Here is a 57,671-nt window from a genome sequence, read left to right as displayed (position 1 = left end):
AATCGCGAGGGATAACGCAGACTCACCACAAGGTCGACGTGCAACAGACATGGCTTAAGGATCCTTTCCAATGAGAGAAAATGGTAATCACTCCTATTGCCAGCCGACCTGCGGAAAAGTATCACCTCCCGGGGAGTTTTTTTCAGGCTGTGCCGGATCCCTCAGGCATACAGGCGTTCCAGCGGTATCGCGACGACAGGCAGGGCCGGGTCGAACGCGTGCCGCGTGGTCTTGTAGGGGAACAACTCACCCCGGGCGATGGTGCTGAAAATCCGCGCCACTTCGAAGGCTTTGCCGGTCTGCCAATGGCGCACACACACCCGCGGATCCGCGTAGTCGAGCTGGATGCACGGGACCCGCTTCAAGCCCAATTGCAACGCCGCGTTGAAACGATGATTGCCGTCCATCACGATGCCTCGCGAACGCTCGACGATGATCGGTTCCAGCCAATGCCCGGCGCGGATGATCGACTCTCGCAGCCATTGCACATTGGCCGGATCGACGTGCTCCGATTGCAGCACTTGGCACAGCGGTCGGAGCGCAATCTGATAACTCTGGTGTTCCATGGTGAATCTCCTGGTCGGCAACGGGTTCAGCATGCGTCCGCCTTGGCGGGCACCGCGTAGAGGCTGGCGACGTCCAGCAAGCGCTGGGCGTGTTCGATGAGCGGCAGATCCACCATCTCACCGTCCACCTGCACCGCATGGGAGCCGCTGGCCACGGCACGCATCACGCGGTCGGCCCAGGCCAGTTGACCCGCATTGGGCAGGAAGGCCCGCTGGACCGTATTCAATTGCGCGGGATGGATACACAGCTTGGCGCCAAAGCCCAGGGACCTTGCGTAATGCGCATCATGATTGACCATCGCCAGGTCGTTGATGGCCGGTGTCACACCATCGATCGGCGCAGGCAAACCGGCCGTGCGCGACGCCAGCACGATCCGATTGCGGGCGAACAGAAATGCCTCTGGCACCTGGCTGCAGTTGATGTCGAGGGAAAAATCCAGCGAACCGAACGCCAGGCGCGACAGCCCGGCAATGCCGGCAATCGCCTCGACCTGCTGCAAGCCCTTGGCCGTCTCGATGATGGCAACGATCTGCAACGTGGGCTGCCACGCCAACAGCCGCTCGACCACTTGGCACAAGGCCTCGTCGTACTGCGCCTTGGGCAAGAAAATCCCCGCGCAACGCTCGGGATAACGCATGTCTCCCAGCCACGTCAGATCCTGGCGCAGGAAGGTGCTGTCGACGCTGTTCAGGCGGATGTAACGCTGACAAGCGACCCTCGGCACGCTTTCCTGCCAGGCCCAAATGGCCGCGCGGGCTGCAGCTTTGCAGTCGGGATGAACGGCATCCTCGAGGTCGAGAATGATCGCGTCCGGCGCTGCGTCGGCCGCCTTGGCAAACCGCTCGGGTCGATTGCCGGGAACGAACAGGTAGCTGATGGGAAGCGTGGCGATGGTAGGGGGACGTTCAGTTGTCATGGAGCTCTCCTGGGTGCATCAGTGGTGATTGGCGAAAAAATTCATGTACCTCAGGCAGGGAAATCCCGGTCTCGGCTGCGATCTGGGTCAGCGCCCCTTAATTCCTTTTTCATCAAGGCATTAAGGGTTTTTTTTCTGCGCGAGAACGCTCGCAAGCATCGGCGAACAAGCGCTAATGCGCGCTCGTTCAGCGAGTAGTCATTTAATTTTTTGAAAACCTTACTTGATAATCATTCGCGTTAGCAATATGGTTCTAGCCATCGAGCTGAAGCAAGCCAATCAACAAGGGAAGTTTTCGTCATCACAGGAAGTGCATAGCAGTGATGTCATTTGAATGCCGGTCATTGACTGTTCAATACGGACGCTCCATCCGTCGATGGCTGTTGCTCCGCTCTCCGGACAAACCTTAGGGAATGGGTTTCTCATGCCTTGTTTCGTGAAGTACTTATTACGTCCGGCCTGATGAATATCTCTTCAGGCTTCGCTTGGCTTACACCGCCAAACACTGAAATTCGTTACGCCTGAAGACGGAAAATTCACCTCGACAACCGCGATTGTCGAACTATGAAAAATGGCATGTTCGACGCCAGGGGTAACTATGCTTAACGTTTCTGTGCCGACATTTAACAACCGAACCGAAGTGCACCAGCCTACTTTGCTGGCGCCCCTACTCGACCCGGTGATCAGACAATTCATTCAGGGTCATTCACAAAGGCTTATAGAACTCGTTTCACAATATGGATCGCCCCTCAACCTGATATGGCCCCACGCATTCAAAGCCAATACGGCGGCGCTACAGAGCGTGTTGAAAAAATACGAAGTGAATCACGTCATCTTCTATGGCGCCAAAGCCAACAAGTCCCAATGCCTGCTCCACGCGGCAGAGGATTTGGGCATCGGCGTCGATGTGTCGAGCATCCACGAGCTGAATGCCGCCCGGCGCGCCGGCACGCCGGGAGCGCTTTTGTGTGCAACGGGGCCTGCCAAAACGGTCGTTTTCCACCGGGCACTGGTAGAGGCCGGCTCACTGATTTGTGTGGATTCGCTGGAAGAATTCGCTCATCTCCAAGCGCTGGTCAAATCCGCGCCCTCCCCCGTGCAGGCCAGGGTCTTACTGCGATATCGGCCGCAGAGTTGCCTGGCGAGCCGTTTCGGAATGGGCACCGATGACTTGTTGGAGTGCCTGCGACGGTTGACCGAAAAAGACGAACATTTTCACTTCGAAGGCTTTCATTTCCATCTGGGCGGCTACGGGTACGAAACCCGGGTACAGGCCTTCCGCGAAGTCACCGCCTTTGTCGATGCGGCGTGCGAGATGGGCTTGAATCCAAGCATCATCGACATGGGTGGCGGGCTGCCGATTCGTTATGTCGACACCGATACCTATAATAATTTTCTGCAGAACGACAATAAGCCCGGTCATTACTACAGCCATTCGGTGCCCGAGGCGTTTTATCCCTATGGCGGCAGTCTAACAGCCAGTCAGTGGCTGGAGCTTTTCCTGCAAGCCGATCATTCATCCGGCCGCTCCATAGCGAATTACTTAAAGTCACGGAATATCACCTTATCGTTGCAACCCGGCCGAAGCCTGGTGGATCAAGCCGCCATCTCGGTCTTTAGAGTGACCCGCACCAAAAAGCTGGCAAACAACAAAACCGTGATCTTTGTCGAGGGCAGTAGTTTCAGCGCTTGTGAAACCTGGTTCGCCTCTGAATATCTGGTAGACCCCATCTTGATAAGCGCAACGCAATCCCCCGGCAACCCGACTCAAGCCTACATCGCCGGCCATAGTTGCCTGGATGATGACGTCATCAGTTACCGCCTTATCAACTTCGAACATTTACCCCAGCCCGGCGACTTATTGATCTACGCCAATACCGCCGGCTATCAGATGGATTTGCTGGAAAACGAATTCCATCGTCACCCCCTACCCCGTCGATTAATGGCGACTTGTTGTACACAAGGCCACTACGCGTTTTCACCTGACTGCTGAAGGGAGTACTTCACATGATACTTAATAAAGTTTCAGATCTGATCGGCAATACCCCCATGCTGGGCATTGAGATACCCGACACTGATGCCAGGCTGTTGCTCAAGATTGAAAAGAACAACCCCGGCGGCAGCATCAAGGACCGCATGGCGCGGAACATGGTATTGGCTGCGCTCAAGTCCGGACGCTTGAAGCCCGGCGGCGTGGTCGTGGAGTCCTCCTCCGGCAACACTGGCATCGGCCTGGCCATGGCCGCTGTCGAATTCGGCCTGCATTTTATCGCCGTGGTCGACCATCACGCCGCCCAAGACAAGATCGCAGTCATGAAGGCGCTAGGCGCCGACGTCCGATTTGTCGCCGGCCATTATCGCGAGGATGAAGTCGCCGTGGTCGAGCGTCAACGGATGGCTGCCGAACTCGCCGAACAGATCCCGGGAGCGGTGTTCATGAACCAGTCGGACAACGCCGCCAATGCCGGCGGCTACAGCGACTTCGTGCGCGAAACCATTGCCCAGGTGGAAGGCCAGGTCGACGCCTATGTCGGGTGTGTCGGCACCGGCGGCTCGATGACCGGCATCGCACGGGGGCTGAAACTGCATAACCCCGACACCGTGACCGTCGCCGTGGAACCCGCCGGTTCCATTGTCTTTGGTCATCCCGGCTACCCGTACTATCAGTCCGGCACCGGGACGCCTGCCGGCGACACCGTGGGCCTGGTGCTCGACTACAGCTGCATCGACCTGGGCGTCCAGGTCACCGATTCCCAAGCCTTCGAGACCGCCCGCTATATCGCCCGCAACCTGGGGTTGCTGGTAGGCGGCTCTACCGGTGGAGCGATTTTCAAGGCCCTGGAATTCATTCACAAAGGCGTGCTGACCGGCAATGTCGTGGTCCCGATCGCCGATGGCGGCGAGAAGTACCTGCACACCGTGTTCGACGATCAATGGCTGCAAGAGCGCGACTTGCTCGACCCCGGCATCGCCGTGCAATTGGACGGCTGGCTGGGCAAGACCCAATGGCAGGAATCCAGTTCTGCGCCGCTGCAATTGAGCGTCGCATGACCCTCCACCCACACAGGAACGCCCCTTCATGAACGTGCTGAAAGTCGCCATTTGCGGCGGTGGCAGAACCGGCCATCTCAACGCCGTCCTGTTCAAGCAATTGCCTGATGTCCAGGTGTCGCTGCTCACCAGCAACCGGGACATCGTCGACCACCATACCCGCCAAATTCCCATGCAGGCGTTGATGCCAGACGGCTCGATGCTGAGCGCACGGCCGGACCGGGTGACCACCGAGGCAAAAGTCGCCATCGAGGACGCCGACATCGTCATCATCACGGTGCCGGCCCATGCCCGACCGCAGTTCTTGCAAGACATCGCACCGCACCTGAGCACGACCAAGCCGGTGTACGTCGGCGCCATTCCAGGGTTCTGCGGTTTCGACTGGCTGGCCCAAGCCACATTGGCGGATAAACCGAACCTGGTGATCTGGGGCATGAAGGACGTCCCGCACACGGCGTTCGACCTCAAACCCGGACGCTCGGTAAAGATGGGCGGCGGCAAAAGCCAGCTGTATGTGGCCACCCACGCCCGGGAAACCCTGGCGTCGCGCCAACTGCTCCAGCAAATGCTCAGGAGGCTGTACGGCCCATGCGTGACCCTGCTCGACCATTACCTGGAGATCACCCTGACCCCGGGCAATCCGATCATGCACAGCTCGGTGATCTATGGGTTGATCGGCCCTTACGGCCAGTGGCACCGCAAGATCTTCCCGCAACGCCTGTGCTGGTGGACCGAGTGTCCGGAACTAGGCGCCTATTTCCTGGAGCGCATGGATGAAGAAAGCCAGAACCTGTGCGCGGTCATCAGCCAGCGCATGGGCGTCGACCTGTCCTCGGTCAAGTCGTTGAAACAGGAGATCGTCGAGGCCTACGGCGAGCAGATCCGCGACCGCAGCAGCATGCTTTCGATCCTGCGTACCAACCGGGCTTACCACGACATTGTCGCGCCCATGGTGCCGGCCGATGGCAACCGCCCCGGCTATGTAATCGAGCGCCAGAGCCGTGCCTTCAACGAAGACGTCGCCTATGGCCTGGTCCTGCTGGTGGAAATGGCCAAGCGTTTCGAACTGAAAGTCCCCTACATCGAGGAAGTCCTGCAGTGGAGCATTGCCTACATGGAAGGCTTGCGCGACTCGGCGCTGGACTACTTCCCGACCCACTGGCCGCGCTCGGCCTGAACCGGGCTTCACCCTCTTCTTTAATTCATCGACGAGCAGATACCGATATGGATGACTTCAAGACACTGGTCACTTATTCACGCAAAAATGCCATGCGACGCTTGGTTCGCTGCCTGTTTGCCGAGAACATCCTGGACCGTTCGGCCCTGCGCTTTTGCGCGGACGGCAGCGAGGCGACCTACCCGTTGAAAAATACCCGGGCCCAGCTGTTTTTCTCGCGGATCACCCTGGCCCCCGCCGACACCTTGATCAGTGACGGCGACGTGGTCCTGCTGACCGACGAAGGCGTACGCCAAGTCATTCACAGCCATCAGGACTTGCTGGACGTGCTGCGCGACAGTTTTGACTTCGAACCCAGCGACGAAGGTGTCGCCGGACTCAAGTCGGACATGGAAAACAGCCTGATGAACGATGCCCATGCCCGCCAGCATCGCCAGCAATGGAACGCGCGCCTGGCCCAGGCCGCCGAAAGCCACGGGCTCGTCAGCCTGACCGACTACCTGCGCCAACACACCAGCACCAAGGACGCCGCGATTCTTTTGGACCAATGGGGCTCGCTGGAAGGCCATCCGTATTATCCAACCTGGAAATCCCGCCCCGGCCTCAGCGATGCGGAAGTCGAACAACTGTCCCCCGAGTTCAACGCCAAGGTCCCCTTGCGCATAGCCGCATTGCGCGCCGACATGGCCAAAAGTGAAAGCATGCCCCATGTCACCAGCTACCACAGTTGGTTCGCCAGCAACTTTCCGGCGCAATGGGCGCAGTGGACCGCCGCGCTCAATGCCAAGGGCCTGGACGAAAACCACTGGCTGCCACTGCCGATCCATGCCTGGCATCTCCAGGCCTACGTACTCAAGACCTTTGCCGCGGAAATCGAAGCAGGCATCCTGATCACCGAAGGCCCCGACCTCCAGACCCTGCCGACCATGTCCTACCGGACCATGATGCCGGTGCTGGACGAGACCGCGCCGCTGATCAAATTGCCCATCGCCGTGTGGATGACCAGCGAGCTGCGCAGCCTGCAAGCCAAGTCGATCCATATGGGCCCGCGGATCAGTACGGTGATCACGAAAATCCTTGCCGCCGAAAACGGCTTCGACCAGCGCCTGGAAATCTTCCCGGAAGAAATCGGCGTGCGCTACCGCAACGCGATCACCCAGGACGATGCCCCCGGACGACACCTGTCAGTGGTCTATCGCGCCAGCCGAGCGGCTTTCGAACGCAGCGACGATTGCCTGCCGATTACCGTGGCCTCGTTGTTTACCCGCCTGCCCGGCGGCCGCCCGCTGTTTACCGACCTGATCGAGCGCGATGGGGCTCGGGCCGATGCCCAGGGCGTTGAAGATTGGTTCCGACAGTACGCCAGCGTGGTCACCCGCCCAGTGGTCGCGATCTACCTGATGTACGGCATCGGGCTCGAAGCCCATCAGCAAAACACCATGGTGCTGTTTGCCCCCGATGGCAAAGCACGTAGCCTGCTGATCCGCGATTTCGGTGACGGCAGGACCTACGCACCCCTGCTGGAGGAACGCGGGTACACCTTGCAACCTCATGTGCAGCCGGGCATCTTGCCGACCGTGTTCGTGGAAGATATTGAACCAGTGCGCATGTTCGTGCTCGACGCGGCGTTCCTCACCCACCTGCACGAGGTCGCCTTGTGGCTGACGCGGGAGTATGGGCTTGAGGACACGCGATTGTGGCGCGTGCTGCGCGAGGAAACCGAGGTGGCGTTCGAAGCCGTGCGCGAGCGCGTCGCCGCGCCATTGTGGGAGGCCGAACGCCAGGCGTTCATCCAGGACCCGTGGCCGACCCGATCGTTATTGCGCATGCACCTGTTGCAGTACTCCAACTATCGTTTACAGCACACGCTGACCAACCCGCTTGCGAGCGTTTAACCACCGAGGCTGAGTCATGTCCCACGCAGGTGCCTTCCAGGGTTCGAACGTCAGAATCCTGATTTACCTTCTATTCGCAATCCAGCTCATCTCCATGGGCGCGATGGAAATGAGCGGACCGTTCTGGCCGGTCCACCTGCGCGGGCTGACGTCCTCGGAGTCGGTCTTCAGCTTCGCCAGCATCGCCGTGTATGTCGGGCCGATGCTGGGTATCATTCTGACCAGCGCCTTCTGGGGCCGTATCGGTGATCGTTACGGTCATAAGTTGATGATGATCCGCGCCCTGGCGGGCCTGTCATTGACTCAACTCGGGCTGGCGCTGTGCAGCGATATCTGGATCATCCTGGTGCTGCGGTTTTTGCAGGGCGCCTTTGCCGGGTACATCGCCCCGGCCCAGGCCTACGGCGTCAGTATCGAAGCCCCGTCGCGACGGGCGCGGCTGTTCGCGATCCTGCAAATTTCCACCAACGTCGGCTCATTGCTCGGCGCGGTGGTCGGGGGCCTGATCCTCGACTACGCCACCTTCTTCTGGATCAACATCATCGCATCGGCCTTGTGCGCGGTGTGCACGGTGGTGGCCGCCGTAACCCTGCCGGACGTACCGCCGGTGAAGAAACCCACGACCAGCCAGGCCCCGGCGACAACACGCCGTACCGACAGCGTCTGGCAAGGATCGCCATTGCTGTCATTGCTGTGCGTCATGGGCATCCTGCTGTTGGCGCGGATGCTGCCACAGACCTCATTCTCCTTGTATGTGAGCTCGGTATTCGACGTCAGCAATTCGGTGGTCGGCCTGTGCTACGGCTTGCTGGCACTGGGCTTTATCCTCTCGGCCACGGCCTGGTCGCGCTATTTCGAGCACCGTACCCAGAAGGACACCTTGCATCGCATCATCTACATCGTGCTCGGTTGCATCGCCCTGACCGCGCTGGCGGGGGTCACGCGCAATGCCATCGTATTTGTCGTCGTCTACTTCATCTGGGGGGTGCTGCTGGGGGCTACCACGCCGGTGCTGATGGCACTGGTCTCGAAATCCGCCGACAGTGCGCGACAAGGCCAGGTGCTGGGCATTGCCCAGGGCACCGCGCAATTTGCTTCGATCGCGGGCATCTCGGCCGGAGGGTTGCTGAGCCAAGTCTATGGGTTGCAGTACACCTACCTGTTCGTTTGCCTGGCCTATGTGTTGGCACTGATTCCCGTCGTCGCCTTGCGGTACTGGCCCGCGACCCTGCAAGCCAGCCCCGCCCCGCCCGGGGACTGATCAAGGAGTTTCCCTTTGGACATTGAACAACTGCGCGCCGATACGCCCGGTGTCGCGCACCTGATCCATTTCAACAACGCCGGGGCGGCGCTGATGCCTGAACCGGTGATCAAGGCCGTGACCGACCACCTGCAACGGGAGGCGCGCCTCGGTGGTTACGAGGCCGCCGGGCAACAGACCGCGGTGCTGGACAATGTCTACAACAGCATTGGCCGCCTGATCAACGCCAAGCCCGACGAAATCGCGGTGATCGAAAACGCCACCCGCGCCTGGGACATGGCTTTCTATTCGCTGCCGCTGCGGCCCGGCGATGTGGTCCTGACCTCCACCACCGAATACGCCGGCAACTACATTCCCTACCTGCAACTGAAAAAACGCCGGGGTATCGAGTTGCGGATCATCCCCAACGATGAGCACGGCCAGGTGTCGTTGCCGGCCCTCAGGACGCTGCTGGAGGATGATCGCGTCGCCTTGGTGTCCTTGCCAGTGATTGCCACCAACGGCGGACCGGTCCAACCCGTCGAACAGATCGGTACCCTGGCACGGGCCGCCGGGGTGCTGTTTCTGCTCGATGCCTGCCAAGGGGTCGGACAAATGCCGATCGATGTGAAACGCATCGGCTGCCACATGCTCGCCGCGACCAGCCGCAAGTACCTGCGTGGCCCCAGGGGCATGGGCTTTCTCTATGTCGAAAAGGCCCTGTGCCAGAACCTGGAGCCGGTTTTTCTCGACCTGCATGCCGCCACGCTGCAAACGCCTGACACGTTCTGTCTGCGTGACGATGCCAAGCGCTTCGAAAACTGGGAATGCAACGTGGCGGCCAAGCTGGGGCTCGGCGCGGCGGTAGACTACGCACTGGCCCAGGGCATCGAGCCGATATGGCAGCGCATCCAACACCTGGCCGGCCATTTGCGCGAACGCCTGGCGGCGATTCCAGCGATCACACTTCAAGACAAGGGCCCGCTCCAGTCCGGCATCGTGACCTTCACGCACCGACACCACAGCGCGACACAGGTCCAGCAATGGCTGGCAGGCCAGGCCAAACGGATCAACGTCAGCACATCGACATCACGTTCGACGCTGCTCGACATGCAGCAGCGCGACTTGCTGGAAGTCAGCCGCGCCTCCGTACACGTCTACAATACCGAAGCTGAAATCGACACCCTGGTGACCGCGCTGATGCACCTGCCGCGCACCTGAGGAGATGGTTCAGGGCTTTGCTCAAAAAACGGTGCGAGCTTGCTCGCGATGGCGGCAGTGCAGTCAACATCCTTGCAAGCCGACAAACCGTTATCGCGAGCAAGCCCGCTCCCACAGAGGTTTTGGGGTGTATGCGGTGTCTGTGAACAACTCAGAAAAACTGTGGGAGCGAGCCTGCTCGCGATGGCGCGGGCACAGTCAACATCCCTGCAAGCTGACCCACCGCTATCGCGAGCAGGCTCGCTCCCACAAGGGGCGCGCGCTGTGCCTGAAAAATCCAAGTCAACCGCAGATCAGAAATGTGGGAGCGAGCTTGCTCGCGAAGGCGTCGGCACCGTCAACATCCCTGCAAGCTGACCCACCGCTTTCGCGAGCAAGCCCCCCACAGTCGAACGCCGCTTGCGTCGCGGGCAAGTTGTCCTTTAGCATTGGTAATACTTCTCAATTGCAAAAAAACTGCAGCCATGAGCGAAACCCTGCGCGCGAACAACGACCATCATCTGCGTGTGATCGAAGCGCTGTACGCCGGCCATCACGGTTGGCTGTACAACACGCTGAAGAAAAAGCTGGGCAACGCCATGGATGCAGCGGACCTGGCCCAAGACACCTTCACGCGCATTCTCGCCTCCCAAGTCACGGCCATTGACCAGCCCCGGGCCTACCTGAGCTGCGTGGCCAAGGGCATTCTCATCAACTGGTATCAGCGCAAGGCCTTGGAACGGGCCTACCTGGAGGCGCTCGCGCATTTGCCGGCCCAGGAAGTGCCATCCCCTGAATTGCGCTTCCTGGTGCTGGAAACCCTGCACGAAATCGACGCCATGCTCGACACCCTCCCGGCGCCGGTCAAGCGAGCATTCCTGCTGTCGCAGATCGGCGGCCTGAAATACGACCACATCGCCCAACAGCTCAACGTCTCGCTGATCACGGTCAAGCGCTACATGAAGCAGGCGTTCGTGCAATGCTTGATGCTGGTGGAATGAATGCTCACTCGTCGCCGTGAGCCGCCGCTCGATCCCAAGGTTCTCGAAGAAGCCGCCGATTGGTTGATGCGCTTGAGCGAACGCGACCTCAGCGACACCGAGCGTGCCGAATGGGAATGCTGGAAAGTCAGCAGCCCCGAGCGCGGCCGTGCCTGGTCCCGCGCGCAGTTGTTGCAAAACAAGCTCGGCGGCTTGCCACGATCATTGGCGATGTCGGCACTGGATCGCCCGAGCAGCCCCGAACGGCGCGCGACCCTCGGCAAACTGGCGTTGCTGCTGGCAGTCGTTCCCGCCGGTTGGGGCAGCTGGAAACTGGCGCAATCGCAGCAATGGTCCGCCAACTACCGCACCGCCGTTGGCGAGCGTCGCGAGTTGAGCTTGGCCGACGGGTCTCACATCACCCTCAACACCGGCACGGCCATCGACGCCCTGTTCGACACCCAGCAGCGACTCATCCATGTGCGCGAAGGGGAAATCCTTGTCCAGACCGCGCCGGATGTTTCACCGGTGGCCCGCCCCTTCCTCGTCAGTACCCGCGAGGGTCGGATGCAGGCCCTGGGCACGCGGTTCACCGTGCGCCAACTGCCATCGCGCACGCACCTGGCGGTACTCGAAGGCGCGGTGCGGATTGAATTGGCCGGGGCTCACCAGGCCGCGCCGCTGATCGTCAACGCTGGACAGCGCACCGACTTTTCGCCCCAAGCCTTCAGCCAATTGACCCCAACAGATCGCAACGTCGGCGCATGGGCCCAAGGCATGCTGATGGCCGACAGAATGCGCCTGGCGGATTTCGTCGCCGAACTGGCGCGCTACCGCCGGGGCTTCGTACGTTGCGACCCGGCCATCGCCGAGCTGCGGGTTTCCGGGGCGTTTCCTATCAGCGACACCCAGCGCACGCTCAACATGCTGGTTCAAACCTACCCGGTTCTCGTCACCGGCCACTTGAACGGTTACTGGGTGACGCTCACCCCCGCCTGATCACACAAAATATTTGCTGCTCATCTGATACTTTTTTTGATCTCGACTGGCAAAAAAAGGAATAACCATTTCATGTCGTCCATTAGGGTCATCCATCCATGCTCGTTGCACGGCCCCTGCGTCCGGATCGTCCGTCCAAGCCTGTCATGCGCAGTGTGCTGTTGAGCCTTGCCTTGAGCATGGTCACTGGGTCGTTCGCCTTCGCCGCCGTGCCCGCGCAACTGGAAGCCGTCGCCCCCCGCGCCTATGACATCGCCCCGGGGCCGCTCGGCCCTGCCCTGTCGAGTTTTGCGGTGACCGCCGGCATTGCCTTGTCGTTCCAGCCGTCAATCACTGAGGGCCTGGTCAGCCCGGGACTCTCGGGCACTTATCCAGCAACGCAAGCACTCACACACCTGCTGGCCGACAGCGGTGTGGAGATGGTTGCCCGCGACGATGGCAGCTACACACTGGTGCTGCGCCAGGTGTCGCTGCCGGAGATCAACGTCGATGCCGCCGGCAGACGCAGCACCGGCCTGCCGCCCACCGGCTCCAGCGGTCAGGTCGCCCGCGGTGCGCGCCTCGGCCTGCTGGGCAACGCCGATGTGATGGATGCGCCGTTCAGCATCAGCAGCTACACCTCGACGATGATCAAGGATCAGCAGGCGGTCACCGTGGGCGACTTGCTGGAGCGCGACGCTTCGGTGCGCTCCACTGGCCAGGCGGGCGGCATCGTCGACTCGTTCTTCGTCCGTGGTTTTCCGCTGGGAGAAGGCAATCTCGGTGAATTGGCGTTCGACGGTGTGTATGGCGTGGCGTCCAATTACCGGGTGTTCACCGATTACGCCGAGCGCATCGAACTGGTCAAGGGCCCCGCCGCCCTGCTGTATGGCATGTCGCCCAACAGCGCCGTGGGCGGTGTGATCAACGTGGTCCCCAAGCGCGCCCTCGACGAGGACCTGACCCGGTTCACCAGCCGCTACGCCAGCGACTCGCAACTGGGGGGCCACCTCGACCTCAGTCGGCGCTTTGGTGAAGAGCGCCGGTTCGGGATCAGGCTCAACGGTAGCCTGCAGCAGGGTGACACGGCCATCGACAAGCAGTCCCGAGACGTCGGTACCGGCGCCATGTCCCTGGATTACCAAGGGGATCGCCTGCGCATGACCCTGGACCTGATCAGCCAGGATGAACAGTTCGACGCCGCCTCACGCCCTTTCAGGATCGACCCTGGCGTGCAAATTCCCTCGGCCGCCAACGGACGGACCAGTGTCAGCCAGGACTGGGGCCGCTCCCGAGCCCGGGACAAATCGGCGTTGCTGAGTGGCGAGTACGACCTCAGCGATCAGTTGACCCTGTTTGCCCACGCCGGCGGCGGGAAATCGGAGGTCGAGCGCATGTCCGACCAGACCCCGACCATCATCAACGCGACCGGCGACACGTCATCGGTTCCCGGTTATTACAAGTTCAAAGTCCAGCGCTATACCGTCGATGCCGGCGCGCGCCTGGGCTTCGACACCGGGCCGGTAAGCCACCGCGCGGTGCTGCAAGTCAGCCGTTATCGCGACGAATTGTCCCGGGGCATCGTTTCCGGCCCCGCCATCCTCTCGAACATCTATCATCCGGTTGACCGGCCCCGGCCCGACCTCGCCGAGCCCCAAACATCGAAAGTCTCCGAAAGCGAACTGTCGGGCATCGCCCTGGCCGATACCTTGTCGATGCTCGATGAGCGCCTGCAAGTCACCCTCGGGCTGCGTCGGCAAAACGTCCAGTCGGACAACTACGACACCACCGTTGCCACCCCGTCCTACGACAAGAGCAAAACCACGCCCCTGTTCGGTATCGTCGCCAAGCCCTGGGATCACGTCGCGCTGTACTACAACTACATCGAAGGCCTGAGCAAAGGCGACATCGCGCCGTCCGCCGCCACCAACGCCGAAGCGGTTTTCTCCCCCTACATCTCTCGCCAGCAAGAGATCGGGGTCAAGGTCGACTACGACCGTTTCATGGCCACGCTGGCGCTGTTCCAGATCAAGAAGCCCAGCGGTGAATTGTCGTCCGGGGTGTTTACGGTCCAGGCCCAACAACGCAACCGTGGCGTGGAACTGAACCTGTCCGGCGAGGTTACCCGGGGCACGCGCCTGCTCGGTGGCGTGACGCTGCTCGATGGGGAGCTGACCCGCACCAGCGTGGCCGCCAACCGCGGCAACACACCGGTGGGCGTCCCCAAGGTCCAGGCCAACCTCTGGGCCGAGTGGGACACCCCGGGTATCGAAGGGCTGACGCTGACCAGCGGCGCGATCTACACCGCCCGCCAGTACGTCGACCAGGCCAACACCCAGGCACTGGATGCCTGGACCCGCTTCGATGCCGGCGCCCGCTATGCCACGCGCATTGCCGAGCGACCCACGACCTTTCGCGCCACGGTGCAAAACGTGTTCGACCGCGCCTATTGGTCGGGGGTCGCGTCCTATGGTGCGTTTTCCCAAGGCGCGCCGCGCACGCTGCTGTTATCCGCCACCGTTGATTTCTGAAACCTGCGGGCCAGGGTGGCGGTTTGCGCCGTTGCCCGGTCCGGCTTTTGTAAAGGCATGAACCATGGTTACCGTTTTTCGTCACCCTCATACCCTCGTCGCGCTGCTGTTCGCCGGGCTGCTCGGCGCATCGTTTCTTTCGCTGACGCCCCGCAACGCCCTGGCTGCCGAGGCGGACCCGGCCCTGGGCAGGGTGACGGACCTGCTCGGGCGCCAGGTCAAGGTCCACCTTCCCGTTCGACGGGTGATTCTCGGCGAAGGTCGCCAGTTGTATCTGGTCGCGGCGCTGGACACACAAAACCCCATCGAACGCATCGTCGGTTGGCGCAAGGACCTGATCCAGTCCGATCCGGACACCTACGACGCCTACCTGCGCAAATTTCCCGACATCGCCAAGATCCCGACCTTCGGCGGGTTCGAGGACGGCACCTTTGACATCGAGCAGGCGATTTCCCAGCGTCCGGACGTGATCATCCTCAATATCGAAGCCCAACACGCCACCGAGGATGCGCGCTACATCGAGAAGCTCGACGCCTTGGGCATCCCGGTGGTCTACGTCGACTTTCGCAACAACCCGATGCAGAACACCGAGCCGACCATGCGTTTGTTCGGCCAGTTGTTCGGCAAGCAAGCCCGTGCCGAGGCGTTCATCGATTTTCGCAACCAACAGATTCAGCGGGTCACCGACGTCATTGAAGCGCGCCACCCTGCCCGGCCAAAGGTCTTCATCGAGCGCATCGGCGGCTACACCGATGATTGCTGCCTGAGCTTCGGCAACGAGAATTTCGGCCTGTTCGTCGAAATGGCCGGTGGCGACAACATCGCCAAGGGCATCATCCCCACCACGTTCGGCCAGTTGAATGCCGAGCAAGTGGTGGTCGCCAACCCGGCGCAGGTGGTGGTCACCAGTGCCAACTGGGAAGCCTTTGCCCCCGGCGGCCATTGGGTCGGCGTCGGTCCGGGGGCGGACATGGCCCAAGCCAGGCGAAAACTGGCGTGGTACACCCAGCGACCGGCCTATGCCGGTATCAAGGCCCAGGACGACCAGGCTTTCCACGCCATTTGGCACCAGTTCTACAACAGCCCCTATCAGTTCGTGGCCATCCAGCAATTGGCAAAATGGTTTCACCCGACGTTGTTTGCCGACCTGGACCCGGATGCCTCGTTCCGCCAATTGCACGAGCAGTTCCTGCCGGTGCCTTATGAGCCGGGTTACGCCGTCAGCCTGCGCCAGGCCGAGGACAAGCCATGACTTCGCTGAACGAAACCCTGGTGGTTCAACGTGACACGTACCGGCGCCTGGTACTGCGCAAGCGGCTTATCCTCGGCGGGCTCGCGCTGTTGCTGATCTGCAGCGTCCTGCTGGACCTGGCCCTCGGGCCGGCACGCTACAGCCTCGACGAAGTGCTCGGCGCGCTGTTTTCACCGGACAGCGCATCGCCCCAGGTCCGCGTGGTGATGTGGGACATCCGCCTGCCCGTGGCGCTGATGGCAGTTGCGGTCGGCGCCGCGTTGTCGCTGGCCGGCGCGCAGATGCAGACGATCCTCAACAACCCGTTGGCCAGCCCGTTCACCCTGGGCATTTCCGCCGCCGCCAGTTTCGGTGCGGCCATGGGGCTGGCGTTTGGCGTGGCCTTGTTCCCGTTGGCGGCACAGTACATGGTGCCGGTGAACGCGTTCATCATGGCCATGTTGTCGGCATTGCTGATCCACTTCCTGAGCCTGCGCCGCGGTGTCAGCGCCGAGACCATCGTGCTGCTCGGCATCGCGCTGGTGTTCACCTTCAACGCGTTATTGGCGCTGGTGCAATTCTTCGCCACCGAACAAGCCGTGGCCGCCGTGGTGTTCTGGACGATGGGCAGCCTGACCAAAGCCACCTGGCCCAAGCTCGGGGTGATCTGCCTGGTGATCCTGGTCACCCTGCCGATTTTCGCCCGGCGCGCCTGGGCCTTGACCGCACTGCGGCTGGGGGACGACAAGGCCGCGAGTTTCGGCATCAACGTGCGCAGCCTGCGCTTCCAGACGCTGATCATGGTCAGCCTGCTCGCCTCGTTCCCGGTGGCGTTTGTCGGCACCATCGGTTTCATCGGGTTGGTCGGCCCGCACATCGCGCGAATGCTGATCGGTGAAGACCAACGGTTCTTCCTGCCAGCGTCTCTGCTGACCGGTGCATTGATTCTGTCCGCCAGTTCGGTGATCAGCAAAACCCTGATCCCCGGCGCCATTTTCCCCATCGGCGTGGTGACGTCGCTGATCGGCGTGCCCTTCTTCATATCCTTGATTCTCGGCGGGAAGAAAAACTCATGGTAACGATCCAGCTGGAGAATCTCGGTGCCCGCTACGGCCAGCGCACGGTCATTCACGGCGTGACCACGGCAGCCTTTGTCGGCGGCCAGGTGGTGGCCGTGGTCGGCCCCAACGCGGCGGGCAAATCCACCTTGTTCAAGCGCATGGCCGGGTTGATCGACGGCCCCGGGCAGGTGTTCTTGGAGGGCTCGAAAAAGGGGCCGCAGGGCATCAGCTACATGCCCCAGGGCTTGAACACCAGCGCCCGGTTGACGGTGTACGAATCGGTCCTGCTGGCACGCAAACAACTCACGCCGGGCTGGGTCGTCCATGACGATGAACTGAAGCTGGTGGACGACATTCTCGCCGCGCTGGGCATTACCGAATTGTCATTCCGTAACCTCGGTGAGCTCAGCGGCGGGCAGCAGCAACTGGTGTCGATCGCCCAGACCCTGGTGCGCGAACCGGAAATCCTGCTCATGGATGAACCGACCAGCGCCCTGGACATGCATCGGCAAGTCCAGGTGCTGAATTTCATGCGGGCCCTTGCGCGCGAACGCCAGGTCATTGTGTTCATCGCCATCCATGACTTGAACCAGGCGCTGCGCTTTGCCGACCAGGTGCTGGTCATCGCCGACGGCACCGCCCAGGGTAGCGGCCCGAGCTCCGAGGTGATTACCGAGTCGATGCTTCGCCAAGTCTACAAGGTCAAGGCGCGGATCGAGCAGTGCAGCCGGGGCGAGCGCCACATCCTGATCGACGATATCGTTTGAGCGCTCAGTAGGCATCGATGTTGGATGTGCTGCCGTCATCGCGAGCAAGCTCGCTCCCACAATGGATCTGAGGCGGCCCTTGATCCTGCGACCACCGCCAATCCCTTGTGGGAGCTGAGCTTGCTCGCGATAGCGGTGGGTCAGGCTGCGTTGAAGTTGAATGGGCCGCTGTCATCGCGAGCAAGCTTGGCTCCCACAATGGATCTGAGGCGGCCCTTGATCCTGCGACCACCGCCAATCCCTTGTGGGAGCTGAGCTTGCTCGCGATAGCGGTGGGTCAGACTGCGTTGAAGTTGAATGGCCGCTGTCATCGCGAGCAAGCTCGCTCCCACCCACATTGGCTTTTGGGTTGGGTGCGAGCGCTAGGCCAAAGCGTCAGCCGTCGCGCACAGCGCCCTACCAAAGCGCAATGTCGTAGGTGAAGTAGATCCGGTTGCTGTCACGGCCACGGGAAAAGTCCGAGCGATAGACGTAGTTGCGCAGCTTCACCCCCAGCCCCTTGAACGTACCCTGCTGCACCACGTAGGCGATCTCTGCGTCACGCTCCCACTCTTTGACGGTGGTATTGGACTTGCCGTCGTTGCCGCTCAGGTAGCGGGTGGAAAATGTCAGGCCGGGCACACCGAGGCGAGCGAAGTCGTAGCCGTAACCGAGCATCCAGGTCTTCTCGTCTTCCTCGATGAACTTGCCGATCCCGACGTTGCTGAAGGAGTACACCGTGGCGCCGCTGACATAAGGCAGGCCCGCCTCGCCGCTGAGGGTTTGATAGCCGGCGCTTAGCGTGTGGCCGACAACGGCGTAGGACAGCAGCCCACTGAGCATGTCGTTGTCGATCTTGCCGCCATAGGCCGAGCCCGAATCGACACTGTTGAAGTAGCGCAGGTCGCTGGTCAGTACCCCGGCGCCCAAGGGCAGATCATGCTGGATACCGGCAAAATCCTGTCGATAGAAATTCTCCAGCTCGCCATGGAAGTAGCTCAGGCGGATGTTTTTGCCCAACTTGTAGTCAGCACCGGCATAGCTGAAGTCACCGGACTTATCGCCGCCGTAGCCATCGGGCACGATGGGCATGCTGTCGCTCGAATCGCGCAGCTTGAAACGCTCCAGATGCCCGCCGGTGATGGTCAGGTTGTCGATGTCAGTGCTGCTGATCTGGGTGCCCTGGTAAGTCTGGGGCAACAGCCGCGCATCGTTGTAGACCAGCACCGGAGTCTTGGGCAGCAAGGTGCCGTATTTGAGCGTGGTCTTGGCCACCCTGGCCTTGGCGGTCATGCCCGCGCTGGCAAACTCGTCGGCGGCGCGACCGTCGTCATGCACCGGTAGCAGGCCGGTGCCGCTGCGGCCGCGCCCGGAGTCGAGCTTGACCCCGAGCAGGCCCAGGGCATCGACCCCGAAGCCGATGGTGCCCGGCGTAAAGCCCGATTGGTAATCCAGCAAGAAGCCCTGGGCCCATTCGGTGCGCTCACTCTTGGCGGTCCTCGCCGCCCGTGCGCTCATCCCGTGCTCGTCGCGGAAATTTTCGTTGAAGTAGACGTTGCGCAATTGCAGCTTGAGTTTGCTGTCGTCGATAAAGCCTTCGGCGCTGGCCGTGGCCAGGGGCAACAGCCCAAGGATCGGAAACAAAGCCCCGCGGGTAAGCAAAGTGGTCATGTCGAGCTACTCGTTGTTGTTATTGGGCGTGCAGGCCGGCACACCCCCACTTGCGGGGGCGTGTCAGGCAAGAAGCTAAGGTTGGTGAATCAGGAAAACAGCGTCAGCGCCCCGGTCAGCAGGGCCAGTGCGGTAATCACCAGGGACGTGAGCACCGCCCATTTGACGGTGGCTTTCTGGAAGTCGCCCAGGTCACGGTCGACCATGCCCACCAGCAACAAGGTCGAGGCCACCAGCGGGCTCATCAGGTGCACCGGCTGGCCGAGGATGGACGCCCGGGCAATTTCGACCGGATCAATGCCATAGGCGGCAGCGGCATTGGCCAGGATCGGCACGACACCGAAGTAGTAGGCATCGTTGGACAGTACGAAGGTCAGCGGCATGCTGGTAATCGCCACCACCAGCGGGAACAGATGCCCCCAGGAAGGTGGAATCCAGTCGACCAGGGTCTGTGCCAACGCATCGACCATTTTCGTCCCGGAAAAAATCCCGGCGAAGATGCCCGCGGCAAACACCAGCAGGACCACGGTCATGGCGTTGCCCGAGTGGGCGAGAATGCGTTCCTTCTGAATGTCCAGCTGCGGATAGTTGATCATCAGCGCCAGGACGAAACCAATCAGGAACAGGATCGCCGAATGCATGAGCCCCATCACCAGCGCGACCATCACCGCGACCACCAGCAACAGGTTGACGTAGGCCAGTTTCGGACGCTTGTGCGGCGTGTTCTCGATGATCGCGTTGATGTAGCAGTCTCCGCCACCGCTTTGCAGCTGGACGTTGCCGATGCGCTTGCGCTCGGCACGACCCAGCAGGAACGCGGTGAACACCACCCACATCGCACCGCCGATCATGGTCGGCAGCAAGGGCACGAAATACTCACCGGCATCCAGGCCCAATGCCGCGATGGCCCTGGTCGCCGGACCGCCCCAAGGGGTCATGCCGCTCATGATGCTCAAGGAGAGCATGGAAACCGTCGCCAGGATCATCGGGTTCATGCCGATGCGCTTGTACAGCGGCAACATCGCGGCACAGGTGATCATGTAAGTCGTCGTGCCGTCACCGTCCAGCGCCACCAACAGCGACAACAGCGCCGTGCCCACGGCGATTTTCATCGGGTCGCCATTGACCCGCTTGAGGATCTTGCGGATCAGCGGGTCGAACAGACCGGCGTCGATCATCAGGCCGAAAAACAGGATCGCGAACAGCAACAGTGCCGCCGACGGCGCGACCATTTTCAGGCCGTCCAACATCATCTTGCCGGTGGTCCCGCCAAAGCCGCCGAGCACCGCAAAGACGATGGGCACCACCGTCAGGGCGACGATCGGTGACAGCCGTTTGGTCATTATCAGGAAGGTAAAGACCACCACCATGGCCAAGCCAAGTAAAGCGAGCATATGTCAGATCTCTTGTTGTTATGAGTAGCTTGGCAGACACCCAGGCGCACGCCCTCCCACCCGCCAGGCAACACGCGGAAGGTGTGCCTGGCGCAGCGCTATTGAGTGAGCTTACGCGGTGCTGTCAAGTCAGCCGTGAGCGACTAGATGTGTTTGGCGACCTTCGTGTCGTCCCAGCGCGAGTCCGTTGCCGGGGTCTGCGTCAGGGCGGGTTGGCCATCCAGGGTCCGCAACAGGACTTCGCGGTCACAGGCATTCTCCGAGAGGGAGATCACCACGGTCGCGACGGCGTTGCTCGCCAGGCTGGTCAACGCCCGCGCTTCGGACATGAACCGGTCGATCCCGATCAACAGGGCCAGGCCCGCCAGGGGAATGTCGTGGATGACCGTCAGGGTCGAGGCCAGGGCGACGAATCCGCTGCCGGTCACACCCGCGGCACCCTTTGACGACAGCAGCATGATCGCCAGCATGGTGATGACCTGGGTCAGCGTCAGGTCGATGTTGCAGGCCTGGGCAATGAATATGGCCGCCAGCGACAGGTAGATCGCCGTGCCGTCGAGGTTGAACGAGTACCCGGTGGGCAGCACCAGCCCCACGACGCCTTTCTTGCAACCCAGGGCCTGGAGCTTTTCCAGCATCCGCGGCATTACCGGTTCGGTCGAGGACGTCCCCAGTACCACCAGGAATTCTTCACGCAGATAACGCAACAGCTTCCATAGGCTGAAGCCGTGCGCGCGGCAAATGCTGCCCAGCACCACGAAGACGAAGAAGGCGCAGGCGATATACAAGGTCATGATCAGCTTGGCCAGCGAACCCAGCGACGTGATCCCGTACTGCCCCACCGTGAAGGCCAAGGCCCCGAAAGCGCCGATCGGAGCGAAGCGCATCAGGTAGGAGAAAATCTTGAAGACCATGTGCGAGGCTGATTCCAGGACCTCCAGCACCGGCTTGCCGCGCTCGCCCAAGGACGACAGGGCAAAACCGCAGAGCACTGCGATAAACAGCACCGGCAGCACCTCGCCTTTATTGAAGGCGCCGATGAAGGTGTCGGGAATGATGTGCATGAAGAAGTCCACCACGCTCAGTTTTGCGGCGGATTCGGTGTACTGCGACAGCCCTTGGGTGCTCAACTGCGTCGGATCGATGTTCATGCCCGCACCGGGCTTGAACAGGTAGACCGACACCAGGCCGATGATCAGGCTGATCACTGTCAGCGCCAGGAACAACAGCATGGTCTTGCTCAACAAACGCCCCAGCGAACGTTTGTCGCTCATGCCGGCGATGCCAGTGACAATGGTGCAGAACACCACCGGCGCAATCATCATCTTGATCAGTTTGATGAAGGCATCGCCCAGCGGCTTCAGGGCAATTGCCTGTTGCGACCAGAAATGCCCGACGACCACGCCCAGCAGCACGGCGCAGATGATCTGGAAGTAGAGCGACTTAACAACTTTCATGGCATCACCCATTTTTTAGAATTGTTCTGATGCAAACGACCCTGGTTGCCTGGGCTATCCGGCCAGCCGTTGGGACGCCGTGGCGTAGACGTAACCTGAGAACAGTCGGCGTGCGGTACGTACGACCGAAGCCCGAATGGTCTCACCCTTTTCACCGGTGTAGGACAGTACGACATCGATACCGCCGCTTGGGTGCTCAATCCGAACCTGTTGCAAGCGCGGCTCGCTGACGGTGCCAAGCAACTGTGCGACGACGCTGCCTTCGGTCACACAGGCAGTGGCCAAGCCGATGGAGCCGGTGATCGCCAGGGCGCGGTGACAGTTGTGCGGCATGAAATAACGCACCTGGACCGTCCCGCCAGACTTGGCTGGCGACACCAGCACCGGCTTGGGAATGACCTTGTCACTGACATCGCCCAAGCCCATGGCCAGGCCGGCTTTCAGGCGCAGGGACTCCAGGCGTTGCAGGAAGGCTTTATCGGCGTCCAGTTCAGCGGGGCTTTCATCGCCACGCTTGCCAAGCTGACTGGCCTGAACGATCACCATCGGCATCGCCATGTCGATGCAGGTCACCGGGATGCCGTCGATCAGGTCCTGGGTTTGCCCGGTCGGGAAGAGTTTCCCCGTCTTGCTGCCCGCCGCATCGAGAAAAGTCAGTTGCACCGGAGCCGCTGTGCCAGGCACGCCATCAATGGCGGTGTCGCCTTCATAGCTGACCTTGCCTTCCGGGGTTTGCACTTCGGAATTCACGAAGGTACCGGTATTGAGGTTGCGAATACGCACCCGGGTCAGGTCGCCGGAAGGCTTGACCAGCCCCTGTTCGATGGCGAACGGGCCGACCGCGCAGAGCATGTTGCCGCAATTGGGGGCGGTATCGACCCGGCGCTGGGAAACCATGACCTGGACGAACAAATAATCGACATCCGCATCAGGGTGCAGCGATGGGCTGACGATCGCCACTTTGCTGGTCTGTGGGCTGCCGCCACCGATGCCGTCGATTTCCAGCTCGTGGCCGGAGCCCATCAGGTTGAGCAGCAGCTCGTCACGTTCGGCGATGGCGAGCGGCAGATCCCAGGCGAGAAATACCGGGCCTTTGGACGTACCACCGCGCATTAGCACACAAGGAATTCGCTGCATGTTCACTAACTCTTGTTGATCAATCTGGATAATTGATGCTCTGGAAACAAGAGTGGCAGGGTTTGAAAAGTGATTCCAATGCAAAGATCAGAGCGATTATTGCGTTTCACAAATGAATTACTTTAGGCTACTTGCCATCGCGCATTGCCCTTCCCCGGTGAGATAACACATGGAATATGAACTCCAGGACATACGATCTTTCGTGAAAATCGCCGAACTCGGTAGTTTTCACGAAGCCGCCGACGCGCTGCACCTGTCGCAACCGGCCCTGAGCCGACGGATGAAAAAACTCGAGGAGGGCCTGGGAACCGCTTTGCTCGATCGCACGACCCGCAAGGTCAGCCTGACGAGTGTCGGGCGTGATTTTTTGCCCAAGGCACGGCGCCTGCTGGATGATTTCGACGACTCGATTCTCAACATCCGCGAGCTGGCGGAGCGACAGATCGGCCGGGTGACCTTGGCGTGCATCCCCACGGCGGCGTTCTATTTCCTGCCTTCGGTGATCCGCCTCTACAACGAGCGCTACCCGAAAATCCGCATCCGCCTGCTCGACCTCAGTGCCAACGAAGGGCTCGAAGCTGTATTGCGCGGCGAAGCCGACTTCGGCATCAACATGATGAGCGGCCAGCACCCGGACATCGAGTTCGTGCCCCTGGTCAACGAACCCTTTGTGCTGGCCTGCCGGCGCGACCATGAATTGGCTGAACGCAGTGCGGTGACCTGGTCGGAACTCAGTGATTATCGGCTGATCGGCGTTGGTCGCCTGAGCGGCAACCGCATGCTGCTGGACCACGCGCTGTCGGGCCTGAGTTGGCGTCCGCAGTGGTTTTACGAAGTGCAGCACCTATCGACATCGCTAGGATTGGTCGAGGCTGGCCTCGGCGTGTCGGCGATGCCCAGCCTGGCGATGCCGGCCGGGGATCATCCAACGCTGGTCAGCGTGCCGCTGATCGAGCCGGTGGTAAACCGCTCGCTGGGCCTGGTCTACCGCCGGGGCGCATCGCTCTCCCCGGCCGCGGAGAAATTCGTCTCGATCCTGCTTGAGCAGTGGCCGCAATGAAGCGAAAGCCTCCACACCGCCAACGCGGCGAGGCTGATCAAGGCGCCTAGCAGGCTGACCGCGATCCAGCCCCGCAGCGCATAAACCTGGGTCGCGGCCGCCGCGCCCAGCGCGCTGCCCGCCGAGTAGAAACACATGTACGCGCCGACCATGCGACTTTGCGCGTCGGGCCGTGCAGCGAAGATCAAGCCCTGGTTGGTGACATGCACGGCTTGCACCGCGAAGTCGAGCAACACCACGCCGCACACCAGTGCGATCAGCGAGCTCTCGGTAAACGCGATGGGCAGCCAGGAGAGTGTCAGGAGCCCCAGCGACCAGCCCGTAACGCGTTGTCCAAAGCCTTGATCGGCCCAACGACCGGCTCTTCTAGCTGCCAGGGCCCCAGCGACGCCGGCCAGGCCAAACAGGCCGATGGCCGTGTGTGAAAGCGACAGCGGCGCGGCGCTCAACGGCAGCACCATGGCGGTCCATAACACCGAAAAAGCCGCAAAGATCAGCAAGGCCAGCAGCCCCCGGGTCCGTAGCACCGGCTCGGTCATGAACAGCCTGAACAGCGACCGGATAAGCGCCAGGTAAGGCTGCCGGTCAGGGGACGACACAGCGGCAGGCACCACTGCCCAGAACACTGCCGCGATGCCCAGCATCAATCCCGCGGAAACGAAATAAACCCCGCGCCAGCCCGCCAGATCGGCGATCACTCCAGAGGTAAACCGCGCCAGCAGAATACCCAGGACAATGCCGCTGGTGACGGTTCCCACGGCCTGCCCCCGTTGGGAAGGCGTGGACAGCACGGCGGCATAGGCCACCAGCACTTGGACAACCACCGCCAGCAAGCCCATCACGATCATCGCCGCCAGCAACGCCAACCAATGCTGGGCGGCACCGACGACCGCCAGCACAAGCGCGGACAACACCAATTGGGCGAAAACCAGTCGTTTACGATTGACCCTGTCGCCCAGCGGGACGATGAACAGCAACCCCAGCGCGTAACCCACCTGGGTAGCCGTCACCACCACCCCGATCAATCCTGACGCGACGCCCAGGCTCTCGGCCATCGAGGCGAGCAAGGGCTGGGCGAAGTAGACATTGGCGACGGCCAGCGCGCAGGTCACGGAAAACAATAAGGTGAGTGCCGGCGAAAGCCCTGGGCATTGGTGATTTCTCGAAGGCTGCGGGGTGAAACAATCGACCTCTGCTGTCATGCACGTCTCCTTTGGCGCTAAACTGGTTTCAATTGAAAACCTGAGTGGATTGTTGCCTGATCAGGTTTTAATTTGCAACCACAGACATCGACCGGACTTGCGATCCTTTTTCAGAAGGCCAATAAAATGGAAAACGCTTCACCGCAAAACAGCGAATGCCCGGTAGCCAGGACACTGGACGTGATTGGTGACCGCTGGTCGCTCATGATCATTCGCGACGCATTCGACGACATTCGCCGCTTCAGCGAATTTCAAAAGAGCCTGGGCGTGGCCAAGAACATTCTGGCTTCGCGACTCAAGGCGTTGGTCGAGGTCGGGGTGTTCGACGTTCAACCCGCGTCCGATAGAAGCGCCTACAAGGAGTACGTCCTGACAGAGAAAGGCCGGGAAATCTTTCCGGTGGTGGTCAGCCTGCGACAGTGGGGCGAACGCTTCCTGTTCGAGCCGGGAGAAACGCGTTCCGTGCTGTTGGACAACACGTCCGGGCAGCCCCTCATGCCGATGGATGTTCGCTCCTCAAGCGGTCAGAAACTCGGACCGGCCGATTGCCACAGGGTGAGGCTCATTGCCGACAACCCGACGTGAGATCGATCGTCCCTATCCCTTCAGTACCAGCGACATGCCCGAGTACCTGGCGCACATGAAATCGACAAAGGCTCGCACCTTCGGCGCCGCAAGACGCCTGGACGTGTGCAAGACCCAGAGTTCGGCCTCCTTCCCCGATACCGTGCCCCACTGGACCAACTCGCCACTGGCCAACGGGTTCCAGGCCATCGACTGCGGAATGAGGGCAGCGCCACCACCGGCGATGGCCGCATCGCGGATCATCAGGAACGAAGAGAAGCGCAGCTTGGGGACCGGCTCCAGAATCAGGCTGCCGCCATCGAGCGTCCACTGGGTGGGCTCGAAACTGGACATCACAATGCCAGGAACTGAGCGGATGGCGCCGGGTGCTGGCCGAGGTAATCCAGGCGCGGCCACTACCACCAGACGGTCCTTGGCGAAGCAGCGACCGACTAAATCGCTGTCCGGGCTGGGGTTGATCCGGATGGCGACATCAAATTGTTCCTCGACCAGATCAACCACGCGATCTTCCGCAATCACCTCGATCGTGACGTCGGGATAAGCCGCACAAAATGCTGCACCGATGCCGCCCATCGCCAGCTGCGAGAACAGGACCGGGGCAGCGACACGCAAGCGTCCGCGAGGCGTCGATGCGCCCTCCTTCGCCGCCGCCATGGCTTCGGCCACCTCGGCCAACGGCCCTTCGGCCCTGCTCAACAGCAGCTCTCCAGCCTCGGTGAGTTTCAGCCCACGGGCACTGCGCTCGATCAGCCTGACGCCCAGTTGCTCCTCAAGGTCGGCAATGCGGCGCGACAAGGTGGCCTTGGATATTCCGCTCGCACGGCTTGCTTTTCCCAAGCCCTCATTCGTTGCGACGAGGGTGAAATCGATCAGCGCGTTCAGGTTCATGCTGTTCCACTTTTGAAACGGAGTGTCTACATCCTGGCGTCTTCGTTTTGTTTCTGCAACGGAATATCGTTTGAACATCGCAACGGGCCGACAAGGCCGTGGCGGACTTTTCTGGCTACCCACCCTTTTGCAGGAGATTCAACATGAGCATTCTCGTTACCGGCGCCACGGGCACCATCGGTTCACTCATCATCCAGCGCCTCGCCGACGCAGGCGCCGACGTCAAAGCCCTCGTGCGCCAGCCGGGCAAGGGTACATTCCCGGCGGGCGTCACTGAAGTCGTTGCTGATCTCACCGACGTCCCTTCGCTGCGCAACGCACTGGCGTCGGTGCGGACGCTGTTCCTGCTCAACGCCGTGACCCCCGACGAGGTGACCCAAGCCCTCATCACCTTGAACCTCGCTCGCGAGGCCGGCATCGAGCGCATCGTCTACCTGTCGGTGATTCACGCTGACAAGTTCACCCATGTTCCGCACTTCACCGGCAAGCACACGGTCGAGCGCATGATCGAAAGCCTCGACATGCCTGCAACCATCCTGCGCCCGGCGTACTTCATGCAAAACGAATTAATGGTCCAGCAGACGATTCAGAACTACTCGGTGTACCCGATGCCGATCGGCTCGGCGGGCGTGTCGATGATCGATGCGCGCGACATCGGGGACATCGCCGCTGCCGAGTTGCTGCGACGCGACAAGGCACCTTCGGCCCTGGACCGTGTCACCCTGGAGCTGGTCGGCCCGCAAGCACTGACCGGCGCCGCCGCGGCGAAGATCTGGAGTTCCGCCCTGGGTCGCGAGATCGCCTACGGCGGTGACGATGTGGCCGCCTTCGAAGCGCAACTGGCCGCGTACGGTCCCGCCTGGCTGGCTTATGACATGCGCCTGATGATGTCCGGCATCCAGACGTTTGGCATGCAGGCTGCTGAAGGAACCGTGGAACGGCTGCAGGCGATCCTGGGGCGTCCGTTGCGCACCTACGAAGACTTCGTCCGCGAGGCCACCGCAGGAGTTTGAACAGCTGGGCAGTAAGCGCCAGGTCGGTCAGCGGATGACCGACCTGGCGTGCAACGAGCAAGGCTTGCTCCAGCAACGGCTACTCGCTAAACCAACTGGCGAATCCCCAGAGACAAAATCAAACCACCACACAGTCGATCAATTGCTTTTTTCATTCGGTCCAGGAATCACCACACCCGCCAGGTAGACCAAAAAAACTGTCAAGACAGCGGAACCGTCGATCATGTGCGTCCTCGCGAGGTCTGTGGGCGGTGATCGTCACCAAAAATACCGTATTGCTGCCCCACGGATTCAACCCGTCGAGGCAATACACCTACTCCTCGGCAGGCCTCATATGAAAAATCGTGTAAGGCAGGATCAGCGTATCGGCGACGATGCTGAAAGGAAGGTCGACGACGGCAAACGGTGCCAGTGCGCGTGAATACACGTCGTTGTCATTCGTCGAGGCCTTGATGATCTCGATATCGGTCGCCGCACCGCAGTAAGGATGGAGGCCGCAGAGCTGTCCCATGCCAAAGGTTTCGTTGGCCGTGGCGCATCCGCCCAGCAGCGCCATCGTCAAAGCCATTACTACGATCCGCATGTCGCGCCCCTCCCCCAGGAAAGGCCGGACTGTAGCATTAAAGCCGCCCCGACGGCTCAGTGCTCAAGGCTAGGCCCCAGCAGGGTCGCGAACCACTCGATGAACACCCCGAGCGTGGCTGCATCAATAGAAACGTTGGGTTGGCTGTATTCAGCCAACCCCAGGTTCTCCTGTAGGATGCACACTCTCTCAATCAGTCGCGAATGTGATCAATGGAACTGCACTCAATTCTCGCCTTTACCCTGGTCGCGGCAATCGCCATTGCCAGTCCCGGACCTGCCACCTTGATGGCGATCAATAACAGCCTGGCCTACGGGCCGCGTTACGCGGTGTGGTCGTCGGTGGGCAACGCCAGCGGGCTGTTCTGCTTGTCGGCCGCCGCCATGCTGGGGCTGGGCGCGTTGCTCGCCAGCTCCGAGTGGCTGTTCAACGCCGTGAAAGTCCTGGGGGCGGGTTATCTGTTCTACCTGGGCGCCAGGCAGCTGTTCAAAAAGAGCCCGATACTCGCGCAGGACGTGCAAGCGGACGGCACAATCAGCAAGCCATCGCGTTCAAAGCTGTACAAGTCGGCCTTCCTGACAGCCATCACCAACCCCAAGGCGACGATGTTCTTCACCGCCCTGTTCCCGCAGTTCATCGACCAGAGCGCCGCACTGCTACCGCAGTTCCTGCTCCTTACCTCGATCTTCGCAGGCTTGTCACTGATCTCCTTGAGCCTGTATGCCGCCATCGCGGCCCAGGCCAAAGGCGTGCTGAAACGGCCCGCGTTTTCCGTGTGGATCAGCAGGCTCGTCGGCTCGACGTTCATCTGCTTCGGTGCGGCCATTCTGGCGATGCGTCGGCCGGCCGTTTAGCAAGTACTTTCACGTACCCCGTACCAGGTATTCCGTGAGGGTCGCTGCACACGCAACGATTCCCTCATGGAGCACCATTTCAAACCCATGGGTATTTTCCGTTGGAATGGCGATGCACCCCACTCGCGCCGCCACTCCAGCACTCATGATGGCACTGGCGTCGGAGGCGAAATCCACCAGAAGGGCAACTTGTGGGTCATATCCCGAGCGCTGTGCGGCCTTGATCAGGGCGTCCACGACAGAGCGGGTGTAATAGCCCTTCTGATCCCCGGTGTTGATGATCGGGTCTGCCGATAAAACCGTCCCGTATTCCTCAAGTACCGGGCCCACCTCGACCGCGATGGTGGTGTCCCCCGGCACGCGGGCAGCGGCATAGAGCGCACCGGCGTTGGACTCCTCCTCAAGCGTCGTGCAGACGAACCAGACGTCTTGCTTGAGCTCATGCCGACGGTTTTTCAAGTGCTGTGCTGTTGTGATCACTGCCGCCAAGGGCGCCCTGTCATCCAGGAAATGAGCAGCGATTGAATCTTTCACTTGGAACGGCTGACGCCAATGCTGGCTAAGCACCACGCGTACGCCGGGTCGGACACCGGCGTCGGCCAGTTCCTGCGGCGAACAGCGGGTGATGACATGGACATCGCTCCACTTCACAGCCCCTGAAAGGACATCGCGCCCCTGCGCTGAACCACCACTGTTGTGCATGGAGCCATAAGACAGTACGCCGGACAGGCATTTGCCATCGCCGAGTATGTCCACCGGACACACGCCGAAGCAGATGGGCTGGGCACCGCCCAGTGCCACGACCTCAAGATTACCGTCGGGCCTGACTTTCTTCACGATCATGGCAATTTCATCAAGGTGAGCCATGACCCTGATGGGCGCTTGCAAAGAATCAGCGGTAGCCTTGATCAGGCCCCTGACATTGCCTGCCTCGTCGACAGAGATCTCATCGCAATGCTTGCCCAGCTCCCTGAGGCATATTTCCCGAACCTCATCTTCCTGCCCGCCGGGGCCGCGGGCCAGGAGCAATTCTTCGAGCAAGGGTTGAATGTCCATTGAAGGCATCGGTTATTTTCCTGTCACGACGCTTGAAAAACGTAGACCGCCTCCTCTGTTCATCCGTTCAAATTCTGCAGACGCCCAGGCATGGCGTGGTCAATCCAATTCAATACACCGGCCAGGTTTCAACAATCTTCCCGCCGCGCACGGCCAGCAAATCGCCAAATTGCAGCAACACGGATTCAGTCTGGGTCGGCCGTAAAAACACCTGGTCCTCCACGTTCAATCCTACGGCCGGCGAGCCGTTGACCATTTCCTGGTTGGAGCTGCGACCATAAAGCTCATTGCTTTGCAGCCCCTTGGGCGACTCGAACTCGGCCATCCAGTTACCGCCATAGAGGAAGAATGTCGCGCGCTGATTAGGGTCCCACCAGGAGAACAATCGGGACTTGTCATCCAGGGCTGGGAAATTGACGCCCCCCGTGCTCTTTAGCACAGGCGTTGCGATAAAGGCCGCCGGCACATGCTCGGCCAGCGATGGCAAGTCGTAATGGGTCGGCTTGAGAAACGCCGTCCCCACCGAGACCTCGCTGCTCAAGCGTTCCTGCTCATGTATACCGTAGCTGGGGCTGCCGGCCGTATTGAGCGTGAGCCCTTCGTGCCAAAGCGCGGGGAAGTGTTCACGCAGGTAATTCACATGGCCGTTGTAAATGACCATCACCTTGTCGAACAACGCCTGGGACGAACCCAGAACCCTGGGCACGCCCATGCCGACAAACGGGTCATACCCCATGAAACCTGAGAATTCGAGATGCTGCGGATGGGCACTGATCAGCGTCAGCATCTGGCCGAGTACCGCGTGGTCGGCGACTCCGCCGCGGTGCAGGCCGACGTCCAGCTCGATATTGATCCGCATCCGGATGCCCAGGCCTTGCGCCAAAGCCAGGTAATCCATCAGCCGCCGGGGAGTATCGAGCAGCCATTGCAGTTGCCTGGAAGGGTCGAAGGTTCCCTTGTGGGTTTGGTAAAACACCTCGGCCGAGCGAACCGGCAAAGGCTTGCCGAGCAAGATGTCAGCCTCGGGAAAGGTCACTGCATCGTGATTGAGAAACGGCTGATGAAACGACATCAGCCGCCGGGTATCGGTACGTTTGGCGATGTACGCCAACAGTCCCGGTGATGGCAGGGATTTCTCCACCAGGCGCAAATGTTTACCCCCGCGGGTAACGGATTGCTTGACCACATTGATATTGTGATCGAGCAGGTCCAGGTCAATCAGCATCACGGGGCGCATCGGCCCATGGCGCTTCAGCTCCTGGTTCAGCGCGCGGAAGTACGCGTTGTAAGGGCTGCCCCGATCACTCGGACGCAACAACGCCCCCGCCCCGACCATCAACACACCCACTGCTGCGGTGCCGAGCATAAAGGTTCTACGATTCATCAGGACGCTCCCCTCTGCGTGCGCAGTCAAGTGCACGTTACGGCAGCGGTACCCGGCTGTTGAGGCTATGGGAGGTCAGAAAGGGGACTTTGGCGGCCAGGCTTTGATCGAACCTCCTAACCCCTGGACGTTGCAATGAACCGTGAGATGGCCGCCACCACATCAGCGCCCCGTTCAAGATAGGGCACATGCCCGGAGTCCTCGATGAACTCGCCGCACGCATCGGGCAGTTGCTGCAGCAGGTTATCCAGGGTCGCCGGCAAGAACACCTGGTCATGCCGCCCCCAGATCACCAGCGTCTTGGCAGCAATCTGTGGCAACCGATCGAGCAGCACGTCCAGGCCTTCGTGGCGAAAATCCTCGACGACCCGCTGCACCGCAGCAAACCTCGACCTGCCGCTGGCCGCCATGGCCTGGGCCAAGCGCCCTCCTACCTTGGGCGGCGCCTTGAACACCAGACTCCAGAAGCGCTCCATCTCCTCGACCGTACGATAGCCAAACACCGTCCCTGCCCCTTGCAGGCTGGCTTTCAGCGTGGGGCCTAGCGCTTGCTCGCCCAGACCGGCCGGCGCCAGCAAGACCAACTGACTGACACGCTGCGGATGTTTGGCGGCATACAGGCCGGCCACGCACCCACCCAGAGAACTGCCGACCAGCACGAAGGGGCCCTCGACGAGCGTTTCCAGCAAGCCTTCGAGCTCCGCCAGCATTGCCTGGGGGCCAAAGCCGGCACCCGCCTCGTACACGGATTGGCCATGCCCCGGCAAGTCCACGAAAACGCAAGGGTGATGGCGCGCCATGCCCAGCATCGCAGGGCCCCACTGATCCTTGCTGGCGCCCAAGCCATGGAGCATGACCAGCGTCGGGCGCTGTTGCCGTGCGCGGTTTTGCAGATAAGCCAGGCGTCCATGTGTACCGGTGTGCCAGCGCAGCTTCAAACCGAACTGCCAGCGGTGGACCAGGCGCAAGGTGCCGAGCAGCAGTCGGTCAACGCGGTTCATCCGCCACTCCTTGTCCTTTGTTAGCCGCCTTGAGGAAGAATCTTGCTGGCAGGCGCAGTTGGCACAGCGCCACACCTGACAGCGTCAACACGGCGCCGATCACCAGGCGCTGGCTGAAACCTTCGGCGAGCATGACCTGGCTGACAGCGATCGCGAACACCGGCACCAGGAGCAGGTACGGGCTCAGTTGCTGCATCGAGTTGCGGCCGAGCAACCAGAACCACAGGCCGAACCCCAGCAAACCACCACTGAGCGCGGTGTAGAGCACCGCCCACCACGCCTGGGCGCTGGCCGTGTAGACGCGTGTCCATTGCTCGCCTTCCTGGACGAACGACCACAGCAACAGTTGCGGTGCGGCGATGACCGCCGTCCAGGCACTCAAGGCCAGCGGATCCAGGGGCCCGAGACGCTTGGTCAACACTGACCCTGTAGCGAATGCCAAGGCCGCCAGCGCCACCAGCAACATGCCGATGAACGTACCGCCCGCCGACGGCGTGGCCAGTAGCACCAGGACACCGGCGAACGCCAGCAGGATGCCCGCCAGGAGTCGCGGTTTCAGGACTTCCCCCAATAACGCGAATGCCAGGACGAGGGTAAACGGTGCCGCCAATTGATAAATGATCGCCGAGGTCGAGGCATCAACCCGGGCGATACCGCAATACAGCAAACCGAAATGCAAGGTCCCGGTAATCGTGGCGATCAGGGCCACGGACGCCAACTGTTCACGCTTGACGCGCTTGAGCAGCGGCAGGAGAAACAGCGCCATGATCGCGTAGCGCATGGCGACCATGAGGATAGGCGGCAACTCGGCGCCGCCGATTTTCACTGCGGTAACCTGCGCGCCCCAGAGAAACGCGACCAGTAACGCGAGCAATGAATCTTTCAATGGCATGTCAGTTATCCCTTCTGAAATTGAATGGGCCGCAGGATTCTTTCCGGCTTGCCTGTCGCAGGTGCCGGGGGGTTAAGTCGACAGTGATGCTCACAGAGCCGATCCAATGTCTCGCGCAGGGCCTGTTCCGCTTCAGGATCGTGGGCCAGCTGGGTCTGGAAGCACGGCGGAAATCCCGAGCCGACCAGAATCATTTTGTTGAGCAGCACGTTCAGCGCGACCTGGGAGAAAACCGCAGTGTGTCCATAGCGTCGGCCGACGACCGCAATCGCCGCGAGCTTGTCGCGCAGCGGACGCTCCCGAGGCCGCAGGAAGCCATAGCCGACTCGCTCCAGAAACGCCTGGAAGCGACTGTTGGTGCCGTAGGCATGCATGACGGGGAGATAGAGCACCGCATCGGCGCGGTCCAGCCGCGCCACCAACTGCCCGACGTCGTCCTGCACTTGGCAGTCCTGGTCGGAACAGGCGTTGTCGGCGTCGCAGTAATCGATCCGGTAATCCTTGAGCCAGATGTCATCGACCGCAACCTCCTCGCCCAGGTGGCGGCGCACCAGCGCCACCACCCGTGCACTGACACCACAAGGTCGGCTTGACCCGACAATGATGGTCAGATTCATGATTCAGGACGCCTCCCGCAACCCTTCTTCGCCAGCCAGGTAGGCACGCAGCGCTTCTTCCATCAACTGCCCGGTCAGCCACAGCGTGACCCGGGCCACTTCCTTGATCTGACGACGATCTTCTTCGGTCTTCACCGCACGTTGCATCGCCACACGCACTTCCTCGGCGTGCTTCTCGTCGATGGTCGAGTGGGCGACGAAGAAGGTCATCTGCTCATCCTTCAAGCCCAGGTCGGCGCGGAACCGCTCCAGGATCGGTTGGATGTGCTCGTAGACGTCCTCGGCCCAGTAGCTGTAGCCCAGGCGAGCGATCGGCCCCTTGCGGATAGCCACATCGTTGAGAAAGGCGATCAGGGCCTGGGTCGGCGCCAGGGGTGCCGGCATGGCCTGCGGCAGCAGCCCGACCGACTCCAGGTCACGCAGCACCATGCGCTCGTGGCCCAGCTCTTCCAAGGCGTGCTTGTAGACGAAGCGCAACAGCGTCGTGTCCTCTGGATTGGCACTGTAGGCGCAGGCGGCCTGGTTCACCGAGTTGTAGCGGGTGTAGTGGTAGACCTGCAGCATGAGCTGTTGGTAGAGGGCTGGCGGCGTCGGGTTGTCCAGGCTGAATTTCCAGTAGGCGCCCTGCTTGATCTGGGCCCAGCCCGCGTCGACGATAGCGTCGAGTTCCTTGAAGAATGCTTGCATTTCAATTGGCTCCTTTAACATTGAGGTAAACACTTTCGAGTTCCAGGTACACGAGGCTGTAGCGCCGCTCGACCTGTTCCCCGGTCCAGGTAACGTCATCCACCAGCACGCGCCCGCCCAGGCCGACATAGAGCGCAGCCAATTGGCCGCGGCACAGTGCCGAGATGAATCGCAGGTGGGTGTTGGCTTTCAGCCAAATGGCCGCTTGCAGGAGAAACAGGCGCAGGTGCCGACCGCCGCGGTATCGCTCGTCCAGCACCAGGCGATTGGCATCGAAGGCATCCGTCGATTGTTCGAAATAGGCCTGCACGTCGACCGCTCGCTCGACGAAGCTCAGGCCATGGCCCAGCGGCGTGACGCGCAACGTCCCGACCACTTCGTCGTTGTCCAGGTAGACCAGGTGATAGGACAAGGCGTCGCGCACCTGCTCCCTGCGCTCGAAGTCATCCTCCCGTGCCGGGTTGGTCCCCAGGTAGCGACTCCTGAGTTGCCGGACGGACTCGAATAGCTCATTGGCGTGGTCGATCACGCGAACAGACAGGCTCATCGCTGACCTCACTGGCCTTGACGCTGATCGACGATGCGCGCTTCTTTCCAACTGAACCAACTGCCAAGGTTCACGTGCTCGGCCAGATCGCCCACCACCATGACCGTGGCATCGACCCCCAGCCGTTCGCGCAGGCGCTCCTTGATCAGCAGCACCAGACGCCCACGATCGCCTTCGAAGAAGCGTGACATTTCCAGCTTGGCGATGACGGTGTCGCGATCATTGGCGCGGCTGAGGATGATCTGGTAACCCAGGCATTGTTCGACGCCTTCAAGCAGTGCCTGCTCGATCTGTGCGGCCGAGAAGGCGCGATCGTTCAGTTGCACGGCATCCTTCACCCGACCGACGACCTTGACGGTCTGGCGCATCGATTGCGGATAGCCGGGGCGCGACTGGATCGAGACCAGGTCACCCGTGCGGTAGCGAATCAACGGCTTGCTGCCAGGGATCAGCATGGTCACGCACAACTCACCGTCGCCGGTGCAGCCCAGACTTTCCCCGGACTTGGGATCGAGCACTTCGATGATGTAGTTGAGGCGATGCGGCACCAACTGGTCGTTGGCGTTGCAGGCCGCGATGATCATCGCTTCCTGGGAACCATACAGGCTGTTGTAGGCCTGCGCGCCCCACAGGCTGTAGAGGTTATTCTTCAATGCAGGGGTGCACAGCTCGCCGCTCATCATGAACGCGCGCAGGGCGAAGTCCTCGCGTGGGTTCAAGCCTTGGCGCTCGGCTTCCTTGGCCATGGCCAGCAACAGCCCCGGCGCCGATGCGAGCACGCCGATCCGCAGGTCCTTGAGCAGTTGCAGTGCCTTGGGCCAACCGATCACCGGCGAGTGCGGCCAGATCTTGGCATTGCACAGGTCGAGCTGGGTGCAGACATCGCCCAGGGTGTCACCGAAGGAATGGACCTCGGTAGGTCCCATGATGCCGACCACGGTCTTTTCGCCCGGGAAATGCTTTTCCATCACGGCCTGGTAGGCCATCGCCAACTGGCGATTGCTCGCGTAGCTTTCCTTGCGGTCCCGCGGGCATGGCGTGGCGGGCCCGGTGGTCCCCGTGGTCTCGTAATAGAAGATGCTGTCTTCCAGCGGGCCGGACAAGATGTCGAAGCCTGCCTCGCGCAGATCATCCTTGGTCGTGAATGGCAAGGTGGCGAGGTCATCCAAGGTCAGCGAACGCTCGTCGACCTGGGCAAGGTGCCTGGAATAGAACGGCGAAGACCGCTTCACGTGGCCGACCACTTCCCGCAACTGTGCCTGGTGCCAGGCCGCCAGCTCGGTGTCGCTGAGGACGTCGGTCCAATAGGCCTGATGAATCGGATCGTACCGTTTCTTGAATGTCTCTAAATGCTCTTTCATTTCAGCCGCTCAGGTTTGATGGGTTACTGGAACTCAACGGCCGCTACGTTAGTAACAGAACTTATAAATACCCAGCTGCGCTATCCCTCAGTTGTGCGCGCACGAGTTTCTTGTTAAAAGCACGCGCGGTTACATACGCGTAGGGATAGCGCTTCGCCCCGCCGACATTCAGAAAATGAGTGAAAGATTAATATTCCCTCAGCAGTTGACAGCCCCAGGGCACGCTGGTAATTTCGCCGAACTGCCAATTATTCCCGCAGTGCTTAGCCAAGACTGGGATGTCTAAAAATGTACTATCACCTTTCTGCTATCAGTTCCTCCCACAGCTATCCCGACAGCTGTTCCCGGGCCATTCTGGCCATCTTCAAAAGCAATATCTGGCGTCGCTAATCTAGCGAAGACCGGAGCCTGTCTGCTGCCTGCCAGCAACGTCCTGATCTTTCCCCTCTGAATTCGAAGGCGCTCGCGCCTTGTGCCCTGCGCAACAATTGGCTGCAATCCATTGCAAGCTTTTTAGTGCGCGCGACATGAACAGCGTCCGCCCCGTCTATTCAGAATATCCGTCAACACGTATTTAAAGTGCCTGCGCGCTTTATATTCCCGTGGCGCTCTCTTAATCGAGTGCCTGAATCGTTGCACCTTGAAAATGGTATTAACCGTGGATAAAAATTTAATTGCCGTGAATGTTCTTCGCCGCGAAGAACGTCGACCTACGGATGCACTTGGCATCTATGCAAATGCACTGGAACAACTGGGTCGCGAGTCTGTTTTCATTCTTGAATCACTGTCCGGCCCAAGCCGTGATCGCCGGGCGACGATCATCGGCCTCGAACCGCTTTTCGAAGTGTGTATCGATGAGGGCCAGGCCCAACTGCGAGGCTGCGCCGCCCTGTGTGAACATCTGTCCGCCAGCCTGCGGCAAGCGGGCATGCAGGTCGACCAGGAACACAAGATCCGTCTACCCGATAGCGAGGCGGCGTGGAACCTGCTCCGGGCTATCCAGGCAACGTTCCAGCCGGCGGCCAATGCCCCTGCCAGCCTGGCCTTCTTCGGCTATTTTTCCTACGACTGCGTTCGCCTGATCGAGCGACTTCCCGATCTGGCCAAACAGACCTACGACTACCCGCTCATTGCCCTGTCGGTCTATCAGACCCTGGTTTATTTCCACAGCAATGGCATCGTCGAAACCCTGATCAACAACCACGATCTGTGGTCGCCCCGTACGTTGGAGGACTACCCCTTCCTGAGCACAACCCCGGCAGCCGAGGCGCTGGCTCCGCTACCGTACCCCGAGGGCTTCGAGGAAGAGCGCACGGTGACCCCGGAGCAATTCGTCGAGCGTGTCGAAGTGGCGATGGAGCACATCCGCGCCGGCGACGTCTACCAGATCCAGCTCGGCCATGAGATTCGCATCCGCTCGCAGGTTTCGCCGTTCGATGTGTACCAGAACCTGCGCCTGCGCAACCCTTCCCCCTACATGTACCTGGCTCACGTAGGCGGTATCGACCTGATCGGCGCCAGCCCCGAGCTGTTCGTCAGGATCAAGGACGACTTGATCGAGATGCGCCCGATCGCCGGCACCGTGGGCAAGAAGCCTGGCGTCGATCCAACCGAATTGGTCCTGGAGCTGACCCGCTCGGAGAAGGAGCGCGCCGAGCACCTGATGCTCATCGACCTGTGTCGCAACGATATCGGTCGCGTGTGCCAGGCCGGTTCGCTGGAGGTCGATGAGTTCATGCTGGTGGAAGAGTACTCGCACCTCTACCACATGGTGTCGAACGTTCGCGGCTTGCTGCGCCCGGGCCTGGATGCCTACGACGTGATCAAGGCTTCGTTCCCCGCGGGCACCATGTCTGGCGCGCCCAAGGTCAGGGCGATGGAGCTGATCGAGGGGATGGAGAGCAACCGCCGGGGCATTTATGCCGGAGCCCTTGGCCTGGTCGGTTTCGATGGCAGCGTCAACACCGCATTGTGCATTCGCTCGACGGTCTTCGACGAGGGCACGTACCACTTGCGTGCATCCGCCGGCGTGGTGGCCGATTCGGTGCCAGAGCTTGAGTGGAAAGAGACGCTGTACAAGATGGGGTCCGTCTATCGGGCAGTGACCGGCCAGGAGATCGCACTGTGAAAGTATTCTTGATCGACGCCTACGACAGCTTCGTCTTCATCATCAGCCAGTACCTGGAACAACTGGGGCTGGAAACCCACGTCGAGCGCCACGACGTCCCGGACCTCATCCAGCGCATTGAAGCGTTCTCGCCGGATTTCTGCGTGCTGGGCCCTGGGCCTGGGCATCCGGCCGATGTGGGCTACATCGAAGTGATCAAGCACTTTCAGGGGCGCCTGCCGCTGTTGGGTGTGTGCCTGGGTCACCAGGCCATCGGCCTGGCCTTCGGTGCCCAGGTTTGCCGGGCCCCGCACGTGATGCACGGCAAGGTGAGCACGATCGAGAACGATGGCAAGGGCGTCTATGACCACACCCAGGCACATGCGATTCGGGCGACCCGCTACCACTCGTTGATGATCAGCGAGCAGCCGTTACCCGACTGCCTGGAGATCACGTCCAGGTCCACAGACGACGGCTATGTCATGGGCGTGCGCCATCGCCACCTGCCGGTGGAGGGCGTGCAGTTCCACCCTGAAAGCATCCTCACCGAAAACGGCCTGGACCTGTTCCGCAGTTTCATCCGGTGTTACGTGCACAAGTGATCCCCTCGGAAGGGGCGTGCGCCCCTTCTTTCCCCGTACTGCGACTGCTTCATTCCTGCTAGAACTAGAGCGATCCGTTTATGGACAAACACCACTCCCCCGCCTGCGGCCGGACCCAGGCCGAGCGTGCCGCTACGCTGACCGCCTTCACGAGCCTCGCCAAGGATGCCAACCGTTGCGATTGGGAGCGCCTGCTGAACAAAGTGCTGCGCCAACTCGGCTTTGGCAGCTACCTCATCAGCCTGGGGCCGCCAGCGCCTAGAGATACCGACCCTCTCGCCGGCCTCATCACCACCTTTCCCAAACACTGGTTGGAACACTACCGCGGCGACGGGCTGATCGAGATCGACCCGATACTCAGGCACTGTCGACGTGAACTGGTGCCGCTTTTCTGGGACAGCGAACGACGGCGCGCCCGGGGACGCTCCCGGCACTTCTGGGAGCAACGCGAGCAACACGGCCTGCGCAGCGGCGTGAGTATCCCGCTGCGCTACGAAATGCTCAGGGGAACACTGAGCGTGGCCTTCGATGACACACAGATCACCGAACAGAAAGGTTTCTCCAACCCCGCCGTGTATCAACTGTTCATGCTCATCCCCTACCTGCTCGCCGGGATACGACATCAGTTGCAACGGCCTGCGCAACCGCGCCAGGACCTGACGCCCAAGGAAATGGACTGCCTGTACTGGGCCAGCGAAGGCAAGACCACCTGGGAAATCAGCCACATCCTGACCTGTTCCGAACGCACCATCGATTTCCACCTGCTCAATGCGCGACGCAAGCTGGGCTCGGTAAGCCGCCAACAGGCCGTCAGTGCTGCGGTGGCCTGTGGGTTGGTCATGCCGACCCTTGGAAGCGCGCACGATAGCGACCGGGGCTTTCGCCGGTCCATTTCTTGAAGGCACGATGGAAGGCGCTGGGTTCCTGAAAGCCGGTCTGTTCGGCAATGTCACTGATGCTGCTGCCGGTCTGGCGCAGCAGCTCGACGGCCAGTCCACGGCGGACTTCGTCCTTGATTTCCTGGAACGAGCTTCCTTCGCGCTCCAAGCGGCGACGCAAGGTGCTGGGGCTCATCTGCAGGTCACTGGCAAAGGCTTCCAGGGTGGGCCACTGGCTGTAATGGCTGTGGCGCAGGCACTGATGAAGCCGGGTAGCCAGGCCATGCTGATTGCGAAAACGGATCACCAGCCATTGGGGCGCACTGCGCAGAAATACCTTGAGGGAGGCCAGGTCCTGAACCACTGGCAAGCGCAGGTAGCGGCTGGCGAATTCGATTTCCGTGCGCTCGGCGCCAAAGCTCAGGTTGGGGCCCCAGAGCAATGCATCGTCACTGAGGGACAGGCGCGACTGACGAAAGTCCGCGCGATCGATGGGAATGCGCCGCCCGCCCAGCCAGCACAGCAGGCTGATCATCAGCACAAGAAAGGTTTCCTCACCAAAACGGCGGGCATCGGGATCCACCGAGCAGGTCTGTAGGCTGATCACCGCCCTTTTGCCACGTACGCTGAGGCTGCCGCGAAAATCCCGCAGGAACAACCCGAAGTTGCCCAGGCACTGGCGCAGGGCCTTGCCCAGGTCGGGTTCCTGAATCAACCCCCGGCAAATCAGGGCAAAGCTGCCGACCGGCATGCCGTGGGAATCGAGCTGGAAGAACTCGTCCTGCAATTCGCGAATCTGGATCAGCCACAAAGCAGCAAAAGCGCTCGCTGAAACCCGGGCCTCAGGCTGCTCCAGCAACGCCGGGTCGATACCGGCCTCGGCCAGTATCGCCGCCAGCCGTTGAGGCTGGTCCCGCAACGCGTGGATCATGGTGTGCACGAAGTAGACCGCGACCGAATCCTTTTCCCGCATAAACCCAGTTTCCCCACTTCCCCGATGGCAAAAAACGCCAGCATCGCTGAACAGTAATGGCATAGGCCCACCCAACGGCGACCTCTAGACTGGCGGCATTAAGGGGGCATGGCGCAGCATCTGTCGAGCCCCTCCGGCGAACCGCGTCCAGGGCCGGCCAGTGGCTGCACGCTGGGGCGCGCTTGAAAAAGGAAATACCCCACATGCATCTGCACGCAATCGGCGTGATCGGCGCCGGCACCATGGGCAACGGCATTGCACAGGTCTGCGCCCTGGCCGGCTTCGAAGTGACCTTGCTGGACATTTCCACCAGCGCCCTGGAAAAAGCCCTGGCTACCGTGGCCAAGAACCTCGACCGACAAATCGCCAAGCAGACCCTGAGCCAAGCGCAGAAGAACCTTGCCCTGGACAAGATTCGCACCAGCACCGACTACGCCAGCCTGGCCGGCGCACAACTGGTGATCGAAGCCGCCACCGAGAACCTTCAGCTGAAACTGCAACTGCTGCAACAGGTCGCTTCTCAAGTCGGCAGCGACTGCGTGATCGCGTCCAACACCTCCTCGCTTTCGATCACCCAACTGGCCGCCGGCGTCAGTCATCCAGAGCGTTTTATCGGCCTGCACTTCTTCAACCCGGTGCCGATGATGGGCCTGATCGAGGTGATTCGTGGCCTGCAGACCCACGACGCGACCCACGCCCTGGCCCTGGAAATGGCCCGGCGACTGGGCAAGACTGCGATCACCGCCGGCAACCGCCCAGGCTTCGTGGTCAACCGGATCCTGGTGCCGATGATCAACGAAGCCATCCTGGTCTTCCAGGAAGGCCTGGCCAGCGCCGAAGATATCGACGCGGGCATGCGCCTGGGCTGCAACCAGCCCATCGGGCCGCTGGCACTGGCCGACCTGATCGGCCTGGACACCTTGCTGGCGATCCTGGAGGCCTTCTACGAAGGCTTCAACGACAGCAAATATCGCCCCGCTCCATTGCTCAAGGAAATGGTCGCCGCCGGCTACCTGGGACGCAAGTCCGGGCGGGGTTTCCATGCCTATGGCTGAGCGTTGCTCGCGCTTCGCCGAAAGCCGGGACAAGGCCTTGGAACTGTTCGCCAGCAAGGGCTTCGGCCAGGTCGGCATGCGGGAGCTGGCGAGCCACCTGGGGTTGACACCTGGCTCGCTGTATCACCACTACCCCAGCAAACAGCACCTGCTGGCCGACCTGATCGAGGAGTTTTTCGAAGAACTGCTGGCCACGCTCGGACGCATTGAACAGCAACCCCGGGACAAGCGCGGCAACCTGCAACGGTTGATCCGCGCCCACCTCAAGCTGCACCGGGAGATGCCCTGGCATTTTCGCCTGGTGGAGCGCGACAGCGGGTGCCTCAACCTTGAGCAACAACAGCGGGTGCAGCATTTACGCGAGCAATACGAACGGCGGCTGTTGCTGATGTTGGGTGCGCCTCGGCGCCTTCCCTCCCGGGCAATAGCCGCGGCCGGCCACGCCATTGCCACCCTGCTCAACAGCGCGCCCAGTTGGCTGGCGCACCACCCCCTGGAGCAGCACGAACACGATGAGCTGCTGGAGAACCTGCTCGCTGGCGCCATAGAGCGGGTGTTGGCGTCCAAGATCGCCGCCGAATCGACATTGCGCGTCAGCGCGGCCTGAGCCAAGCCCTCAGCGCAACTGCAACGGGTCGACCAGGCCTGCGACAATCGCCATGCCCACCAGCTGCGGCAGGTTCTCGGCGCCCATGCGCTTCATGACCCGGGAACGATAGAGGTCGATGGTCCTGACATTGACCCCAAGCTGATCGGCGATTTCCCGGTTGGTGTAGCCCTGGACCAGAGGCAGCAACACGTCATTTTCCCTCGGGGTCAAGCTCTGCAGCCGCGCCTGCACCCGCGCCTGGCCGGCGCTGACGGTCTGGCTGTCGTCGGCCAGGCTCAAGGCCTGCTGCACGCTGTCGAGCAGCAATTGTTCGTTGTAGGGCTTTTCGATGAAATCATGGGCCCCGGCCTTGAACGCCCGCACCACAATCGGCACATCGGCATGCCCACTGACGAAGATCACCGGCAGGCGCAGCCCACGGTTGCGCATCTCTTCCTGCACATTGAGCCCCCCCATGCCGGGCATGCGCACGTCCAGCAGCACGCAACCATTGAGCGGGTTGTTACAGGCCTCGAGAAACTCCCGGCCACTGGTGAACGAGAGGGCCTTGAGGCCCACGGACTCCAGCAGCCAGACCGTCGAGTCGAGCATGCCTTGGTCATCGTCGACCACATAGACCACCTGTTCCGCAACATCCACCATTGCCCTACTCCTCTTGTTGTCGGACCACGCCGGCCGGGGTCGGCCCCGGCAAGTTGCAGCGCATCTGCAAGCCCACGGCCAGGGGCCGGGCCTGCAACTCGCCCCCAAAACCTTCGATGATGCTGCGACTCATGGACAGCCCCAACCCCAGGCCGTTGACCTTGCTGGAATAGAACGGGGTGAAAATCTGCTCCAGTTGCGCCGTCGGCACGCCGTGTCCCTGGTCGCTGACGCTGACCTGCACCCCGCCGTCGGCCCCAGGCTCGACCGCCAGGACAATCTGCGACGGCTGGCCGGGATGGGCCTCGCGATTGGCCTCGATGGCGTTGCGCAGCAGGTTGAGCAGCACCTGCTCCAGCAGCACCCGGTCGGCGTAGACCAACGGCAGATTATCCGGCAACCGCTCCACGATCTCCACCTGGCAATTGGTCGCTTCCCAGAGGCACAGGCGCGTGGTTGTCCGGGCAACGTCACTGAGGTCCAAGGCCTCCATGCGGCGGCGGCCCTTGCGCAGGAAGGCGCGCAGACGCTTGATCACCTCCGATGCGTGATTGGCGTGCACGGCGATTCGCTCCAGCCCCTGGGCTACCTTCTCGGCGGCCTCGGAATGACTGCCCAAGGCCTGCAAATAGCGCTGGCTGGCGTTGGCGTAATTGACCACCGCCGCCAATGGCTGATTCATCTCATGGGCAATGCCCGAGGCCAGTTCACCGAGGGTCACCAGGCGCGCCGTGTGAGCCAGTTCGTCTTGATGATGACGCTGCTGGGCTTCACGCAACTCCCGTTCGGACTGGTCATGGGCCACCAGCGAATAGAAGCGCTCGCCACTGGCCGCGCGATGGGCCAGAAGCATCAGCGACACCGGCACCGAAGCCCCTCCGGCCGGCGGTTGCAGGCGAGCCTCGATGCTCCACCGGCCGCTGCGCTCGGCATAATCCCAGCCCTCCTGTTCCAGGCGGGCCAGCACCTCGGCGCTGAGAAAGGCATCCAGCGTTGGCAGGCTGTGTTGCGCATCCAGTCCAAGGGTGCGGCGCGCCGCCGGGTTGAGGTAGGTCACCGCGCCATCGGGCTGGATGAACAGCACCGGGTCGGTGTTGGCTTCCACCACCTCTGCCAGACGGCGCTTGTTTTCTTCGGCCTGGACCCGGGCGGTAATGTCCCGGGACACGCTGACCACTTCAACCACCGCGCCGGTGTAGGTTTCGCGAATGGCGCGGCACGCGGTCTCGAACCACAGGTAATGGCCGTCGCGATGGCGAATGCGGTAGGTCATGGTGTGATAGCCGTCCTGCTCCAGGGCATCGCGGGTGCGTTGCATCAGGCCGGCCTGGTCCTGCCGATGAAACAGCGTGTGGGCCTGGCGCCCATGCAGCTCCTGCGGCCAGTAGCCGAGCAAGGTCCAAGAGGCCAGTGATGCATCGAGGAAGCAGCCGTCCGGGGTATGGCGGGAAATCAGGTCGGTGGTGTTTTCGGTGATCAGCCGGTACAGGCGTCGCGCCTTGGCCGACTCGCGCTCGGCGAGGATCTGCGCCGTGGCCTGGCGACAGCGGGCCAGCACACGATTGGCCTTGGGGTCGGGAATGAACGTCCAGATCAGGATCTGCTCGGCGACCTGCACCTCCACGTTCTCGATGGCTCGCTGCTGGGCCAGACAGGCCTGGACCAGGTGCGAGTGGCTGACCGGCAACAGGCTCGAGGCATCGACCAACGACAGCTGTTCGAGCAGCGCCATCAGCGCCTCGTTGAGCTCCAGCGGTCGGCCTCGCGAATCAAGCAATGCACTTGGCTGCGGGTCATGGCCGAGCAGCGGCGAATCGCGTAACTGGCCGCTGACGCTGGCCAATAGCAGACTCAGTAATTCGTGCACCGCCACCAACCAGTCCTGACCCACTTCGGGCTGTAGCTCAACCAGCAGCAAGCCGTGCTGCCCCGGCTGCAGGGCCAACGCCAGGACCTGACCATGCTCGAGGGCCGCGCGGCGCAGACGTCCGGCCAGCCAGCAATCGAGCTGACGCACTTGCGCCAGTTCCAGCCGTTCCTCGTCCTGCAAGCGCTGGAAAAGAGCTTGATCACTGCTTTGCAAAGCTTCACCAAAGCCCGGCGGCAAATGCCGGGCACGGCCTTCATGCCGATAGATGCCGCTTGGCGCATGCCAGCTCAGGTAGACCGCCCGGCGGATTTGCGCACAATCCTGCAAGGCCCGGCACAGGGCATCGGCACAAGCCGCCAGGGCCATGCCTTCACGTTGCAGACGCAACCAGCCGTGCAAGCGAACGGAGGTGGAGATCATCAGAAAACCTGTCGTGAAAAGAGGGCGAGCGATATATAGTACATTTACTATACAACTCAGGTAGTACTTCCATATCAATCGGTAAACAGTATATAAATTCCCCCGGATAAGTCACCGAGCTTTTCCGTGGTGAACGGGCCTGTCGACAATCGCACTGCGATTGAGCTGGCACCGGCAGCCCCGTGACCACGAGAACCTCGGCCAATAGAGCTAATAATCAGCCACCGGGTACCCCAGCCATGTCCATCTACGAACAAGGTCTCGCGCCAACTGGCGTCAACCATATCGCCCTGACACCCCTGAGCTTCATCGAGCGCACCGCAAGCGTCTATCCCGATTACCCGGCCGTGATCCACGGCTCGATCCGGCGCACCTGGGCCGACACTTACAGCCGCTGCCGGCGCCTCGCCTCAGCCCTGGCCGGTCGCGGCATCGGTAAAAACGACACGGTGGCGGTCATGCTGCCGAACATTCCGGCCATGCTTGAAGCGCACTTCGGTGTGCCGATGATCGGAGCGGTGCTCAATGCCCTCAACGTACGCCTGGATGCCGAGGCCATCGCCTTCATGCTGGCCCATGGCGAAGCCAAGGTGTTGATCGCCGACCGTGAGTTCCATGACGTGGTGCAAGCGGCCATCGGCATGCTCGACCACCCGCCCCTGGTGATCGACCTCGACGATCCGGAATACGGCGAAGGCCAGGCGGTCAGTGAACTGGACTACGAGGCGTTTCTTGCCGAGGGCGACCCGGACTTCGCCTGGCAGTGGCCAGACGATGAATGGCAGGCCATTTCCCTGAACTACACCTCCGGCACCACGGGCAACCCCAAGGGCGTGGTCTATCACCACCGCGGCGCCTACCTCAATTCCCTCGGCAACCAGATGACGTGGGCCATGGGCAATCACCCGGTGTACCTCTGGACCTTGCCGATGTTCCACTGCAACGGCTGGTGCTACCCCTGGACCGTGACGGCCCTGGCCGGCGTCCATGTGTTCCTGCGCCGGGTCGATCCGCAAAAAATCCTCAACCTGATTCGCGAACATCAGATCACCCATCTTTGCGGTGCGCCCATTGTGCTCAATGCCCTGGTGAACATGCCCGAGTCGGCCAAGGCCGCGATCGACCATCCGGTCAGTGCCATGGTTGCAGGAGCCGCACCGCCGGCCAAGGTGATTGGCGCCGTCGAGGAAATGGGCATCAAGGTCACCCACGTCTACGGCCTGACCGAGGTCTACGGGCCGGTGACCCTCTGTGCCTGGCACGCGGCCTGGGATGACTTGCCACTGGAACAGCGAGCCCAGATCAAGGCGCGCCAAGGCGTACGCTACCCGACCCTGGAAGGGCTGATGGTGGCCGATCCAAGGACCCTCGAACCAACCCCTCATGACGGCCAGACCATCGGCGAGATCTTCATGCGCGGCAACACCGTGATGAAGGGCTACCTGAAGAACCCCAGTGCCACTGCCGAAGCCTTTGAAGGCGGCTGGTTCCACACCGGCGACTTGGCCGTCACCCATGCCGATGGTTACGTGGAAATTCGCGACCGGCTCAAGGACATCATCATTTCCGGTGGCGAGAACATCTCCACCATCGAACTGGAAGGCGTGCTCTATCGACATCCGGCGGTGCTGGAAGCCGCCGTGGTGGCCCGTCCCGACGAAAAATGGGGCGAAACACCCTGCGCCTTCATCACCCTGAAAGCCGACCATGCAGACGTGCGCGAAGCCGAGATCATCAGCTTCTGTCGCGAGCACTTGGCAGGTTTCAAGGTGCCACGCACGGTGGTCTTCACCCAGTTGCCCAAGACTTCCACCGGCAAGATCCAGAAGTTCGTACTGCGCGACATGGCGAAGAATCTCTAGCCCGATCGCCGAAAAATCCCAGGCATCGCTGACAGACCCGGCGTCTCGCCGGCCGTCTCGTGGGCAAGCGAGCACCCGCACGTCAGCGGTGCCTGGGATCGTGGTCCGTGAACCGCGCGACTGCGCCATTCCACCTCCTTTCCTTGCATGAGGTTCATTGCAATGCCCGAATTCAACGCCCCGTTGCGCGACATGCGTTTTGTCCTGCATGAAGTCTTCAACGCACCGAACCTCTGGGCCCGCCTGCCCGCGCTGGCGAATACCGTCGACGCCGCCACCGCCGATGCGATTCTCGAAGAAGCCGCCAAGGTCACCCATAACCTGATTTTCCCCCTCAACCGCAGCGGCGACGAGGAAGGTGCCCAGTGGCACGAGGGCCAGGTCAGCACGCCGAGCGGTTTCAAGGCGGCGTACTCGACCTACATCGACGGCGGCTGGGTCGGCCTGAGCGGCAACCCGGCCTACGGCGGCATGGGGATGCCAAAGATGCTCGCCGTGCAGTTCGAAGAAATGCTCTACGCCGCCAACTCCAGCTTCGCCCTGTACTCGGCGCTGAGTTCCGGCGCCTGCCTGGCCATCGACGCCCACGCCAGCGAAGCACTGAAAGCTCTGTACCTGCCGCCGATGTACGAGGGGCGCTGGGCCGGCTCGATGTGCCTGACCGAAGCCCATGCCGGCACCGACCTGGGCATCATTCGCACCCGTGCCGAGCCCCAGGCCGATGGCAGCTACCAGATCACCGGCAGCAAGATCTTCATCACCGGCGGCGAGCAGGACCTGACGGAAAACATCATTCACCTGGTCCTGGCCAAACTGCCGGATGCGCCCGCCGGACCCAAGGGCATCTCGCTGTTCCTGGTGCCGAAAATCCGCGTTGATGCGCAGGGCACACTCGGGGAAGCCAACGCCGTCAGCTGCGGTTCGATCGAACACAAGATGGGCATCAAGGCCTCGGCCACTTGCGTGATGAATTTCGACGGCGCCAGTGGCTGGCTGATCGGTGAGGCCAACAAGGGATTGGCGGCGATGTTCACCATGATGAACTACGAGCGGCTGTCCATTGGCATCCAGGGCATTGGCTGCGCCGAAGCCTCGTACCAGAACGCCCGCCGCTACGCCCAGGAACGTATCCAGAGCCGGTCCCCCGCAGGCGCCCAGGCCAAGGACAAGATCGCCGACCAGATCATCGTCCATCCCGACGTGCGCCGCATGCTGCTCAGCATGAAGGCCATGACCGAAGGCGGCCGGGCCTTCGCCTGCTACGTCGGCCAGCAGCTGGACCTGGCCAAGTTCTGCGACCATCCCCAGGAGCGGCTTGATGCAGAAGCCCTGGTGGCCCTGCTGACGCCAGTGGCCAAGGCCTTTTTCACCGACACCGGCCTGGACAGTTGCATCCATGGCCAACAGGTATTCGGCGGCCACGGCTACATCCGCGAATGGGGCCAGGAACAACTGGTACGCGACGTGCGCATCGCTCAAATCTATGAAGGCACCAACGGCATCCAGGCCCTCGACCTGCTGGGGCGCAAAGTCGTGGGCAACGGCGGCGTGGCCCTGCGCCTGTTCACCGCCCAGGTCCGTGACTTCGCTTACCTGCCCGGCGCCGCCTATGCCGCCGAATTGCTGGACGCCGTGCAACGCCTGGAAAACCTCAGCGACTGGCTGCAGCAACAGGCCAGCCTCGATCCCCACGCCATCGGCAGCGCGTGCGTCGAGTACCTGCACCTGTTCGGCTATGTCGCCTACGCGTACATGTGGGCACGCATGGCCCAGACAGCCGAACACCAACACGCCACAGACCCGACGTTCTATGGCGCCAAACTGAGCACCGCGCGCTTCTACTTCAGCCGTCTGCTGCCGCGCATCCTCAGCCTGGAACAAAGCATCCGCGCCGGCAGCCCTTCACTGATGCAACTGCAACCCGAACAGTTCTGAGGCCGGACAACGCCGAACACCTGCACATTCGTGTGGGTGTTCGCGCCTGATCGACACACGCACCTGGCCGAGCAGCAGCACGCTGCGTCATCAATGCCCAGGCATTGGACCGCTCGGGCGTTTTACATCGCGTTTGTTTTGCCTGGGCGAACCAGGGCTCGCCATACGGCTCGCTTGAGGCTCCCGGTGCGTACGCAGCAACAAACCGATTTCCTGCGCACTGACCGCTTGGCTGAAAAAGTATCCCTGGATTTCATCGCAGCCGTTATCACGCAAGAAGGTTTGCTGCTCTTGGGTTTCGACACCTTCGGCAATGACCTTGAGGTTCAGCTTGTGCCCCAACGAAATCACGGCGGTGGCAATGGCTTTGTCGTTCTCGTTGTCGGGCAGATCGCGCACGAACGACTGGTCGATCTTGAGTCGCGCAATCGGGAAGCTTTTCAATGCGGCGAGGCTGGAGTAGCCGGTGCCGAAGTCGTCGATCGAGAGGCTGATCCCCATGGCTTGCAGGGCCTTCATTTTGCTGATGGCTTGCTGGAGATCCTGCATGATCAGGCTTTCGGTCAGCTCCAGCTCGAGGTACATCGGGTCCAGGCCGGTTTCCTGCAAGGCATGCATCACCCGGTCGATCAGGTCTCTTTCGATGAATTGTCGGGCGGAAATGTTCACCGACATGGTGATCGGCGGCCAGCCGGCATCCTGCCACGCCTTGTTCTGCCTGCAGGCGGTATGAATCACCCAATCGCCGATGGGCACGATCAACCCGGTCTCTTCGGCCTGGGGAATGAATTTGATGGGAGAGACCATGCCCAGCTCCGGATGCTGCCAGCGGATCAATGCCTCCACGCCGATGATCTGGCCTGACTGCAAATCCACTTGCGGCTGGTACAGCAGCAGGAACTCGTCATTGTTGAGTGCGCTTCGCAGACCGTCTTGCATGGCGAGCTTGCCCTGGACCTTGTTGTTCATCTCGCTCGTATAGAACTGGAAGCTGTTGCGCCCCAGCTCCTTGGCCCGGTACATGGCGGCGTCCGCATTGCTGAGCAACGTGTCGGTATCGCTGCCGTCGGCCGGATATGTGGCCAGTCCCATGCTGCAGGTAACGTGGAGCGTATGGCCGCTGAGTAGAATCGGCCGCAGGATGGCTTCCTGGATTTTGTGCAGCACTGGCGTCACGCCGTCCAGGTCCGAGGGCTGGTCGAACAGGATGATCACAAACTCGTCGCCACCCAGTCGCACGACGGTGTCGGTACGCCGCACACACCCCAGCAGGCGCTGGGCGACGGTTTTCAGCAGTTCGTCCCCGGCACTGTGCCCAAGGCTGTCATTCACCAGTTTGAACTTGTCCAGGTCGAGAAATACCACGGTCACCAGCCGATTGTAGCGCTGGGCATATAGCATCGCCTGCTTGAGGCGGTCTTCGAGCAGCGTGCGATTCGGCAGCCCGGTCAGGGCGTCATGGTCGCCCATGAAGCGAATGCGCTTTTCGGTCAGTTGGCGTTCTATCGCAATACCGGCAAGCGGTGTCGCCATGTCGATCAGTTGCGTCTCGGCTGTGCTGGGGCTGCGCACGGTGTTGGCATACAAGGCAAATGTACCCAAGACCTTGCGCTCATGGGACAGGATCGGCGTCGACCAGCAGGTGCGAAACCCATAGGGCGCAACGAGTGAACGGTATGCTTCCCATAGTGGATCCTGCTCGATGTCCGTGACGATGACCGGCTCTCGTCGATACGCCGAGGTGCCACATGAACCGACGTTCGGACCGATTTCAATGCCGTCGATAAGCTGGCAATAGGCTTTCGGCAAACTGGGTGCAGCCCCGTGCAGCAAATGCTTGCCCTCCTCGTCCAGCACCAGGATGGACACCTTCATGCCCTCCAGTTGCGACTCGACCAGGTGAGCCAGGCTGTCGAGCACTTCTGTAAGCTCGGTGCTCCTGGCGATCAGTTCCAGGACATGACCTTGTCCGGTACGGATGATCGCTTCTTGCTCCAGTCGGTCGTTTTGCACGGCAAGCCGCTCCGTGGCGATACTCAGTTGGGCCGTTCTTTTCTCCAGCTGAAGCCGGTCTTCGAGAAATTGATTCACCGCCCGCGCCATGTTGCCGATCTCGTCCTTCCCATGGTCGGCCATCAACAGATGCGTTTTGTCCGTGTGTTCCTGACGCAATTGCCGACTAATTGCATTCAGGCGCACGAGCACATGGCGGCCCATGAAAACCCGGGTCACGAACCAGGCGAACATCAGGCTGGCGCCCAACATGATCAGCACCCATTGCTGGCTGCGATTGGAGGCCTCGACCAGGCGCTGCACCGCTTCGCGATAATCTTCGGTGTAGGCGCTCGATTGCTCGCGAGCCAGCGCGACCAGGACCCCGGCCTCCTTATTGAGTTGCTCATTGAAGCGCTGCAGGGCCTCCTGCTGATTGATGAGCGTCTGGCGCAGGGAGAAGAGATCCGGCGCCTGGACATCAGCGTCGGTTAACGTGCCTGCGGTGCGTGACAAACGCTCGTATCGGGTCTGCAGCCGTTGTACGGCCTCACTGTCAACCGCCTGCGGCAAATCGAAAAGCAGCACCGCCAGTTCCAGGCTGGCCCGGGTGTTGGTCGCCGTTAATCGAGCGGTGCGGTCCTCCAGGGCCTGCTCGAAGCTGACCTCGGTTTGCAGCAGGCTTTCTCGCAGTTGCGCAACGATGTTGGCGGTATTGCGGAACATCTGACTCGACTGATGCATGTCGAGTATCGCCACGCCGCTGTTCGCGGCAGTCAGTTGCTGCACCCGGTGATCGAGGGCTTCAAGCTGTTCGACGGTCGCCGCATAGCTTGAACGCAGGATGTCGGGGGAACGGGTTGTCAGCAGCTGATCGGTCTGGCGTTCGATCAGCAAGGTGCGCTGAACCATGTCTTGCCCATTTTGCATGCGGACCAGTCGTTCATCCGTCAACTGGCCAGTGGCGCTGTTTGAGGTGCGCAACGCGTAGACCGCCGTGGCGCCCGCTGCCAGGATCAGCAGCGCCAGCGTCAGGAACGCCAGGGTGAATTGTGCGCGCAGCGATTGTGGCAATAGCTGGCGTCCAAACCGGGAAGTCATATCCAACGTCAGGGATTCCATTGGTGGCGATAGATGTCTCGATAGCCATTGTCAGGATCGTACTGGAATTTTTTCCCGCCATCGAAGGCGATATTGTCGGCATTGACCAGGTGAATCGGCGCGACGAAACCGCTCACCGGCTGGCCTGCAAACAGCCGGTTCAATTCATCCATCACTTGCCAGCCATGCTGGTTGAGAGGCTCGGCCACCGTCACGGTCTGGTAGGTCTTTGCCTGTATGCGCAAGAAAGCCGAGGCGCTGCCATCCCCGGCAGACAACAGACTGATGCCGTCACTGGGTATGGCGGCGCTGGTCAGCGAGGCAATCGAGTAGTCGAAATAGATGTCGTTGATGGCCAACGCATGGGTCCAGCGTTTGCCATGGCGCTGAAGCAATTCCTTGGTGATCGCCGGCATCTTCTCGCCACTTTCGGAGATCGCCACATCGCGCACCTCCAGCAACGTACATTCTCGACAGGCCCGAATGACGTCTTCCATGGCCTTGGCTTTCGCCATGGCGATGCTGTACTTGGAGTCGGTCAGGATGACCACGCCGGCGCGGCCGTTTGACTGCGCCACTGCCGCCATGGCCGTGAGGCGCGCCACTTCAAGCGGGTCGGTCGTGACGTTCATCGCCACCGGTGTGCCGTCAATCGGCCCCGGGCTTGCCCCGGCGTGCCAGCCAACCACTGGTACCTTCTTGTTGGCGAAAAGCAGCAGTGCCGCCTTGTTCTCAAGGGCATCGGAGCCGCACAGGATAAGGCCATCGGGCTTCGCGGCCAGGGCATCGGAAAAGGCCTTGGCGCGCCCGGCCGATGAGCCGGCACCATCGAATATCTTCAGCGTCCAGCCCAACGCGCTGGCGGCCTCCCGGGCCCCCTGCGCGACGCCGACGATGCCGCCGTTACGCAAATCTTCTGCGACAAGCGCGATGCTCTTGCCCCGCTGGGCTTGCGGGCCAGCTACAGGGCCGCTCCAGCGCACGGCGCCAAGGGTGGCCCTGGCAACGACCTCCTGCGCTTGAAGCACCGTGACCGTGGTGTTTTCAAGACTCGCTGCGGTTGGCAGGTCCTGGCCGTACCCGGACGTTGCCGTGAATAGACAGGAAACCACGATTGAAGCCATTTGCAGTCGCCAGGACCTGAATAACCTGGGCCCGATCGAACAGGTTCGATCACCGCATGTGATGCCATGTCTGGGGCCGGTGGTGCGATCTAAGTCTGGCATGACGTCTCTTTGCCAAGAATGCGCTGTTCCAAAAGGATAGTCGGTTCTGCTGACGTCCATGTAGCCCGGGTGACGCCAAGTTATTGGCGAAGTTAACCACAATAAAAAAATAAATTAATACGATGACGGTTTCCCGACGCGCGGTATCCATGTGCCATTGCTGGGGCATTAAACCCAAGCTCATCATCGCCAGGCAACCCCGAAAGACGTTTGGGCCGCCGACCTGGACTACAGGATGTAAATCAATCGCATCACTCAATGGAGCGACACCGAGATGATGACTGTTTATTTTGTTGTGATGACGATTTGCAGTGGCTTCGAAGGCTGTATCGAGCAGCGACAACCAGGGCCAACCTTTGCTTCCAAGGCAATGTGCATGGAGACAACCAAAGTCATGGCGCCGCGCAAAGGGGTGAAGTTCAAGTGCCGCAAAGAACGTACGCTGGTGGTCCATGAGACACTGCCGGTAGAAGGTTACGGCAAGATTGTCTCCACCAAGACCACGGGCCAGCCTTAGCGATTTGACCCTCGTTGCCAATGAAAAACTCAACCTCCCAGCTTTCGTGGACTGAGCGGTCTTGGGGCTGCTCACCGCGCCTTGAACCGGCCGATTGAGGGGTATCAATTGGCAGGGAAGACCTGAACCAGACGGTTTGGCGGGCTCAATTGCTGCTTAGGTGTGTGTGTGTGTATATCCGTTGCTTCGGTAACGGCGGCTTAGGGTTCCGCCCTGACGGCGGCTCACTTTTGAGAAGCGCAAAAGTAAGCAAAACGCTCTTGCCCCACCACTCGGTGCCTCGCTTAGGCTCGGCATTCCCTCACTCCGGCATTACTCCGTGGGCCGCCGCGAAGGGCCATCCATGGCCCAGCGCGGCTACCTCGGCATCCATGCCGAGGTGCCCACTGCGCAATGCCTGCGTTCGGCCAGCGTGGTTTGACGGGGCGCCGAGATCAAAGTCCAAAGCAAGAGCAAGAGCAAGAGCAAGAGCGGGACACATGCCAGCATCTATGTGTCTGAGCCTTCGCTATCGCCATCAAGCTCGTACACAGGGGATCTTCAGCAGACACAAAATCCATGTACACCGCAAAACCTGTGGGAGCGGGCTTGCTCGCGATGAAGTCGGCACATCCAACCTCTTCATCGACTGTGACACCGCCTTCGCGAGCAAGCCCGCTTCCACAGGAGAAAACGCGGTCCCACCAAGAACCAGGTCGGCTACCAGGCCGCCTCGTGGTGGACGTTGATCTCGGGCGCCCCGTTAACCACGCTGGCCGAACGCAGGCATTGTGCAGTGGGCATCCCGGCATGGATGCCGGGATAGCCGCGCTGGGCCATGGATGGCCCTTCGCGGCGGGCCCACGGAGCAATGCCGGAGTGAGGGCACACCGAGCCTAAGCGAGGTGCCAAGTGGTGGGGCATGAGCGCTTTGGTTACTTTCGCCTGGGCCGGCATTCCGGCTTTTCGAAAGTGACCCGCTGTAAGAGCGGAACCATAAGCCGCCGTTACCGCAGCAACGGATATACACACCACTCTGAAGCGCGCCCATCGCATTGACGGACCCCAACCGTCGATAGTTACTCCATCTCACCCATTCCCAAGCATCTGCCACAACGACGCCCCCACCCCGGTAATGCTCTCCCCGGCAATCAACCCCGCCGCCGCGGTGATGGCGAAGCGTTCGGTGAGGCTCGGCCAGCGACAGCTCACCAGCCACGTCAGCACCGCACCGAGGGCCATCATCAGCGACACCGAGGCCGGCAAGACAAAAGCCAGGCCCAAGGCCGCCGTGCTTGGCAGGTAGCGAGCCCGATGCGGCGGGAGCAGGCTGTCGAGGATCCCCAACAACAAACCGACCAGGCCGCCGATGAAAATTGCCCAGCGAATGCTCGCAGACAATGAATCCAGCCCCAGGGTCAGGGTTTGCGCCACGGCCTTCCAGGTGGCGACTGCCGGGGCCGGCCACTCTTCGGTGAGCAGCATCGTTTGCGGGTCCGGGATCAGGGCCAGGTAAGCCAACACCCCGACGATGCTACCGACGAAAATCCCCAAGGTCTGGGCGATCAACTGCTTGCGTGGCGTAGCGCCAATCGCGCGGCCCACCTTGAAGTCGTTCATCAGGTCGGTGCACTGCCCGGCCGATCCGCCGGCGGTGTTGGCGCTCATCAGGTTGATCGGCACTTGCCCCGGCGCAACGATGCCGAAACTCAACTGGGACAATTGGCCGATGGCCCCGATCGGCGGAATGCCCGTGGCGCCGACCACTCGGGCGGCCACCGCCGCCAGGCAGATCGCCAAGGGAATGGTCAACAAGGCCATCCACGGGTTGATGCCGAACAACAGCACTTGCAGGCTCACCACCAGGATGATCGACAGTACGAATCCGAAGGCAGGTCCTGGCTTGGGCATCGTCCAGATCGCCCCGCCGTCCGCCTTGGTGGACCGGTGCAATGCCCACAAGCGAATCGCCAACGAGGCCAGGGTCGAGCAGACCATCAGGCTCACCCCCGGCCAAAGCAACCACTCCACCAGCGCCGCGAACTGCGGGCCGCTGCTGCCATGCGGCAACTGCACCAAGCCTTGCGCCAGCAACCACGGCGCCAACCCGCCCCACGCCAGCACGGCACCGAGCAGCAGGGTCAGGCCCACGCGAATACCGATGATCCCGCCGAACCCCACCAACAACAGCGAAGGGTCGGCGGTAAAGGTCAGGCGCTCCAGTTGGGCACTCGGAGACCAGCGCGGGATGGCCCACATGAAGGTGTCGAGCGCCTTCACCAGCCCGGACAGCAACGCGGCGCTGAGCAACACCTTCAAGCGCGTCGCGGCTTCGTGGCCGTGATTATAGATATGCAGCAGGGTTTCCAGGGTCGCCATGCCCTCGGGAAATTTCAGCGCCTTGTCGTTAAGCAGCGAGGGGCGCAGATACCAGGCAATCCAGATCCCCAGGAAGCTTACCGAAAAGACCCAGGCCACCATGGGAATGGCGTCCAACTGCTGGCCGGTCAGCAAGGTATAGGCCGGAATGGGCGCGACCAGCCCACCGGAAATGATCGACGCAGCGGCAGAGGCCACAGTCTGGTTGATGTTGCTTTCATGCAGCGTCCAGGGCAGTCGCCCCACCGATCGACTCGCCAAGCCTTGCCAGATGCCATAGCCAACCAGCAAGGCGATGATCGACATATTGAACGACCAGCCGATCTTCAACCCGGCATAGACATTGGAAGGTGTCAGCAGGATACCGAGGACGATGCCCGTACTGACCGCACGCGGGCTGAGCTCGCGTTCGACGGCGGTGTTCAAGGGGAATGTGGACGAGGTTGGATGCATGCGAAGTCCTTGTCGGCACGGAGACAGCCGTCAGATTCAGACATGGCCCCCTGTGGGAGCGAGCTTGCTCGCGATAGCGCAGTGTCAGTCTCTATCCCTGCAACTGAT

Annotated in this window: 49 protein-coding genes and 1 pseudogene (1 of these 50 only partly in view); 24 read left to right on the top strand and 26 right to left on the bottom strand. The window is 61.4% G+C overall.

What is annotated here, in order from left to right; all coding sequences use genetic code 11:
• The 3 genes from LQ215_RS02395 to LQ215_RS02385 all read right to left on the bottom strand — a co-directional run.
• Nucleotides 1-51 carry the beginning of a TonB-dependent receptor gene (locus LQ215_RS02395; RefSeq protein ID WP_230147252.1) on the bottom strand. Its footprint begins 2,172 nt before the window's first position, so 51 of the gene's 2,223 nt are visible here — the first part of the coding sequence; it begins with the start codon at nt 49-51; its stop codon lies beyond the left edge, outside the window.
• A gap of 110 nt (nt 52-161) precedes the next feature.
• Nucleotides 162-566 (bottom strand): ParB N-terminal domain-containing protein, encoded by a 405-nt coding sequence (locus tag LQ215_RS02390; RefSeq protein ID WP_230147251.1) that lies wholly within the window; start codon nt 564-566, stop codon nt 162-164.
• 26 nt (nt 567-592) lie between these two features.
• Nucleotides 593-1,483, bottom strand: a complete 891-nt coding sequence (locus LQ215_RS02385; RefSeq protein WP_230147250.1) for an HpcH/HpaI aldolase/citrate lyase family protein — start codon at nt 1,481-1,483, stop codon at nt 593-595.
• 598 nt (nt 1,484-2,081) lie between these two features.
• Here LQ215_RS02385 and LQ215_RS02380 point away from each other — a divergent pair.
• From LQ215_RS02380 to LQ215_RS02325, 12 genes are all read left to right on the top strand, one after another.
• Nucleotides 2,082-3,476 (top strand): alanine racemase, encoded by a 1,395-nt coding sequence (locus tag LQ215_RS02380; protein WP_230147249.1) that lies wholly within the window; start codon nt 2,082-2,084, stop codon nt 3,474-3,476.
• A gap of 14 nt (nt 3,477-3,490) precedes the next feature.
• On the top strand, nt 3,491-4,534 hold the full coding sequence (locus LQ215_RS02375; protein ID WP_230147248.1) for a PLP-dependent cysteine synthase family protein: 1,044 nt from the start codon (nt 3,491-3,493) through the stop codon (nt 4,532-4,534).
• Nucleotides 4,535-4,562: 28 nt separating this feature from the next.
• Entirely contained in the window at nt 4,563-5,711 is a 1,149-nt protein-coding gene (locus tag LQ215_RS02370) for an NAD/NADP octopine/nopaline dehydrogenase family protein (RefSeq protein ID WP_230147247.1), read from the top strand.
• 92 nt (nt 5,712-5,803) lie between these two features.
• Nucleotides 5,804-7,606, top strand: a complete 1,803-nt coding sequence (locus tag LQ215_RS02365; RefSeq protein WP_230147246.1) for an IucA/IucC family protein — start codon at nt 5,804-5,806, stop codon at nt 7,604-7,606.
• Between the two features lie 16 nt (nt 7,607-7,622).
• Entirely contained in the window at nt 7,623-8,867 is a 1,245-nt protein-coding gene (locus LQ215_RS02360; protein ID WP_230147245.1) for an MFS transporter, read from the top strand.
• 15 nt (nt 8,868-8,882) lie between these two features.
• Nucleotides 8,883-10,067, top strand: coding sequence for an aminotransferase class V-fold PLP-dependent enzyme (locus tag LQ215_RS02355; protein ID WP_230147244.1), 1,185 nt, complete (start codon nt 8,883-8,885; stop codon nt 10,065-10,067).
• Nucleotides 10,068-10,531: 464 nt separating this feature from the next.
• Entirely contained in the window at nt 10,532-11,047 is a 516-nt protein-coding gene (locus LQ215_RS02350) for a sigma-70 family RNA polymerase sigma factor (protein ID WP_230147243.1), read from the top strand.
• The gene (locus LQ215_RS02345) at nt 11,048-12,025 is read left to right on the top strand and encodes a FecR domain-containing protein (RefSeq protein ID WP_230147242.1); all 978 of its coding nucleotides are present in this window, start codon (nt 11,048-11,050) and stop codon (nt 12,023-12,025) included. It begins immediately after the preceding gene.
• Between the two features lie 98 nt (nt 12,026-12,123).
• The gene (locus LQ215_RS02340; RefSeq protein ID WP_230147241.1) at nt 12,124-14,535 is read left to right on the top strand and encodes a TonB-dependent receptor; all 2,412 of its coding nucleotides are present in this window, start codon (nt 12,124-12,126) and stop codon (nt 14,533-14,535) included.
• Between the two features lie 64 nt (nt 14,536-14,599).
• Entirely contained in the window at nt 14,600-15,787 is a 1,188-nt protein-coding gene (locus tag LQ215_RS02335) for an ABC transporter substrate-binding protein (protein WP_230147240.1), read from the top strand.
• Complete coding sequence (locus LQ215_RS02330; protein ID WP_230147239.1) at nt 15,784-16,845, top strand: FecCD family ABC transporter permease; 1,062 nt, start codon at nt 15,784-15,786, stop codon at nt 16,843-16,845. Before LQ215_RS02335 ends, LQ215_RS02330 begins: the two co-directional genes overlap by 4 nt.
• On the top strand, nt 16,839-17,594 hold the full coding sequence (locus LQ215_RS02325; protein WP_230147238.1) for an ABC transporter ATP-binding protein: 756 nt from the start codon (nt 16,839-16,841) through the stop codon (nt 17,592-17,594). The genes LQ215_RS02330 and LQ215_RS02325 overlap by 7 nt, the downstream gene beginning before the upstream one ends.
• A gap of 396 nt (nt 17,595-17,990) precedes the next feature.
• Here the strand turns inward: LQ215_RS02325 and LQ215_RS02320 are convergent, their stop codons facing one another.
• The 4 genes from LQ215_RS02320 to LQ215_RS02305 all read right to left on the bottom strand — a co-directional run bounded on the left by LQ215_RS02320 (nt 17,991) and on the right by LQ215_RS02305 (nt 23,232).
• Nucleotides 17,991-19,244: an OprD family porin gene (locus LQ215_RS02320; protein WP_230147237.1), complete on the bottom strand. Its 1,254-nt coding sequence runs from the start codon at nt 19,242-19,244 to the stop codon at nt 17,991-17,993.
• A gap of 89 nt (nt 19,245-19,333) precedes the next feature.
• The gene (locus LQ215_RS02315; protein WP_003200714.1) at nt 19,334-20,638 is read right to left on the bottom strand and encodes a CitMHS family transporter; all 1,305 of its coding nucleotides are present in this window, start codon (nt 20,636-20,638) and stop codon (nt 19,334-19,336) included.
• A 143-nt stretch (nt 20,639-20,781) separates the two neighbouring features.
• Nucleotides 20,782-22,107: a dicarboxylate/amino acid:cation symporter gene (locus tag LQ215_RS02310; RefSeq protein WP_230147236.1), complete on the bottom strand. Its 1,326-nt coding sequence runs from the start codon at nt 22,105-22,107 to the stop codon at nt 20,782-20,784.
• 42 nt (nt 22,108-22,149) lie between these two features.
• Nucleotides 22,150-23,232 carry a 4-oxalomesaconate tautomerase gene (locus LQ215_RS02305; RefSeq protein ID WP_230147235.1) on the bottom strand — a complete coding sequence of 361 codons (1,083 nt, stop codon included), beginning with the start codon at nt 23,230-23,232 and terminating at the stop codon, nt 22,150-22,152.
• Nucleotides 23,233-23,401: 169 nt separating this feature from the next.
• On the opposite strand from LQ215_RS02305, the gene LQ215_RS02300 reads away from it, so the two are divergent.
• Nucleotides 23,402-24,292 (top strand): LysR family transcriptional regulator, encoded by an 891-nt coding sequence (locus LQ215_RS02300; protein WP_003200706.1) that lies wholly within the window; start codon nt 23,402-23,404, stop codon nt 24,290-24,292.
• Here LQ215_RS02300 and LQ215_RS02295 read toward each other — a convergent pair.
• Entirely contained in the window at nt 24,217-25,494 is a 1,278-nt protein-coding gene (locus LQ215_RS02295; protein WP_230147234.1) for an MFS transporter, read from the bottom strand. The two genes, LQ215_RS02300 and LQ215_RS02295, sit on opposite strands and share 76 nt — an antisense overlap.
• A 126-nt stretch (nt 25,495-25,620) precedes the next feature.
• Between LQ215_RS02295 and LQ215_RS02290 the strand changes: the two genes are divergently transcribed.
• Nucleotides 25,621-26,079, top strand: a complete 459-nt coding sequence (locus LQ215_RS02290) for a winged helix-turn-helix transcriptional regulator (protein WP_230147233.1) — start codon at nt 25,621-25,623, stop codon at nt 26,077-26,079.
• 12 nt (nt 26,080-26,091) lie between these two features.
• Here LQ215_RS02290 and LQ215_RS02285 read toward each other — a convergent pair whose 3' ends face one another.
• Nucleotides 26,092-26,967 carry a LysR family transcriptional regulator gene (locus LQ215_RS02285; RefSeq protein WP_230147232.1) on the bottom strand — a complete coding sequence of 292 codons (876 nt, stop codon included), beginning with the start codon at nt 26,965-26,967 and terminating at the stop codon, nt 26,092-26,094.
• A 143-nt stretch (nt 26,968-27,110) separates the two neighbouring features.
• Between LQ215_RS02285 and LQ215_RS02280 the strand changes: the two genes are divergently transcribed.
• Nucleotides 27,111-27,980 (top strand): NmrA/HSCARG family protein, encoded by an 870-nt coding sequence (locus tag LQ215_RS02280; protein WP_230147231.1) that lies wholly within the window; start codon nt 27,111-27,113, stop codon nt 27,978-27,980.
• 153 nt (nt 27,981-28,133) lie between these two features.
• On the opposite strand, the pseudogene LQ215_RS29580 reads toward LQ215_RS02280, so the two are convergent.
• A pseudogene (locus tag LQ215_RS29580) lies at nt 28,134-28,205 on the bottom strand (LysE family translocator); the annotation flags it as partial.
• An 88-nt stretch (nt 28,206-28,293) separates the two neighbouring features.
• The gene (locus LQ215_RS02275) at nt 28,294-28,548 is read right to left on the bottom strand and encodes a YceK/YidQ family lipoprotein (protein ID WP_230147230.1); all 255 of its coding nucleotides are present in this window, start codon (nt 28,546-28,548) and stop codon (nt 28,294-28,296) included.
• Nucleotides 28,549-28,775: 227 nt separating this feature from the next.
• On the opposite strand from LQ215_RS02275, the gene LQ215_RS02270 reads away from it, so the two are divergent.
• Nucleotides 28,776-29,417, top strand: a complete 642-nt coding sequence (locus LQ215_RS02270) for a LysE family translocator (protein WP_230147229.1) — start codon at nt 28,776-28,778, stop codon at nt 29,415-29,417.
• A 9-nt stretch (nt 29,418-29,426) separates the two neighbouring features.
• On the opposite strand, the gene LQ215_RS02265 is transcribed toward LQ215_RS02270, so the two are convergent.
• The 8 genes from LQ215_RS02265 to LQ215_RS02230 form a co-directional block, all read right to left on the bottom strand.
• Entirely contained in the window at nt 29,427-30,473 is a 1,047-nt protein-coding gene (locus LQ215_RS02265; RefSeq protein ID WP_230147281.1) for a M28 family peptidase, read from the bottom strand.
• 109 nt (nt 30,474-30,582) lie between these two features.
• Nucleotides 30,583-31,788: a DSD1 family PLP-dependent enzyme gene (locus LQ215_RS02260; protein WP_230147280.1), complete on the bottom strand. Its 1,206-nt coding sequence runs from the start codon at nt 31,786-31,788 to the stop codon at nt 30,583-30,585.
• 185 nt (nt 31,789-31,973) lie between these two features.
• Nucleotides 31,974-32,858 carry an alpha/beta fold hydrolase gene (locus LQ215_RS02255; protein ID WP_230147228.1) on the bottom strand — a complete coding sequence of 295 codons (885 nt, stop codon included), beginning with the start codon at nt 32,856-32,858 and terminating at the stop codon, nt 31,974-31,976.
• Nucleotides 32,845-33,750, bottom strand: coding sequence for a DMT family transporter (locus tag LQ215_RS02250; RefSeq protein ID WP_230147227.1), 906 nt, complete (start codon nt 33,748-33,750; stop codon nt 32,845-32,847). Before LQ215_RS02250 ends, LQ215_RS02255 begins: the two co-directional genes overlap by 14 nt.
• 5 nt (nt 33,751-33,755) lie before the next feature.
• Entirely contained in the window at nt 33,756-34,367 is a 612-nt protein-coding gene (locus LQ215_RS02245; RefSeq protein ID WP_230147226.1) for a flavodoxin family protein, read from the bottom strand.
• Nucleotides 34,368-34,370: 3 nt separating this feature from the next.
• Nucleotides 34,371-35,054, bottom strand: coding sequence for an iron-containing redox enzyme family protein (locus LQ215_RS02240; RefSeq protein WP_230147225.1), 684 nt, complete (start codon nt 35,052-35,054; stop codon nt 34,371-34,373).
• 1 nt (nt 35,055) lies between these two features.
• Nucleotides 35,056-35,601 carry an acetyltransferase gene (locus LQ215_RS02235; RefSeq protein WP_230147224.1) on the bottom strand — a complete coding sequence of 182 codons (546 nt, stop codon included), beginning with the start codon at nt 35,599-35,601 and terminating at the stop codon, nt 35,056-35,058.
• 8 nt (nt 35,602-35,609) lie between these two features.
• Nucleotides 35,610-36,962, bottom strand: coding sequence for a phenylacetate--CoA ligase family protein (locus tag LQ215_RS02230; RefSeq protein WP_230147223.1), 1,353 nt, complete (start codon nt 36,960-36,962; stop codon nt 35,610-35,612).
• Between the two features lie 658 nt (nt 36,963-37,620).
• On the opposite strand from LQ215_RS02230, the gene LQ215_RS02225 reads away from it, so the two are divergent.
• From LQ215_RS02225 to LQ215_RS02215, 3 genes are all read left to right on the top strand, one after another.
• Nucleotides 37,621-39,090 (top strand): anthranilate synthase component I family protein, encoded by a 1,470-nt coding sequence (locus tag LQ215_RS02225; RefSeq protein ID WP_230147222.1) that lies wholly within the window; start codon nt 37,621-37,623, stop codon nt 39,088-39,090.
• Nucleotides 39,087-39,671, top strand: a complete 585-nt coding sequence (locus tag LQ215_RS02220; protein ID WP_230147221.1) for an anthranilate synthase component II — start codon at nt 39,087-39,089, stop codon at nt 39,669-39,671. Before LQ215_RS02225 ends, LQ215_RS02220 begins: the two co-directional genes overlap by 4 nt.
• A gap of 80 nt (nt 39,672-39,751) precedes the next feature.
• Complete coding sequence (locus LQ215_RS02215; RefSeq protein WP_230147220.1) at nt 39,752-40,570, top strand: helix-turn-helix transcriptional regulator; 819 nt, start codon at nt 39,752-39,754, stop codon at nt 40,568-40,570.
• Here LQ215_RS02215 and LQ215_RS02210 read toward each other — a convergent pair.
• Nucleotides 40,509-41,522, bottom strand: a complete 1,014-nt coding sequence (locus LQ215_RS02210; protein ID WP_230147219.1) for an AraC family transcriptional regulator — start codon at nt 41,520-41,522, stop codon at nt 40,509-40,511. The genes LQ215_RS02215 and LQ215_RS02210 overlap by 62 nt on opposite strands.
• 203 nt (nt 41,523-41,725) lie before the next feature.
• Here LQ215_RS02210 and LQ215_RS02205 point away from each other — a divergent pair, with 203 nt between their 5' ends.
• Both LQ215_RS02205 and LQ215_RS02200 read left to right on the top strand, forming a co-directional pair.
• Nucleotides 41,726-42,577 carry a 3-hydroxybutyryl-CoA dehydrogenase gene (locus LQ215_RS02205; protein WP_230147218.1) on the top strand — a complete coding sequence of 284 codons (852 nt, stop codon included), beginning with the start codon at nt 41,726-41,728 and terminating at the stop codon, nt 42,575-42,577.
• Nucleotides 42,564-43,184: a TetR/AcrR family transcriptional regulator gene (locus tag LQ215_RS02200; protein WP_230147217.1), complete on the top strand. Its 621-nt coding sequence runs from the start codon at nt 42,564-42,566 to the stop codon at nt 43,182-43,184. Before LQ215_RS02205 ends, LQ215_RS02200 begins: the two co-directional genes overlap by 14 nt.
• Before the next feature lie 9 nt (nt 43,185-43,193).
• Here LQ215_RS02200 and LQ215_RS02195 read toward each other — a convergent pair whose 3' ends face one another.
• Both LQ215_RS02195 and LQ215_RS02190 read right to left on the bottom strand, forming a co-directional pair.
• Nucleotides 43,194-43,829: a response regulator transcription factor gene (locus LQ215_RS02195; RefSeq protein ID WP_230147216.1), complete on the bottom strand. Its 636-nt coding sequence runs from the start codon at nt 43,827-43,829 to the stop codon at nt 43,194-43,196.
• A 4-nt stretch (nt 43,830-43,833) separates the two neighbouring features.
• Nucleotides 43,834-46,119, bottom strand: coding sequence for a PAS domain-containing sensor histidine kinase (locus LQ215_RS02190; protein ID WP_230147215.1), 2,286 nt, complete (start codon nt 46,117-46,119; stop codon nt 43,834-43,836).
• A 239-nt stretch (nt 46,120-46,358) separates the two neighbouring features.
• Here LQ215_RS02190 and LQ215_RS02185 point away from each other — a divergent pair, with 239 nt between their 5' ends.
• Nucleotides 46,359-47,981, top strand: coding sequence for an acyl-CoA synthetase (locus tag LQ215_RS02185; RefSeq protein ID WP_230147214.1), 1,623 nt, complete (start codon nt 46,359-46,361; stop codon nt 47,979-47,981).
• A 162-nt stretch (nt 47,982-48,143) separates the two neighbouring features.
• Complete coding sequence (locus LQ215_RS02180; RefSeq protein ID WP_230147213.1) at nt 48,144-49,916, top strand: acyl-CoA dehydrogenase C-terminal domain-containing protein; 1,773 nt, start codon at nt 48,144-48,146, stop codon at nt 49,914-49,916.
• Nucleotides 49,917-50,006: 90 nt separating this feature from the next.
• Here the strand turns inward: LQ215_RS02180 and LQ215_RS02175 are convergent, their stop codons facing one another.
• Both LQ215_RS02175 and LQ215_RS02170 read right to left on the bottom strand, forming a co-directional pair.
• Nucleotides 50,007-53,030 (bottom strand): EAL domain-containing protein, encoded by a 3,024-nt coding sequence (locus tag LQ215_RS02175; RefSeq protein WP_230147212.1) that lies wholly within the window; start codon nt 53,028-53,030, stop codon nt 50,007-50,009.
• Nucleotides 53,018-54,037, bottom strand: a complete 1,020-nt coding sequence (locus tag LQ215_RS02170; protein ID WP_230147279.1) for a substrate-binding domain-containing protein — start codon at nt 54,035-54,037, stop codon at nt 53,018-53,020. Before LQ215_RS02170 ends, LQ215_RS02175 begins: the two co-directional genes overlap by 13 nt.
• A 574-nt stretch (nt 54,038-54,611) precedes the next feature.
• Between LQ215_RS02170 and LQ215_RS02165 the strand changes: the two genes are divergently transcribed.
• Entirely contained in the window at nt 54,612-54,752 is a 141-nt protein-coding gene (locus LQ215_RS02165) for a hypothetical protein (protein ID WP_230147211.1), read from the top strand.
• A 699-nt stretch (nt 54,753-55,451) separates the two neighbouring features.
• Here LQ215_RS02165 and LQ215_RS02160 read toward each other — a convergent pair.
• Both LQ215_RS02160 and LQ215_RS02155 read right to left on the bottom strand, forming a co-directional pair.
• Nucleotides 55,452-55,643 (bottom strand): nucleoid-structuring protein H-NS, encoded by a 192-nt coding sequence (locus LQ215_RS02160; RefSeq protein ID WP_230147282.1) that lies wholly within the window; start codon nt 55,641-55,643, stop codon nt 55,452-55,454.
• A 177-nt stretch (nt 55,644-55,820) separates the two neighbouring features.
• Nucleotides 55,821-57,563 carry an OPT family oligopeptide transporter gene (locus LQ215_RS02155; protein WP_230147210.1) on the bottom strand — a complete coding sequence of 581 codons (1,743 nt, stop codon included), beginning with the start codon at nt 57,561-57,563 and terminating at the stop codon, nt 55,821-55,823.
• Between the last annotated feature and the right edge of the window lie 108 nt (nt 57,564-57,671).

It is taken from the genome of Pseudomonas brassicacearum, assembly GCF_918698105.1.
Lineage (GTDB): Bacteria > Pseudomonadota > Gammaproteobacteria > Pseudomonadales > Pseudomonadaceae > Aquipseudomonas > Aquipseudomonas brassicacearum_F.
The sequence above is the reverse complement of the archived record's forward strand: the minus strand, read 5'-3'. Positions and strand labels throughout refer to the sequence as shown.

Bases quoted from the DNA above. Each gene is read 5' to 3' on its own strand.
- LQ215_RS02390 (WP_230147251.1), bottom strand. From the start codon at position 566: ATGGAACACCAGAGTTATCAGATTGCGCTCCGACCGCTGTGCCAAGTG.
- LQ215_RS02375 (WP_230147248.1), top strand. From the start codon at position 3,491: ATGATACTTAATAAAGTTTCAGATCTGATCGGCAATACCCCCATGCTG.
- LQ215_RS02330 (WP_230147239.1), top strand. From the start codon at position 15,784: ATGACTTCGCTGAACGAAACCCTGGTGGTTCAACGTGACACGTACCGG.
- LQ215_RS02290 (WP_230147233.1), top strand. From the start codon at position 25,621: ATGGAAAACGCTTCACCGCAAAACAGCGAATGCCCGGTAGCCAGGACA.
- LQ215_RS02215 (WP_230147220.1), top strand. From the start codon at position 39,752: ATGGACAAACACCACTCCCCCGCCTGCGGCCGGACCCAGGCCGAGCGT.
- LQ215_RS02285 (WP_230147232.1), bottom strand. From the start codon at position 26,967: ATGAACCTGAACGCGCTGATCGATTTCACCCTCGTCGCAACGAATGAG.
- LQ215_RS02230 (WP_230147223.1), bottom strand. From the start codon at position 36,962: ATGAAAGAGCATTTAGAGACATTCAAGAAACGGTACGATCCGATTCAT.
- LQ215_RS02165 (WP_230147211.1), top strand. From the start codon at position 54,612: ATGGAGACAACCAAAGTCATGGCGCCGCGCAAAGGGGTGAAGTTCAAG.
- LQ215_RS02345 (WP_230147242.1), top strand. From the start codon at position 11,048: ATGCTCACTCGTCGCCGTGAGCCGCCGCTCGATCCCAAGGTTCTCGAA.
- LQ215_RS02335 (WP_230147240.1), top strand. From the start codon at position 14,600: ATGGTTACCGTTTTTCGTCACCCTCATACCCTCGTCGCGCTGCTGTTC.
- LQ215_RS02185 (WP_230147214.1), top strand. From the start codon at position 46,359: ATGTCCATCTACGAACAAGGTCTCGCGCCAACTGGCGTCAACCATATC.
- LQ215_RS02340 (WP_230147241.1), top strand. From the start codon at position 12,124: ATGCTCGTTGCACGGCCCCTGCGTCCGGATCGTCCGTCCAAGCCTGTC.
- LQ215_RS02305 (WP_230147235.1), bottom strand. From the start codon at position 23,232: ATGCAGCGAATTCCTTGTGTGCTAATGCGCGGTGGTACGTCCAAAGGC.
- LQ215_RS02205 (WP_230147218.1), top strand. From the start codon at position 41,726: ATGCATCTGCACGCAATCGGCGTGATCGGCGCCGGCACCATGGGCAAC.
- LQ215_RS02190 (WP_230147215.1), bottom strand. From the start codon at position 46,119: ATGATCTCCACCTCCGTTCGCTTGCACGGCTGGTTGCGTCTGCAACGT.
- LQ215_RS02265 (WP_230147281.1), bottom strand. From the start codon at position 30,473: ATGGACATTCAACCCTTGCTCGAAGAATTGCTCCTGGCCCGCGGCCCC.
- LQ215_RS02350 (WP_230147243.1), top strand. From the start codon at position 10,532: ATGAGCGAAACCCTGCGCGCGAACAACGACCATCATCTGCGTGTGATC.
- LQ215_RS02360 (WP_230147245.1), top strand. From the start codon at position 7,623: ATGTCCCACGCAGGTGCCTTCCAGGGTTCGAACGTCAGAATCCTGATT.
- LQ215_RS02370 (WP_230147247.1), top strand. From the start codon at position 4,563: ATGAACGTGCTGAAAGTCGCCATTTGCGGCGGTGGCAGAACCGGCCAT.
- LQ215_RS02280 (WP_230147231.1), top strand. From the start codon at position 27,111: ATGAGCATTCTCGTTACCGGCGCCACGGGCACCATCGGTTCACTCATC.
- LQ215_RS02155 (WP_230147210.1), bottom strand. From the start codon at position 57,563: ATGCATCCAACCTCGTCCACATTCCCCTTGAACACCGCCGTCGAACGC.
- LQ215_RS02180 (WP_230147213.1), top strand. From the start codon at position 48,144: ATGCCCGAATTCAACGCCCCGTTGCGCGACATGCGTTTTGTCCTGCAT.
- LQ215_RS02270 (WP_230147229.1), top strand. From the start codon at position 28,776: ATGGAACTGCACTCAATTCTCGCCTTTACCCTGGTCGCGGCAATCGCC.
- LQ215_RS02310 (WP_230147236.1), bottom strand. From the start codon at position 22,107: ATGGGTGATGCCATGAAAGTTGTTAAGTCGCTCTACTTCCAGATCATC.
- LQ215_RS02365 (WP_230147246.1), top strand. From the start codon at position 5,804: ATGCGACGCTTGGTTCGCTGCCTGTTTGCCGAGAACATCCTGGACCGT.
- LQ215_RS02235 (WP_230147224.1), bottom strand. From the start codon at position 35,601: ATGAGCCTGTCTGTTCGCGTGATCGACCACGCCAATGAGCTATTCGAG.
- LQ215_RS02175 (WP_230147212.1), bottom strand. From the start codon at position 53,030: ATGGAATCCCTGACGTTGGATATGACTTCCCGGTTTGGACGCCAGCTA.
- LQ215_RS02380 (WP_230147249.1), top strand. From the start codon at position 2,082: ATGCTTAACGTTTCTGTGCCGACATTTAACAACCGAACCGAAGTGCAC.
- LQ215_RS02255 (WP_230147228.1), bottom strand. From the start codon at position 32,858: ATGAACCGCGTTGACCGACTGCTGCTCGGCACCTTGCGCCTGGTCCAC.
- LQ215_RS02245 (WP_230147226.1), bottom strand. From the start codon at position 34,367: ATGAATCTGACCATCATTGTCGGGTCAAGCCGACCTTGTGGTGTCAGT.
- LQ215_RS02240 (WP_230147225.1), bottom strand. From the start codon at position 35,054: ATGCAAGCATTCTTCAAGGAACTCGACGCTATCGTCGACGCGGGCTGG.
- LQ215_RS02325 (WP_230147238.1), top strand. From the start codon at position 16,839: ATGGTAACGATCCAGCTGGAGAATCTCGGTGCCCGCTACGGCCAGCGC.
- LQ215_RS02275 (WP_230147230.1), bottom strand. From the start codon at position 28,548: ATGGCTTTGACGATGGCGCTGCTGGGCGGATGCGCCACGGCCAACGAA.
- LQ215_RS02200 (WP_230147217.1), top strand. From the start codon at position 42,564: ATGCCTATGGCTGAGCGTTGCTCGCGCTTCGCCGAAAGCCGGGACAAG.
- LQ215_RS02210 (WP_230147219.1), bottom strand. From the start codon at position 41,522: ATGCGGGAAAAGGATTCGGTCGCGGTCTACTTCGTGCACACCATGATC.
- LQ215_RS02385 (WP_230147250.1), bottom strand. From the start codon at position 1,483: ATGACAACTGAACGTCCCCCTACCATCGCCACGCTTCCCATCAGCTAC.
- LQ215_RS02315 (WP_003200714.1), bottom strand. From the start codon at position 20,638: ATGCTCGCTTTACTTGGCTTGGCCATGGTGGTGGTCTTTACCTTCCTG.
- LQ215_RS02320 (WP_230147237.1), bottom strand. From the start codon at position 19,244: ATGACCACTTTGCTTACCCGCGGGGCTTTGTTTCCGATCCTTGGGCTG.
- LQ215_RS02250 (WP_230147227.1), bottom strand. From the start codon at position 33,750: ATGCCATTGAAAGATTCATTGCTCGCGTTACTGGTCGCGTTTCTCTGG.
- LQ215_RS02295 (WP_230147234.1), bottom strand. From the start codon at position 25,494: ATGACAGCAGAGGTCGATTGTTTCACCCCGCAGCCTTCGAGAAATCAC.
- LQ215_RS02300 (WP_003200706.1), top strand. From the start codon at position 23,402: ATGGAATATGAACTCCAGGACATACGATCTTTCGTGAAAATCGCCGAA.
- LQ215_RS02195 (WP_230147216.1), bottom strand. From the start codon at position 43,829: ATGGTGGATGTTGCGGAACAGGTGGTCTATGTGGTCGACGATGACCAA.